Origin of the sequence: Xylophilus sp. GW821-FHT01B05 (assembly GCA_038961845.1) — a bacterium.
Taxonomy (GTDB): Bacteria; Pseudomonadota; Gammaproteobacteria; order Burkholderiales; family Burkholderiaceae_C; genus Xylophilus.
The window spans coordinates 5,339,150-5,394,726 of the sequence record CP152408.1 but is presented as its reverse complement, the minus strand read 5'-3'; the positions used below and the strand labels follow the sequence as shown (position 1 = coordinate 5,394,726).

At 68.5% G+C, this 55,577-nt stretch carries 53 protein-coding genes and 1 pseudogene (1 of these 54 cut by a window edge); 30 read left to right on the top strand and 24 right to left on the bottom strand.

The features are described 5' to 3' along the window. Positions 1–89 precede the first annotated feature (89 nt). Positions 90–2,303: a PhoX family phosphatase gene (locus AAFF27_25190; GenBank protein XAH23235.1), complete on the top strand. Its 2,214-nt coding sequence runs from the start codon at positions 90–92 to the stop codon at positions 2,301–2,303. An 83-nt stretch (positions 2,304–2,386) separates the two neighbouring features. On the opposite strand, the gene AAFF27_25185 is transcribed toward AAFF27_25190, so the two are convergent. Then, positions 2,387–4,030 carry an MFS transporter gene (locus tag AAFF27_25185; protein ID XAH23234.1) on the bottom strand — a complete coding sequence of 548 codons (1,644 nt, stop codon included), beginning with the start codon at positions 4,028–4,030 and terminating at the stop codon, positions 2,387–2,389. Positions 4,031–4,051: 21 nt separating this feature from the next. Further along, on the bottom strand, positions 4,052–4,543 hold the full coding sequence (locus tag AAFF27_25180; protein ID XAH23233.1) for an Lrp/AsnC family transcriptional regulator: 492 nt from the start codon (positions 4,541–4,543) through the stop codon (positions 4,052–4,054). A 131-nt stretch (positions 4,544–4,674) separates the two neighbouring features. Between AAFF27_25180 and AAFF27_25175 the strand changes: the two genes are divergently transcribed. The 4 genes from AAFF27_25175 (at position 4,675) to secF (ending at position 11,761) form a co-directional block, all read left to right on the top strand. Then, a complete protein-coding gene (locus AAFF27_25175) occupies positions 4,675–8,259 on the top strand; it encodes an indolepyruvate ferredoxin oxidoreductase family protein (GenBank protein XAH23232.1) in 3,585 nt (1,194 codons plus the stop codon). A 229-nt stretch (positions 8,260–8,488) separates the two neighbouring features. Next, positions 8,489–8,824, top strand: a complete 336-nt coding sequence (gene yajC / locus AAFF27_25170) for a preprotein translocase subunit YajC (protein XAH23231.1) — start codon at positions 8,489–8,491, stop codon at positions 8,822–8,824. Positions 8,825–8,911: 87 nt separating this feature from the next. Next, on the top strand, positions 8,912–10,795 hold the full coding sequence (gene secD, locus AAFF27_25165) for a protein translocase subunit SecD (protein ID XAH23230.1): 1,884 nt from the start codon (positions 8,912–8,914) through the stop codon (positions 10,793–10,795). A gap of 12 nt (positions 10,796–10,807) precedes the next feature. Then, positions 10,808–11,761 carry a protein translocase subunit SecF gene (gene secF, locus AAFF27_25160; protein ID XAH23229.1) on the top strand — a complete coding sequence of 318 codons (954 nt, stop codon included), beginning with the start codon at positions 10,808–10,810 and terminating at the stop codon, positions 11,759–11,761. A 154-nt stretch (positions 11,762–11,915) separates the two neighbouring features. Here the strand turns inward: secF and AAFF27_25155 are convergent, their stop codons facing one another. After that, positions 11,916–12,809 carry a LysR family transcriptional regulator gene (locus tag AAFF27_25155; protein XAH23228.1) on the bottom strand — a complete coding sequence of 298 codons (894 nt, stop codon included), beginning with the start codon at positions 12,807–12,809 and terminating at the stop codon, positions 11,916–11,918. A gap of 176 nt (positions 12,810–12,985) precedes the next feature. Between AAFF27_25155 and AAFF27_25150 the strand changes: the two genes are divergently transcribed. Then, complete coding sequence (locus AAFF27_25150) at positions 12,986–13,174, top strand: hypothetical protein (GenBank protein XAH23227.1); 189 nt, start codon at positions 12,986–12,988, stop codon at positions 13,172–13,174. Positions 13,175–13,193: 19 nt separating this feature from the next. Then, a complete protein-coding gene (locus AAFF27_25145; GenBank protein ID XAH23226.1) occupies positions 13,194–14,081 on the top strand; it encodes an arginase family protein in 888 nt (295 codons plus the stop codon). 25 nt (positions 14,082–14,106) lie between these two features. On the opposite strand, the gene AAFF27_25140 is transcribed toward AAFF27_25145, so the two are convergent. Next, complete coding sequence (locus AAFF27_25140; protein XAH23225.1) at positions 14,107–15,009, bottom strand: LysR family transcriptional regulator; 903 nt, start codon at positions 15,007–15,009, stop codon at positions 14,107–14,109. A gap of 128 nt (positions 15,010–15,137) precedes the next feature. Between AAFF27_25140 and AAFF27_25135 the strand changes: the two genes are divergently transcribed. After that, positions 15,138–16,004 carry a pirin family protein gene (locus tag AAFF27_25135; protein ID XAH23224.1) on the top strand — a complete coding sequence of 289 codons (867 nt, stop codon included), beginning with the start codon at positions 15,138–15,140 and terminating at the stop codon, positions 16,002–16,004. Between the two features lie 6 nt (positions 16,005–16,010). Here AAFF27_25135 and dprA read toward each other — a convergent pair whose 3' ends face one another. Together dprA and AAFF27_25125 are read right to left on the bottom strand one after the other, a co-directional pair. After that, complete coding sequence (gene dprA / locus AAFF27_25130) at positions 16,011–17,204, bottom strand: DNA-processing protein DprA (protein ID XAH23223.1); 1,194 nt, start codon at positions 17,202–17,204, stop codon at positions 16,011–16,013. A gap of 17 nt (positions 17,205–17,221) precedes the next feature. Next, positions 17,222–18,406, bottom strand: a complete 1,185-nt coding sequence (locus tag AAFF27_25125) for a LysM domain-containing protein (GenBank protein XAH23222.1) — start codon at positions 18,404–18,406, stop codon at positions 17,222–17,224. A gap of 161 nt (positions 18,407–18,567) precedes the next feature. Between AAFF27_25125 and def the strand changes: the two genes are divergently transcribed. The 5 genes from def to AAFF27_25100 are packed head-to-tail and all read left to right on the top strand — an operon-like array spanning position 18,568 to position 21,625. Continuing rightward, a complete protein-coding gene (gene def, locus AAFF27_25120; protein XAH23221.1) occupies positions 18,568–19,077 on the top strand; it encodes a peptide deformylase in 510 nt (169 codons plus the stop codon). Continuing rightward, a complete protein-coding gene (locus AAFF27_25115) occupies positions 19,074–19,562 on the top strand; it encodes a hypothetical protein (GenBank protein ID XAH23220.1) in 489 nt (162 codons plus the stop codon). Before def ends, AAFF27_25115 begins: the two co-directional genes overlap by 4 nt. An 11-nt stretch (positions 19,563–19,573) precedes the next feature. After that, positions 19,574–20,539, top strand: a complete 966-nt coding sequence (gene fmt / locus AAFF27_25110; protein ID XAH26324.1) for a methionyl-tRNA formyltransferase — start codon at positions 19,574–19,576, stop codon at positions 20,537–20,539. After that, positions 20,536–21,282 (top strand): AzlC family ABC transporter permease, encoded by a 747-nt coding sequence (locus AAFF27_25105; GenBank protein XAH23219.1) that lies wholly within the window; start codon positions 20,536–20,538, stop codon positions 21,280–21,282. Before fmt ends, AAFF27_25105 begins: the two co-directional genes overlap by 4 nt. 13 nt (positions 21,283–21,295) lie before the next feature. Continuing rightward, positions 21,296–21,625 (top strand): AzlD domain-containing protein, encoded by a 330-nt coding sequence (locus tag AAFF27_25100; protein XAH23218.1) that lies wholly within the window; start codon positions 21,296–21,298, stop codon positions 21,623–21,625. Between the two features lies 1 nt (position 21,626). Here AAFF27_25100 and AAFF27_25095 read toward each other — a convergent pair whose 3' ends face one another. Beyond that, complete coding sequence (locus tag AAFF27_25095) at positions 21,627–22,019, bottom strand: response regulator (protein XAH23217.1); 393 nt, start codon at positions 22,017–22,019, stop codon at positions 21,627–21,629. A 228-nt stretch (positions 22,020–22,247) separates the two neighbouring features. Here AAFF27_25095 and AAFF27_25090 point away from each other — a divergent pair, with 228 nt between their 5' ends. Next, the gene (locus AAFF27_25090) at positions 22,248–23,441 is read left to right on the top strand and encodes a phosphoglycerate kinase (protein ID XAH23216.1); all 1,194 of its coding nucleotides are present in this window, start codon (positions 22,248–22,250) and stop codon (positions 23,439–23,441) included. A gap of 237 nt (positions 23,442–23,678) precedes the next feature. Here AAFF27_25090 and AAFF27_25085 read toward each other — a convergent pair whose 3' ends face one another. From AAFF27_25085 to ilvB, 4 genes are all read right to left on the bottom strand, one after another. Further along, positions 23,679–24,518, bottom strand: coding sequence for a ChbG/HpnK family deacetylase (locus AAFF27_25085; GenBank protein ID XAH23215.1), 840 nt, complete (start codon positions 24,516–24,518; stop codon positions 23,679–23,681). Then, positions 24,515–26,050, bottom strand: a complete 1,536-nt coding sequence (locus AAFF27_25080; protein ID XAH23214.1) for a glycosyltransferase family 39 protein — start codon at positions 26,048–26,050, stop codon at positions 24,515–24,517. The genes AAFF27_25085 and AAFF27_25080 overlap by 4 nt, the downstream gene beginning before the upstream one ends. Beyond that, complete coding sequence (locus AAFF27_25075; protein ID XAH23213.1) at positions 26,047–27,111, bottom strand: glycosyltransferase family 2 protein; 1,065 nt, start codon at positions 27,109–27,111, stop codon at positions 26,047–26,049. Before AAFF27_25075 ends, AAFF27_25080 begins: the two co-directional genes overlap by 4 nt. Positions 27,112–27,283: 172 nt before the next feature. Next, a complete protein-coding gene (ilvB, locus tag AAFF27_25070) occupies positions 27,284–29,062 on the bottom strand; it encodes a biosynthetic-type acetolactate synthase large subunit (GenBank protein XAH23212.1) in 1,779 nt (592 codons plus the stop codon). A 65-nt stretch (positions 29,063–29,127) separates the two neighbouring features. On the opposite strand from ilvB, the gene AAFF27_25065 reads away from it, so the two are divergent. Next, the gene (locus AAFF27_25065; GenBank protein XAH23211.1) at positions 29,128–29,622 is read left to right on the top strand and encodes an Lrp/AsnC family transcriptional regulator; all 495 of its coding nucleotides are present in this window, start codon (positions 29,128–29,130) and stop codon (positions 29,620–29,622) included. A 25-nt stretch (positions 29,623–29,647) separates the two neighbouring features. Here AAFF27_25065 and bluB read toward each other — a convergent pair whose 3' ends face one another. From bluB to AAFF27_25045, 4 genes and pseudogenes are all read right to left on the bottom strand, one after another. Next, complete coding sequence (bluB, locus tag AAFF27_25060; protein ID XAH23210.1) at positions 29,648–30,304, bottom strand: 5,6-dimethylbenzimidazole synthase; 657 nt, start codon at positions 30,302–30,304, stop codon at positions 29,648–29,650. Between the two features lie 82 nt (positions 30,305–30,386). Then, on the bottom strand, positions 30,387–30,788 hold the full coding sequence (locus AAFF27_25055) for a type II toxin-antitoxin system MqsA family antitoxin (GenBank protein XAH23209.1): 402 nt from the start codon (positions 30,786–30,788) through the stop codon (positions 30,387–30,389). Positions 30,789–31,072: 284 nt separating this feature from the next. Further along, positions 31,073–31,360: pseudogene (locus AAFF27_25050) on the bottom strand (type II toxin-antitoxin system MqsR family toxin). A gap of 117 nt (positions 31,361–31,477) precedes the next feature. Beyond that, positions 31,478–32,677, bottom strand: coding sequence for a fatty acid desaturase (locus tag AAFF27_25045; GenBank protein ID XAH23208.1), 1,200 nt, complete (start codon positions 32,675–32,677; stop codon positions 31,478–31,480). Between the two features lie 414 nt (positions 32,678–33,091). On the opposite strand from AAFF27_25045, the gene pyk reads away from it, so the two are divergent. Beyond that, positions 33,092–34,528 (top strand): pyruvate kinase, encoded by a 1,437-nt coding sequence (pyk, locus tag AAFF27_25040; GenBank protein ID XAH23207.1) that lies wholly within the window; start codon positions 33,092–33,094, stop codon positions 34,526–34,528. A 192-nt stretch (positions 34,529–34,720) separates the two neighbouring features. Here pyk and AAFF27_25035 read toward each other — a convergent pair whose 3' ends face one another. The 4 genes from AAFF27_25035 to AAFF27_25020 form a co-directional block, all read right to left on the bottom strand. Beyond that, positions 34,721–35,713 (bottom strand): helix-turn-helix domain-containing GNAT family N-acetyltransferase, encoded by a 993-nt coding sequence (locus AAFF27_25035; protein XAH23206.1) that lies wholly within the window; start codon positions 35,711–35,713, stop codon positions 34,721–34,723. A 128-nt stretch (positions 35,714–35,841) separates the two neighbouring features. Beyond that, positions 35,842–36,615 (bottom strand): DUF481 domain-containing protein, encoded by a 774-nt coding sequence (locus tag AAFF27_25030; protein XAH23205.1) that lies wholly within the window; start codon positions 36,613–36,615, stop codon positions 35,842–35,844. 109 nt (positions 36,616–36,724) lie between these two features. Further along, positions 36,725–37,321 (bottom strand): phosphatase PAP2 family protein, encoded by a 597-nt coding sequence (locus tag AAFF27_25025; protein ID XAH23204.1) that lies wholly within the window; start codon positions 37,319–37,321, stop codon positions 36,725–36,727. After that, the gene (locus AAFF27_25020; protein ID XAH23203.1) at positions 37,308–38,042 is read right to left on the bottom strand and encodes a phosphatase PAP2 family protein; all 735 of its coding nucleotides are present in this window, start codon (positions 38,040–38,042) and stop codon (positions 37,308–37,310) included. The genes AAFF27_25025 and AAFF27_25020 overlap by 14 nt, the downstream gene beginning before the upstream one ends. A 159-nt stretch (positions 38,043–38,201) precedes the next feature. Here AAFF27_25020 and fba point away from each other — a divergent pair, with 159 nt between their 5' ends. The 5 genes from fba to AAFF27_24995 all read left to right on the top strand — a co-directional run bounded on the left by fba (position 38,202) and on the right by AAFF27_24995 (position 42,116). Beyond that, positions 38,202–39,266 carry a class II fructose-bisphosphate aldolase gene (gene fba, locus AAFF27_25015; GenBank protein XAH23202.1) on the top strand — a complete coding sequence of 355 codons (1,065 nt, stop codon included), beginning with the start codon at positions 38,202–38,204 and terminating at the stop codon, positions 39,264–39,266. Positions 39,267–39,384: 118 nt separating this feature from the next. Further along, entirely contained in the window at positions 39,385–40,035 is a 651-nt protein-coding gene (locus AAFF27_25010) for a hypothetical protein (GenBank protein XAH23201.1), read from the top strand. Between the two features lie 53 nt (positions 40,036–40,088). Next, positions 40,089–41,003 carry a phosphoribosylaminoimidazolesuccinocarboxamide synthase gene (locus AAFF27_25005; protein ID XAH23200.1) on the top strand — a complete coding sequence of 305 codons (915 nt, stop codon included), beginning with the start codon at positions 40,089–40,091 and terminating at the stop codon, positions 41,001–41,003. Between the two features lie 89 nt (positions 41,004–41,092). Then, positions 41,093–41,674, top strand: a complete 582-nt coding sequence (locus AAFF27_25000; GenBank protein XAH23199.1) for a DJ-1/PfpI family protein — start codon at positions 41,093–41,095, stop codon at positions 41,672–41,674. A 67-nt stretch (positions 41,675–41,741) separates the two neighbouring features. Further along, entirely contained in the window at positions 41,742–42,116 is a 375-nt protein-coding gene (locus AAFF27_24995; protein ID XAH23198.1) for a ribbon-helix-helix domain-containing protein, read from the top strand. Positions 42,117–42,120: 4 nt separating this feature from the next. On the opposite strand, the gene AAFF27_24990 is transcribed toward AAFF27_24995, so the two are convergent. Continuing rightward, entirely contained in the window at positions 42,121–43,041 is a 921-nt protein-coding gene (locus AAFF27_24990; GenBank protein ID XAH23197.1) for a tetratricopeptide repeat protein, read from the bottom strand. Positions 43,042–43,144: 103 nt separating this feature from the next. On the opposite strand from AAFF27_24990, the gene purE reads away from it, so the two are divergent. The 4 genes from purE to AAFF27_24970 are packed head-to-tail and all read left to right on the top strand — an operon-like array spanning position 43,145 to position 46,852. Continuing rightward, on the top strand, positions 43,145–43,633 hold the full coding sequence (gene purE, locus AAFF27_24985) for a 5-(carboxyamino)imidazole ribonucleotide mutase (GenBank protein XAH23196.1): 489 nt from the start codon (positions 43,145–43,147) through the stop codon (positions 43,631–43,633). Next, entirely contained in the window at positions 43,630–44,808 is a 1,179-nt protein-coding gene (locus AAFF27_24980) for a 5-(carboxyamino)imidazole ribonucleotide synthase (protein XAH23195.1), read from the top strand. The genes purE and AAFF27_24980 overlap by 4 nt, the downstream gene beginning before the upstream one ends. 14 nt (positions 44,809–44,822) lie before the next feature. Beyond that, positions 44,823–45,827: an L-threonylcarbamoyladenylate synthase gene (locus AAFF27_24975; protein XAH26323.1), complete on the top strand. Its 1,005-nt coding sequence runs from the start codon at positions 44,823–44,825 to the stop codon at positions 45,825–45,827. A gap of 56 nt (positions 45,828–45,883) precedes the next feature. Continuing rightward, positions 45,884–46,852 carry an SGNH/GDSL hydrolase family protein gene (locus tag AAFF27_24970; GenBank protein ID XAH23194.1) on the top strand — a complete coding sequence of 323 codons (969 nt, stop codon included), beginning with the start codon at positions 45,884–45,886 and terminating at the stop codon, positions 46,850–46,852. Between the two features lie 75 nt (positions 46,853–46,927). Here AAFF27_24970 and AAFF27_24965 read toward each other — a convergent pair whose 3' ends face one another. The 3 genes from AAFF27_24965 to dacB all read right to left on the bottom strand — a co-directional run bounded on the left by AAFF27_24965 (position 46,928) and on the right by dacB (position 50,861). Further along, complete coding sequence (locus AAFF27_24965) at positions 46,928–47,677, bottom strand: OmpW family outer membrane protein (GenBank protein XAH23193.1); 750 nt, start codon at positions 47,675–47,677, stop codon at positions 46,928–46,930. A gap of 32 nt (positions 47,678–47,709) precedes the next feature. Beyond that, on the bottom strand, positions 47,710–49,245 hold the full coding sequence (locus AAFF27_24960) for a prolyl oligopeptidase family serine peptidase (GenBank protein ID XAH23192.1): 1,536 nt from the start codon (positions 49,243–49,245) through the stop codon (positions 47,710–47,712). A gap of 218 nt (positions 49,246–49,463) precedes the next feature. Then, positions 49,464–50,861 (bottom strand): D-alanyl-D-alanine carboxypeptidase/D-alanyl-D-alanine-endopeptidase, encoded by a 1,398-nt coding sequence (gene dacB / locus AAFF27_24955; protein XAH26322.1) that lies wholly within the window; start codon positions 50,859–50,861, stop codon positions 49,464–49,466. 115 nt (positions 50,862–50,976) lie between these two features. On the opposite strand from dacB, the gene tsaB reads away from it, so the two are divergent. The 4 genes from tsaB to pyrF all read left to right on the top strand — a co-directional run bounded on the left by tsaB (position 50,977) and on the right by pyrF (position 53,920). Further along, positions 50,977–51,705, top strand: coding sequence for a tRNA (adenosine(37)-N6)-threonylcarbamoyltransferase complex dimerization subunit type 1 TsaB (gene tsaB / locus AAFF27_24950; protein ID XAH23191.1), 729 nt, complete (start codon positions 50,977–50,979; stop codon positions 51,703–51,705). A 6-nt stretch (positions 51,706–51,711) separates the two neighbouring features. Further along, positions 51,712–52,188 (top strand): ribosomal protein S18-alanine N-acetyltransferase, encoded by a 477-nt coding sequence (rimI, locus tag AAFF27_24945; protein ID XAH23190.1) that lies wholly within the window; start codon positions 51,712–51,714, stop codon positions 52,186–52,188. A 194-nt stretch (positions 52,189–52,382) separates the two neighbouring features. Beyond that, positions 52,383–53,078, top strand: coding sequence for a uracil-DNA glycosylase family protein (locus AAFF27_24940; GenBank protein ID XAH23189.1), 696 nt, complete (start codon positions 52,383–52,385; stop codon positions 53,076–53,078). Positions 53,079–53,089: 11 nt separating this feature from the next. Then, positions 53,090–53,920 carry an orotidine-5'-phosphate decarboxylase gene (gene pyrF / locus AAFF27_24935; GenBank protein XAH23188.1) on the top strand — a complete coding sequence of 277 codons (831 nt, stop codon included), beginning with the start codon at positions 53,090–53,092 and terminating at the stop codon, positions 53,918–53,920. 56 nt (positions 53,921–53,976) lie between these two features. Here pyrF and AAFF27_24930 read toward each other — a convergent pair whose 3' ends face one another. Further along, positions 53,977–54,414, bottom strand: coding sequence for an acyl-CoA thioesterase (locus tag AAFF27_24930; protein XAH23187.1), 438 nt, complete (start codon positions 54,412–54,414; stop codon positions 53,977–53,979). A 91-nt stretch (positions 54,415–54,505) separates the two neighbouring features. Between AAFF27_24930 and AAFF27_24925 the strand changes: the two genes are divergently transcribed. Next, positions 54,506–55,577, top strand: partial view of an NADH:flavin oxidoreductase/NADH oxidase gene (locus AAFF27_24925; GenBank protein XAH23186.1) — the 5' portion only. It continues 41 nt past the right edge of the window; only the first 1,072 of its 1,113 coding nucleotides appear in the window; its start codon is at positions 54,506–54,508; its stop codon lies beyond the right edge, outside the window.

The window sequence follows — 55,577 nt, the reverse complement described above, 5'->3', positions numbered from 1 at the left end:
GCGATTTCACGCGGGATCGTTAGTTTTGCGGGGTTCGCCGGGAGCGCTGCTCCCCCTGTTCCCCCACGATCCAACAAGGTACCCGCGCCATGCACGACGCCACGTCTTCCTCTTCGCCCCTGGGCAGCCCGGCCATCGATCCCGACGACATCGGCCACAACCCCAGCGCCAACCCCTCTTTTGATGCACTGATCGCCAGCCGCATGTCGCGCCGCGGCCTGCTGCGCGCGGGTTTCGGCACGGCCGGCACGGCGCTGCTGGGCAGCGTGTCGCTCAGCGCCTGCGGCGGCAGCGACGGTGACAACGTGCCCGACAACCTGACCCTGGGCTTCAACCCGGTCGCCAAGAGCCTGGCCGACGCGGTCGTGGTGCCGGCCGGCTACACCGCCAGCGTGCTCTACCGCCTGGGCGACCCGATCGCCTCGGGCGTGGCCGACTACCGCAATGACGGCACCGACCCCGCCGCCAGCTACGACCGTCGTGCCGGCGACCACCATGACGGCATGAGCTACTTCGGCATTGGCAATGGCGACCGCTGGGAATCCACCAGCGCCGGCCGCGGCCTGCTGGCGATGAACCACGAAGCCATCACGCCGAGCTACCTGCACCCCACCGGCCAGACCACCAGCGGCAGCGGCAACGCGCAGGTGCGCACCGTGGCCGAGGAAGTGCAGCGCGAGTTCTTCCTGCACGGCGTGAGCGTGATCGAGGTCAGCAAGAGCGGCAGCGCCTGGGCCTACAACCGCAGCTCGCGCTTCAACCGCCGCGTGCACACGCTCACGCCCATGACGCTGTCCGGCCCCGCCGCTGGCAGCGCCGCCATGGCAACCAAGTATTCGGCGCAGGGCACGGCCACGCGCGGCACCGTCAACAACTGCGCCAACGGCACCACGCCCTGGGGCACCTACCTCACCTGCGAGGAAAACTGGGCCGGCTACTTCCGCCGCATCGCCGCCACCGACGACGCCAACCGCAGCGCCAAGGAAAAGGCCGCCTTCGCCCGCTATGGCGTGGCCGGCGCCGGCCGCGAACTGTGGGCCACCGTGACGCCCGACACCACCGACGACCAGTACGGCCGCTGGAACGCCGAAGTGCGCGGCGCCAGCGCCGCCGCTGACTACCGCAACGGGCCCAACACCTATGGCTGGGTGGTCGAGATCGATCCCTTCAACCCCAGCGCCGCGCCCAAGAAGCGCACCGCGCTGGGCCGCATGGGCCACGAAGGCGCTTGCCTGGGTCCGGTGGCCGCCGGCAAGCCGCTGGTCTGGTACATGGGCGATGACTCGCGCAACGAGTACATCTACAAGTTCGTGTCGACCCAGAACTGGGACCCGGCCGACGCCAGCCGCGGCCTGGCCGCCGGCGACAAGTACATGGACAGCGGCCGGCTCTATGTGGCGCGCTTCAACGCCGACGGCAGCGGCACCTGGCTGGAACTGAAGCTGGGCGTCAACGGCATCACCGCCAGCAATGCCGCCTACGCCTTTGCTGACGCGGCCGACGTGCTGATCAACGCCCGCCTGGCCGCCGACGCCGCCGGCGCCACCAAGATGGACCGCCCGGAGTGGACCGCGGTCAATCCCAAGACCGGCGACGTCTACGTGACGCTCACCAACACCAACGCCGCCTCGCGCCCGATCAGCGCCACCGACGCCGCCAACCCGCGCTTCTACAACGACCCCAAGGGCGCCGCCAAGACCGCGCAGCTGGGCAACCCCAACGGCCACATCGTGCGCTTTGCCGATGCCAACCGCGACCCGGCCGCCACCAGCTTCACCTGGGACGTCTACCTGTTTGGCGCGCGCTCCACCGCGTCGGCCGACATCAACCTGTCGGGCCTCGGCGCCGACAACGACTTCTCCAGCCCCGACGGCCTGTGGTTCAGCCAGGCCGCACCCGGCCTGCTGTGGCTGCAGACCGACGACGGCGCCTACACCGACGTGACCAACTGCATGATGCTGGCCGCCGTGCCGGGCAAGGTTGGCGATGGCGCCGCGCGCACCATCACCAACGTTGGCACCGACGGCGCAACCCGCCAGCAGGCCACCCGTGTCGGCACCGCGCCGGGCACCACGCTGCGCCGCTTCCTGGTCGGCCCGAAGGAGTGCGAGCTGACCGGCATCGCCGAGTCAGGCGACGGCCGCGCGCTGTTCGTCAACATCCAGCACCCGGGCGAAGACACCAAGCCCGACTACGGCAACCCGGCCTCGTTCGGCAGCCACTGGCCTGACGGCGGCAGCGCCCGCCCGCGCTCGGCCACCCTGGTCATCACGCGCAACGACGGCGGGCGCATCGGTATTTGATAGATAGCTACTTTATTAATAGCTAAAAGCCCAGGCGCTGCCTGGGCTAGAGGCCGATTTCCTTGTGAAGTCGGCCTTTTTCGCTAGCGCTCGACAATGCGCCGCGTCACCCGTGGCGGCTCGCTGCCCACGTGGAAGGCCAGCTTGCGGTCGCGCAGCGCCACGTCCCAGGCGGTGACGCGGGTGAAGCGGCGCAGGTGCTCGGTCCAGGACTCGTCGACGATCTGCTCGATGTAGCTCGACGGGTCATGCACGTCGCGCTGCAGTTGCCAGTCGAGCGCGCCCTGGCGCAGGCGGCTGCGGCGGCTTTCTTGCATCAGCGCGCGGAATTCCTCGGCGCGCGCCGGGTCGATGCGGTATTCGATCGTCACCTGGATGTGGCCCGATGCCAGCGGCGTCTCGGCCACCGGCGCGGTGAAGGCCTGCGAGGGCGACAGGTCTTCCTCCAGGCTGCGGTCGGGCATGAAGTGCTGCACCGCCAGCATCACCACCACGCCGGTCACCGCCGCCGTGCCCAGGCTGATGTGCAGCGTGGTCATCGACGCCACCTGGCCCCACAGCGCCGCGCCCAGCGCGGTCGCGCCCATCAGCGCCATCTGGTAGATCGACATGCCGCGCGCACGCACCCAGTCGGGCAGCGCCAGCTGGGCCGAAGTGGTCATGGAATTGGCCGTGGCCAGCCAGGCCAGGCCGCCCAGCGCCATCGCCGGCACGGCCACGTAGACATTGGGCGCAAAGGCCACCGCGCCGGTGGCCACGGACACCACCGTGGTCCCCAGCCGCACCAGGCTGTCGCGCGCCAGGTGCTGGCGCAGGCGCGGCAGCAGCAGCGCGCCGACGATGGCGCCCGCGCCCATGGCCGCCAGCAGCAAGGTGAAGGTGCCGGCTCCGCCGCCCGGCAGGGCGCGCGCGATCAGCGGCAGCATGGCCAGCAGCGCCGTGGCGTGCACAAAGAACACGGCAATCCGCACCAGCACCGAGCGCATGCGCGGCGACTGGCGCACGTACTGCAGGCCCACGCGCATGGCGCTGCCCAGGCGCTCGCGGCCCAGCGGGCTGGGCTGGTGCACGCGGCGCCAGCGCCAGATCACCAGGGCCGCGCCCAGCGATAGCGCGGTGTTCAGCACAAACACCCAGTGGCTGCCCGCGCTGGCAATGACCGCGCCCGCCACCAGCGGGCCGATGATGCGCGAGGCGTTCATGGCGATGCCGTTCAGGCCCATGGCCGCCGGCAACTGGGCGCGCGGCACCAGCTCGGGCACGATGGCGGCGAACACCGGCCAGCGCATCGCCAGGCCAATGCCGTTGCAAAAGGTCAGCGCCAGCAACAGGTGCGCGTTCATCCAGCCGGCCAGCACGATCACGCAGATCACCATGGCCACCACCGCCACCCAGAGCTGGGTCACCATGAAGTAGCGCCGCCGGTCCAGGATGTCGGCCAGCGCGCCGCTGGGCAGGCCCAGCAAGAACACCGGCAGTGTGGACGCCGACTGCACCAGCGCCACCATCACCGGCGAGGTGGTGAGCGAGGTCATCATCCAGGCGGTGGCCACGTCGTTCATCCACATGCAGGTATTGGCCGCCACCCAGGTCAGCCATAGCATGCGGAAGGTCGGGACTGTCAGCGGCTCCAGCGCGGACCAGCGGCCCGGCGGCGGCGCGGGCGGCGCCGTACCGGGCTGGTCAAGAAGGGTGTTTGTCTCTTTGTCGTGGGTGCTCGCTGCCATTGCGCCATTGTCCTCCGGCCGTCAGCGCGGCGGCCGGGCGGCGCCCAGATGTCCCAGCGGCAGCGCCCCGCTGGCCTTGACCTCGCCCAGCGAGAAGCTGGTGTGCAGGTCTTTCACATGCGGCAGGTTGGCCAGGCGCTGCAGCGCAAAGCGCGAGAAATGGTCCAGGTCCTCGGCCACCACCTGCAGCTCGAAGGTGCCGGTGCCGCTGATGTAGTGGCAGTTGGTGACCTCGGGCAGCTGGCGCACCGCCTCTTCCAACTGGCGCATGGCGTCGCCCGAGTTGCGCTCGGCATCCAGCCGCACAAAGGCCAGCACGCCCAGGCCCAGCTTCTGGCGGTTGAGTTGCGCGTGGTAGCCCAGGATGTAGCCGGCCGTCTCCAGCGCCCGCACGCGCCGCCAGCAGGGCGCGGCCGACAGGCCCACGCGCTGCGCCAGCTCGGCATTGGTAAGCCGGGCGTCGGCCTGCAGTTCGCGCAGGATGGACAGGTCAAACTTATCAAGTGTTTCCATAGTGGCCATGTTTTAGAAAGATCCTTTCTTTGAGTATCTCTTCTAGGGCAACAAAAGCAAACACCTGTCAGGCCGCTCGTCCTACACTGGCTCGATACAGGCGCACCCCCGACGCCGATGGAGACAGCACGATGAATGCGCCCCTACCCGAGCACATCCGCAAGGCCCTAGAGACAGTGACCCTGGACGATAAGTACAGCCTTGACGAAGGCAGAGCCTTCATGTCCGGCGTCCAAGCTCTGGTCAAGCTGCCCATGCTGCAGCGCCAGCGCGACGCGGCGGCGGGCAAGAACACGGCGGGGTTCATCAGCGGCTACCGGGGCTCGCCGCTGGGCGGCTATGACCAGGCGCTGGCGAAGGCGTCCAAGTTCTTGAAGTCGCAGAACATCGTGTTCCAGCCCGGCGTGAATGAAGAGCTGGCGGCCACCGCGCTCTGGGGCACGCAGCAACTGGGCTTCTCGCCAGCGGGTACCAACAAGTTCGACGGCGTGTTTGGCATCTGGTACGGCAAGGGCCCGGGCGTGGACCGCTGCTCTGACGTGTTCAAGCACGCCAACATGGCTGGCACCACGGAGTTTGGCGGCGTGATCGCAGTGGCGGGCGACGACCATATCGCCAAGAGCAGTACCGCCGCCCACCAGAGCGACCACATCTTCAAGGCCTGCGGCCTGCCGGTGTTCTTTCCGGCCACGGTGCAAGAGATCCTGGACCTGGGCCTGCATGCCTTTGCCATGAGCCGTTTCTCTGGCGTCTGGGCCGGCATGAAGACGATCCAGGAGATCGTCGAGTCCAGCGCCACCGTCACCATCGACCCGGAGCGGGTCAAGATCATCATCCCGACCGATTTCGAGATGCCGCCCGGCGGCCTGCACATCCGCTGGCCCGATGCGCCGCTGGAGCAGGAAGCGCGGCTGATGCACTACAAGTGGTATGCCGCGCTGGCCTACATCCGCGCCAACCGCCTCAACTACAACGCCATCGAAGGCCCGAACGACCGCCTGGGCATCATGGCCAGCGGCAAGTCCTGGAACGACACGCGCCAGGCGCTGGCCGACCTGGGCCTGGACGACGCGGCCTGCCGCCAGTTGGGCATACGCCTGCACAAGGTCGGCGTGGTCTGGCCACTAGAGGCGCAGCTCACGCGTGAATTCGCCACCGGCCTGCAAGAGATCCTGGTGGTCGAGGAAAAGCGCCAGGTCATCGAATACCAGCTGAAGGAAGAGCTCTACAACTGGCGCGCCGACGTGCGGCCCAACGTGCTGGGCAAGTTCGACGAGCCGGACGGCGACTTCTCCGGCGGCGAATGGTCCATGCCCAACCCCACGGCCAACACCTTGCTGCGCGCCAATGGCGATCTGTCGCCGGCGCTGATCGCGCGCGCCATCGCCGGCCGGCTGAAGAAGCTGGGCCTGCTGCAGGCTGCGGGCGCCGACATGGTGGCGCGGGTCGAGGCGCAACTGGCACTGCTCGACGCCAAGGAGCGCGCCATGCAGGTGCTGGAGGCCGGTGGCGTGCAGGGCGCAGACCGCCTGCCCTGGTACTGCTCGGGCTGCCCGCACAACACCAGCACCGTGGTGCCCGAGGGCTCGCGCGCCCTGGGCGGCATCGGCTGCCACTACATGGCCACCTGGATGGACCGCAGCACCATTGGCTTTACGCAAATGGGCGGCGAGGGCGTGCCCTGGGTTGGCCAGCAGCCCTTCACCACCGACCAGCACATCTTTGCCAACCTGGGTGACGGCACCTACTTCCACAGCGGCCTGCTGGCGATCCGCCAGAGCATCGCCGCCGGCGTCAACATCACCTACAAGATCCTCTACAACGACGCCGTCGCCATGACCGGCGGCCAGCAGGTGGGCGAGCGGCCTGAAGGCCATTCGGTGCTGCAGATCATGCGCAGCGTGCTGTCCGAGGGCGCGACCAAGCTGGTGATCGTCACCGACGAACCCGAGAAATACGAGGGCGTGAAACTGTCTGACGGCGTGGCAGTGCAGCACCGCGACGAGCTCGACCGCATCCAGCGCGAGTTCCGGGAGATCAAAGGCACCACGGCCATCATTTATGACCAGACCTGCGCCACAGAGAAGCGCCGCCGCCGCAAACGCGGCACGGCGGTGGACCCAGCCAAGCGCGTGGTCATCAACGAGCTGGTCTGCGAAGGCTGCGGCGACTGCAGCGTGCAAAGCAACTGCCTGTCGGTCGAGCCGCTGGAGACCGAGTTCGGCCGCAAGCGCACCATCAACCAAAGCAGCTGCAACAAGGACATGAGCTGCCTGAAGGGCTTTTGCCCGAGCTTTGTCTCGGTCGAAGGCGGCAGCCTGCGCAAGGCCAAGAAGGCCGAAGCGCCCACGCCGGCGCTGCTGGGCGCGCTGCCTGATCCGGTGCTGCCATCGGCTGCGGGCGTCTGGGGCATCGTCGTGGCCGGCGTCGGCGGCACCGGCGTCATCACCATCGGCCAGTTGCTGGGCATGGCCGCGCACCTGGAAGGCAAGGGCATCGTCACGCAAGACGCAGCCGGCCTGGCGCAAAAGGGCGGCGCCACCTGGAGCCACGTGTTGATTGCCGACCGGCAGGACGACATCCGCACCACCCGCGTCGGCATGGCCGCGGCCGACCTGATCCTGGCCTGCGACCCGCTGGTGGCGGTGAACAAGGAAAGCACGCTGCGCATGCGCGAGGGCCGCACCCACGTCGCGCTCAACAGCCACAGCACGCCCACCGCAGCCTTTGTGCGCAACATCGACTGGCAGAACCCGACCGAGGCCTGCGCTGCCGAGATCGCACGCGCCGTCGGCCTGGACGGCCTGGGCGTGTTCGACGCCGACGCCGCCGCCACCCGGCTGATGGGCGACAGCCTCTACATCAACCCGATGATCCTGGGCTACGCCTGGCAGCGCGGCTGGGTGCCGCTGGAGCTGGGTTCGCTGCTGCGCGCCATCGAGCTGAACGGCGTCGCCGTCGAGCAGAACAAGACCGCCTTCGCCTGGGGCCGCCACGCCGCGCACGACTGGGCTGCAGTGCAAAAGCTGCTCGCCCCGGCGCAGGTCATCAGCTTCAAGCCGCGCGAAACGCTCGAAGGCCTGGTTGCGCGCCGGGCGCAGTTCCTGGCCGCCTACCAGAACCAGGCCTATGCCGAGCAGTACCGCAGCTTTGTCGAGCGCGTCAAGCAGGCCGAGGCGCCGCTGGGCAAGACCACGCTGTCTGAATCGGTGGCGCGCTACCTGTTCAAGCTGATGGCGTACAAGGACGAATACGAAGTGGCGCGGCTGCACACCGACCGCAGCTTCCTGGAGCGCGTCAACGGCATGTTCGAGGGCGACTTCAAGCTGCACTACCACCTGGCGCCGCCCGCCATCGCCAAGAAGAACGCCAAGGGCGAGCTGCAGAAGCAGAAGTTCGGCCCCTGGATGCAGAGCGCCTTCCGCGTGCTGGCCCGCTTGAAGGGCTTGCGCGGCACGGCGTTCGACCCCTTCGGCCGCACCGAAGAGCGCCGCACCGAGCGCGCACTGATCGGTGAATACCGCGCCAGCGTCGAGCAACTGCTGGCCGGCCTCAGCACCGAGAACCATGCGCTGGCCGTAGAGATCGCCCGCATCCCCGAGCTGATCAAGGGCTACGGCCACGTCAAGGAGCGCAATCTGGCGGCGGCGCGGCTGCACGGGGCCACGCTGTTGCAGCGCTGGCAGCACCCCGCTGGGGAGCGCGCGGCGGCCTGACACGGATTGGGCATTAAATATGCCTTTAGCCCAGGTGCCGCCTGGGCTATAAGCTATACATTCAATAGCTTACCGGCCGCCAAAGACCCGCAGCGCTGCGGGATACCTCCGCCGTTTTGCGGGGGGGCGCCGCATACAATCCCCTGTTGTCCGCAGCCCGGACACCCTGTGCGGCCCTGGTGGCCGCCTTCTTTCTTCCCATTCGACGCATGCGTCGTGGAGCCCAGCCTTGTTCATTTCTTCCGCATTTGCCCAGACCGCTCCCGCTGCTACCGCCAGCGGTGGCGGCATCATGTCTTCGCTCACCGGCATGCTGCCGCTGGTGCTGATGTTCGTGGTGCTGTACTTCATCATGATCCGCCCCCAGATGAAGCGCCAGAAAGAGCACCGCGCCATGCTCGACGCCGTCGCCAAGGGTGACGAAGTCGCAACCTCCGGCGGCATCATCGGCAAGGTGACGCGCATCGGCGAAGGAACGATCAGCATCGAGATCGCTCCCAATGTCGAAGTGCAACTGCAACGCAGCGCCATCGCCCAGGTCCTGCCAAAGGGCACTGTCAAGTAAACGTTCCCGCGCGGCCCCCTGGCGCCGCGCCTGCTGGAACCGAGTCGAATCCGAGGCGGCCCGCCCGCCTTACAGAGAAGCGCGATCATGAACCGTTACCCGGTCTGGAAGTACACGATCCTGGTGATCGTGCTGCTCATTGGGGCCCTCTACACCCTGCCCAACTTCTTTGGCGAGGCGCCTGCGGTGCAGGTGTCGTCGGCCAAGTCCATCATCAAGGTGGACACGGCCACGCTGGACCGTGTGCAGGACGCGCTGAAGGCGGCCAGCCTTGCGCCCGACCTGATCGCCCTGGACGGCGGCTCGGTGCGTGCCCGTTTCACCAACCTGGACGACCAGCTGCGTGCGCGCGACGCGCTGCAGCGCGCCCTGGTGCCTGACGCCAGCGACCCGTCCTACATCGTGGCGCTGAACCTGCAGTCGCGCACCCCGGCCTGGCTTGCCAAGCTTGGTGCGGCGCCCATGTTCCTGGGGCTGGATCTGCGCGGTGGCGTGCACTTCATGCTGCAGGTGGACATGCAGGCCGCGCTCGACAAGAAGGCCGAGTCCTATGCCGGCGACCTGCGCACCCTGCTGCGCGACAAGAACATTCGCCACGGCGGCATCGACCGCAACGGCCAGACGGTGCTGATTCGCGTGCGCGACGCGGAAACCGCCACCGCCGTCAAGAACCTGATCGCCGACCAGTTCCCCGACCTGACCGTGGCCGAAGCCGGCGAGGGCGCCGACACGCGCATCTCTGCCTCGATCAAGCCCGAGGCCGTGCGCAAGGTGCAAGACCAGGCGCTCAAGCAGAACATCACCACGCTGCACAACCGGATCAATGAGCTTGGCGTGACCGAGCCAGTGATCCAGCAGCAGGGCCTGGACCGCATCGTGGTGCAGTTGCCTGGCGTGCAGGACACGGCCAAGGCCAAGGACATCCTGGGCCGCACCGCCACGCTGGAAGTGCGCATGGTCGACGAAAGCACCGACGCCCGCGTGGCCGAGCGCAACTCTGGCCCGGTGCCTTTTGGCTCCGAGAAGTACCTGGAGCGCAGCGGCTCCCCGCTGGTGGTGAAGAAGCAGGTGATGCTGACCGGCGAGAACCTGACCGACGCCCAGCCCGGCTTCGACAGCCAGACGCAAGAGCCCACCGTCAACCTCACGCTCGACGCCAAGGGCGCACGCATCTTCCGCGACGTCACGCGCGAGAACGTGGGCAAGCGCATGGCCATCGTGCTGTTCGAGAAGGGCAAGGGCGAGGTCGTCACCGCGCCCGTGATCCGCACGGAAATCTCTGGCGGGCGCGTGCAGATCTCTGGCCGCATGACCTCGGTCGAGGCCAATGACACCTCCCTGCTGCTGCGCGCCGGCTCGCTGGCCGCGCCCATGGAAATCATCGAAGAGCGCACCATCGGCCCCAGCCTGGGCGCCGACAACATCGCCCGCGGCTTCCACAGCGTGACCTGGGGCATGGTGGCGATCTGCGTCTTCATGTGCCTGTACTACGCGCTGTTTGGCGTGATCTCCAGCATTGCGCTGCTGGTCAACGTGCTGTTGCTGGTGGCCATTCTGTCGATGCTGCAGGCCACGCTGACCTTGCCCGGCATTGCCGCCATGGCGCTGGCGCTGGGGGTTGCCATCGACTCCAACGTGCTGATCAACGAGCGCATACGCGAAGAACTGCGCGCCGGCGTGTCGCCACAGGCGGCGATCAACGCCGGCTACGAGCGCGCCTGGGCCACCATCCTGGACTCCAACGTCACCACCCTGATCGCCGGCCTGGCACTGCTGGCCTTCGGCTCGGGCCCGGTGCGCGGCTTTGCCGTGGTGCACTGCATCGGCATCCTGACCTCGATGTTCTCCGCCGTGTTCTTCTCGCGCGGGCTGGTCAACCTCTGGTATGGCCGCAAGAAGAAGCTCAAGTCGGTCTCGATCGGCACCGTGTGGCGTCCCGACGCCGATACCTCCGCGGCTGCGCTGAAGTAAGGAGAGACTCAGATGGAATTCTTCCGTATCCGCCGCGACATCCCGTTCATGCGCCACGCACTGTGGCTCAACGCGATCTCGTTCCTGACCTTTGCCGCGGCTGTGTTCTTCCTGTTCCACCGCGGGCTGCACCTGTCGGTGGAGTTCACCGGTGGCACGGTGATGGAGGTTGCCTACACCCAGCCGGCCGACCTGGAGAGCGTGCGCAAGGCCGTCTCCAGCCTGGGCTACGAAGACGTGCAGGTGCAAAACTTTGGCACCGCGCGCGACGTCATCATCCGCCTGCCGGCGCGCAAGGGCGTGTCGTCCTCGCAGCAAAGCGACAGCGTGCTGGCCGCGCTCAAGACCGACGCCAGCAACGAGGCCACGCTGCGCCGCGTGGAGTTCGTCGGCCCGCAGGTCGGGCAAGAACTGGCCACCGACGGCCTGAAGGCGCTGGCCATGGTGGTGGTCGGCATCATGGTCTACCTGGCCTTCCGCTTCGAGTGGAAGTTTGCGGTGTCCACCGTGCTGGCCAACCTGCACGACGTGGTCATCATCCTGGGCTTCTTCGCCTTCTTCCAGTGGGAGTTCTCATTGGCGGTGCTGGCGGCGGTGCTGGCGGTGCTGGGCTACTCGGTGAATGAATCCGTGGTGATCTTCGACCGCGTGCGCGAGACCTTCCGGCGCCAGCGCAAGATGGACACCGAGCACGTCATCAACCACGCCATCACGTCCACCATCAGCCGCACCATCATCACCCACGGCTCGACCCAGCTGATGGTGCTGTCGATGTTCTTCTTCGGCGGCCAGACCCTGCACTACTTCGCGCTGGCGCTGACCATCGGTATCTGCTTCGGCATCTACTCTTCGTGCTTCGTGGCCGCATCCATTGCGATGTGGCTGGGCGTGAAGCGCGAGGACCTGGTCAAGCCGCTGCCCAAGAAGGGTGAGCCCGGTGACGAGAACGCCGGCGCGCAAGTCTGATACGGTTTCGAAATCAAAGCGATAACCGCGTTGCTTCGCCTTGCCGTGCTACAGCACTGTCTGCGGCTTCGCGCCTTGTTCTCACTTTGATTGCGAACCCGTAGGCGGCCCTGCCGCTGCCACGCTGAAGAACCGGGCCTTGCGCCCGGTTTTTTCATGGGCGCGATGTCAGCCTGAGACGTGCCGACAAGAAATCAATCAGCGCCCGCAGCGACGGCGGCATGCGCTGGCGCGACAGGTAGACCGCGAACACGCCCAGCCGCTCTACCTCGAAGCCCGGCAATAGCGGGATCAGGCGCCCCTCCTGTATCGCCTGGGCGGCTGCGAACTGGGGCAGCATGGCGATGCCGGCGCCGCGCAGTGCCGCGCGCAGGACGATCAATGATTCGTTGGTGCTGAAGTTGCCGGCGACCGGCACCTGGATGTCTTCCCCGCCCGCCTGGAAACGCCACACGCTCTGGCTGAAGTAGGCATAGGTCAGGCAGTTATGCGCCGCCAGATCGCGCACATGCGTGGGCGTGCCACGGGCCTGCAGGTAGGCCGGGCTGGCGCAGATCACCGAGGGGCAGTCGCCGAGCTTGCGCGCGATCAGGTGCGGGTCCAGCGCATTGGTCACGCGAATGGCCAGGTCAATGCCGTCTTCGGCCAGATTCACTGCACGGTCGACGATTTGCAGGTCGACGGAGATGGCCGGGTGCTCTTGCAGGAAGGCGACCAGGGCGTCGGCGAGGCAGAACTCGGCAAAGATCGACGATGCGCTGACGCGCAGCAGGCCCTTGGGCACGCTGTCGGCATCCGCGCCGGCGGCGGCGACCTCGCCCGACAGCGCCAGCAGCTCTTTGCAGGCGGGCAGGATTTTTTCGCCCGCCGTGGTCAGGCTGAGCTTGCGCGTGGTGCGGTGCAGCAGGCGGGCGCCGGCCCAGTCCTCCATCAGGCCGATGTAGCGCGAGGCCATGGCGCGTGACATTCCCAGCTGCTCGGCGGCGGCGGAGATGCTGCCGCGCGCCACTGTTTCCAGCAACACCTGGGCGGCGATGACTCGGTCCATTTGCTCAATCCATGCGACAAATCGTCAACTCTAAACGGGTATTTCTGCGCTGGGTAATCAAATAGAGTGGCCGGTTGGCCCCGATGCAGCGGCAGCGTGCTGTCGCATGCATGGCCCCGCACCCAGGAAATCCATGAAGGCTCTCGTTGTCACCCGGTTCGGCCACCCCCCCCCAGATGGCCATTGAAGAACGCCCCATGCCCGCGATGCGCGAGGGATGCACGCTGGTGCGCATCGCAGGCTTCATCGCCCAGGGCCTGCTGCGCCCGTCCATCGACAGCAGCTACCCGCTGGAGGGTTTTGAGCGCGGCTACCAGCGGCTGGTATCGCGCCAGGCCCTGGGGACCATTCTTCTGCGCCTTTGAACACACAGCACTCCCGTATATGAGCACTAGCAACGAAACGACGCTGCGCCTGGTCTTCCCGCAATGGCAGGGCGGCAACAACCCGCCTTACTACTTTGGCGCCCAGCTCTTGTCATGGCTGGCGCCGGACCCGACCGGCCCGGTCGAACAGGTCGAGGTGCCGCCATCGACGGGCGCGCCGCTGGCCATCGAAGACGGCATCGTCGGCCGCAGTGCCTTGCTGCGGCAGTTGCAGCGGGCGCGCCAGCTGATCGACCAGCATCGCCCGGACCGCCTGGTGGTGCTGGGCGGCGACTGCCTGGTGGACCTGGCGCCGTTTGCCTATCTCAACGAGCGCTACGGCGGCGAACTGGCGGTGCTGTGGGTGGATGCCCATCCTGACGTGATGACGCCCAGGGATTTTGCGCATGCCCACGCCATGGTGCTGGGCAACCTGCTGGGCGAGGGCGACAGCGACTTCGCCAGCGCGGTCAAGCTGCCGCTCAAGCCGCAGAACGTGATGTATGCCGGCCTGCAGCAAACGCTGCCGGGAGAGCGCGCCTTCATCGAGCGGCATGGACTCAAGCAGGCTGGCCCCGCCGCATTGGCCGAGAACAGCGAGCCGGTGCTGGAATGGCTGCGCGCCACGGGGGCCAAGCACCTGGCCATCCACCTCGACCTGGACGTGCTGGACCCACGGGCCTTTCGCTCCCTGCTGTTCGCCAACCCGGCCGCGCCGGCCGACGCCTTCGACGGCGTGGCGCAGGGCGGGATGGGCATCGAGCAGGTGCTGCGCTTGCTGGGCGACGTGGCACAGGTGGTCGATGTGGTCGGGCTGGGCATTGCCGAGCATCTGCCCTGGGACGCGCTGGCGCTCAAGAACATGCTGGCCCGGCTGCCGTTGGTGGGCCAGCCGGCAGGCCGGTAGATCCGCCGCATGTGCTGGGCGCGGCTCAATCCTCGTCCAGCAACCGGAAGCGGTCCGCCAGGAAATCCAGCAGCGCCCTGAGCGCGGGCAACTGCCCGCGGCGCGAGGCGAACACGGCGTGGATGATCTCGCGCCGCGGTGCCCAGCCGGGGATCACGTGGATCAGCTCGCCGCGCTCGATCTGCTCGCGCACCATCATGGAAGGCAACTGCACGACGCCCACGCCGGCCACGGCTGCCGCCCGCAGCGCCAGCATGCCGCGCGTGATCAGGCGGGGCTGGTGGCGGATGGTGGCCTGCGCGCCGTCGGGGCCGATCAGCTGCCAGGCGTGCTCGTGCTGCGGCAGGCCCAGGTCCATGCTGGGCAGGCCTGCCAGGTCAGCGGGCACCTGGGGGCGCCTGCCCGCCAGCAGGCGCGGGCAGGCCACCAGGCGCTGCCCGCGCTGGGCGAGTGTGCGCATGGCCAGCTCGCTGTCTTCCAGCGGCGGGGGGCGCACCCGGATGGCCAGGTCCACGCCTTCTCCGACCACGTCCACGCGGCGATTGGTTTCCTCCAGGTGGATCTCCACGAGCGGATGCGCCACCATGAAGGCCGCCACCATCTCGGCGATGTGGGCGTCCAGCAGCGCCACCGGGCAGGTCATGCGCACGACGCCGCGCGGCTCGGCCTGCGTCAGCGCAATGGCTTCATCCGCGGCATCCGCCTCTACCAGCATGGCCTTGCAGTGGCGGTAGTAGGTCTGGCCGATCTCGGTGACCGCGAAGCGCCGGGTGGAGCGCTGGATCAGCCGCGCGCCCAGCCGCTCCTCCAGCAGCGCGATACGCCGGGAGAGCTTGGATTTGGGCGTGCCCAGCGCCCGGCCGGCGGGGGCGAAGCCGCCGTGGTCCACCACCTGCACGTAGTAGTAGAGGTCGTTCAGGTCTTTCATTGCTCACCCTCATCGTTCACCCAGTAGGACTATGAAGGCAGATTACGCCATCTACCGGGATCATCGTCCTGCCCATATTCTTTGTCCATGGTCCGAGGCCCTCGCCTTGGCGACTGAAGGAGATCCGCGTGAAGAAGATTCTTGGTGTCTATAGCGCCCCCCGCCAGCACTGGGTGGGCGATGGTTTTCCGGTGCGCTCGCTGTTTGGCTACGACGGGCTGGGCCGGCATCTGAGCCCGTTTCTGCTGCTCGACCACGCGGCGCCGACCCGCTTCGAGCCGGCTGCGCAGCCGCGCGGCGTGGGCCAGCATCCGCACCGTGGCTTTGAGACCGTGACCATCGTCTACCAGGGCGAGGTGGAGCACCGGGACTCCACCGGCGCGGGTGGCCTGATCGGCCCGGGCGACGTGCAGTGGATGACCGCGGGCGGCGGCATCCTGCATGAGGAGTTCCATTCGCGGGCCTTCACCGAAAGCGGTGGCACGATGGAAATGGTGCAGCTCTGGGTCAACCTGCCCGCAAAGGACAAGATGGCCGAGCCCGGCTACCAGACCCTGCTGGACGCGCAGATCCCGTCGGTGGACTTGCCCGAGGGCGCTGGCCGGGTGCGGGTGATTGCGGGCGAGTTCGATGGGCAGCGCGGCCCGGCGCGCACCTTCACACCGATCGACGTGTGGGACGTGCGCATCGCCCAGAGCGGTGTCGCGCACCTCCCGGCCAAGGCGGGCCGCACGCTGGCCTTGGTAGTGCTGCGCGGCACCGTGCTGCTGAACGGCGAGGAGGTTGCGCGCGAGGGGCAGCTCGTGCACTTCGACCCTGCTGGCGCGGGCGTGGAGATCGAGGCCAACAGCGATGCCACGCTGCTCTGGCTGTCGGGCGAACCGCTCAACGAGCCGGTGGTGGGCCACGGCCCGTTCGTGATGAACAGCGAGGCCGAGATCCACCAGGCCATCGATGACTTCAACGGCGGGCGTTTTGGCCAGATGGCCGGCTGAGTGCCCTCAACCCAGCGCCATGCGCTGGAACAAGCCGCCCGGCAACCGCGCCACGTGGCCGTCGAGTTCCAGGTCCAGCAGCTGCGCCTGCAGCGTGGCGGCAGGGATGCCGGTGCGGGCTACCAGGGCGTCCAGGCCGACGGGGTCGTAGCCCAGGGCGTCGAGGAGGGCGGCGTGCGGGGTGGCGGCCTCGGCGGGTTGCGCCGGCGCTGCTGCTGTGCCCGGCAGGCGCAGCTCTTCCAACACGTCTTGTGCGGATTCGACCAGCTTGGCGCCCTGGCGGATCAGCGCGTGGCAGCCGCGCGACTGCGGCGCGTGGATGGAGCCGGGGATGGCGAACACCTCTTTGCCCTGCTCCACCGCCTGCCGCGCGGTGATGAGCGAGCCCGAGGGCTGGGTGGCTTCGACCACCAGCGTGCCCAGCGTCAGGCCGGCGATCAGCCGGTTGCGGCGCGGGAAGTTGCTGGCCAGCGGCGGCGTGCCGAGCGGGTATTCGCTCAGCAGCAGGCCGTGCTCGGCGATGCGGTGCGCCAACGCGCGGTGGCGCGCCGGGTAGACCCGGTCCAGCCCGGTGCCGACGACGGCAATGGTGGCGCAGCCGTCGCCGTGGGCACCATCGAGCGCGCCCTGGTGCGCGGCGGCGTCTATGCCCAGCGCCAGGCCCGAGACCACGGTCATGCCGGCTTCGGCAAAGTAGCGGCCAAAGGCGTGGGCGTTCTGCGCGCCCTGCGGCGTGGGGTTGCGCGTGCCGACGATGGCGATGCCGCGCGCCTGCGCATTGGCTAGCGCGGGCGCTTCTGAATTGATAGCTAATAGCCCAGGCGCCACCTGGGTTTCAGGCACTTTTTGCTTGAAACTTGCCTGGCCCAGCAGGTACAGCGTCAGCGGCGGGTCTTCGATGGCCAGCAGGCCTGGTGGGTAGCCGGCGTCGCCCAGGGTGACAAAACGGCGCTCGGCGCCGGTGGCGTCGCGCTCGTTCAGCCAGGCCCAGGTGCTGTCCAGCAGCGCGGCGAGGCCTTCGGGCTCGCTGCGCAAGGCGGCGGCCTGTGCGGGCGTGACCACCTGCTGCAGCGCAGTGGTGGAAGCGTCGAACAGCGCCTGCGGCAGGCCAAAGGCGGCGAGCAGCCGGCGCGCCGTGTCCAGGCCAACGCCGGGGCTGAGCGTCAGGCGCAGCCAGGCGGAGAGTTCTTCGCGCTCCATGCGCCCCGGTGTGCCGCTTACTGCGGCGACACTAGGTGGTCGCCCACCTTCACGCCGGTGCGGATCTGCAGGATCAGGCCGTAAGAGACCCGGTCGAAGGTGCGGAACACCATCAGCAGGCCGTTGCGCTCGTCGGGCAGCTTGATGCGGGTGCGCTTGTCGTCGGTCGGGTCGACGATGCGGTCGCCCTCGGTGAGGATGGCCAGCACGTGGCCAACCTCCATGCCGTCGCGCGTGCCCTTGTTGATGGCGACGATCTGGTTCTGCGCGGCATTGGCCACGGCGCTGCCGTAGATCGACACCACGCGGCCGTTCTCGAACGCTTGTTGCGGCGCGTGCGGCGTGTAGTTCACCAACTGGCGCGGCGGCTCGGGCTGCAGGCGGTCGCCGGCGCGCATTTCTTCCTTGGAGCCGGTGATGTCCATCGAGGCCGGCACGATCTCGGTCAGCTCCTTGCCGTCCTCCAGCACGGTCTGCACCGACTCGCCCTTGAGCAGGCGCGCGCGGCCGACGTATTGCGCCTCGTAGCCCAGGATCTCGCCGCTGGCCGGGTCTTTGAGCGGCACCGCTTCGCGGAACACGCGGAAGTCGCGCGGCTGGCCTTCGCCCAATTGCAGCGGCTGGCTGGCCGAGCCGCGCGCATAGGCGCGGTCGCCGCGCGCCAGCATGACGTGGTCGCCAAAGGTGCCGACCAGGCGCGGCGCGGCTTCCAGCACGCCTTCTTCCAGCACCAGCGGCTCGGCCAGGAAGGGCTCGATGAACTGCGGCTGCAGCGTGGGAATGACGTTGCTGGCCAGGCTTTCGCTGCGGGTGCGCGGGCTGATGCGCAGGGTTTCGGGCTCGGTCGAGCCGGGGCGCGTGGTGCGCAGCCGCGCCATGCCGTCAATGCGCTCGAGGTAGAGCGTCTGGCCGGGATAGATCAGGTGCGGGTTGCGGACCTGCTCCAGGTTCATGCCCCACAGTTCGGGCCAGCGCCAGGGCTGGCGCAGGTACAGGCCGGAGATGGCCCAGAGCGTGTCGCCGCGCTTGACGACATAGGTGTCGGGCGCATCGGGCGCCAGCTCGGACACCGGCACGCCGGCTTGCGCCACCTGCTGCGCGGTGGCGCGCTGCGCCGGCGTGATGGGATAGGTCTGGGCCAGGGCCGGCAGGCTGCCGCACAGGGCCGCCGCGGCCAGCGCCACTGCGGCGCTTCGGGTCATTTTTCGCATCAGGAAAGGCTCCCCCCATCCGGCAAGAAATCGTTACAAACAGCGACTGATTCTCGCTGCATGGCCTTGAGAGGGCAACGCATATTGGCGGCAGTCCCCGGGCGCAACGCCAAAGTGGCGGAAAATAGCGACATCTTCGCCCGTTTGACGCTATGGCTTTGCTTCCTATTCTTTGTTATCCCGATCCACGCCTGCAGAAGGTCGCCAAGCCTGTGCCGGCGGTGGATGCCCGCATCCAGCAATTGATCACCGACATGCTGGAGACCATGTATGACGCCAGCGGCATCGGCCTGGCGGCCACGCAGGTGGACGCGCACGAGCGCCTGGTGGTGATCGATGTCTCTGAAGACCGCGACACGCCGCTGGTCTTCATCAACCCCGAGATCGTCTGGGCCAGTGAAGAGCGCGTCAGCGGCGAGGAAGGCTGCCTGTCGGTGCCCGGCTTCTATGACGGCGTGGAGCGCGCCGCCGAGGTGCGGGTGCAGGCGCTGGACCGCGACGGCAAGCCCTTCACGCTGGAGGCCGACGGCCTGCTGGCGGTGTGCATCCAGCACGAGCTGGACCACCTGCTGGGCAAGGTGTTTGTTGATTACCTGTCGCCGCTCAAGCGCAACCGCATCCGCACCAAGCTGGTCAAGCAGCAGCGCGAGGACCGGGAATGAGCTTTACGCGCGCACTGCTGGCTGCCGCCGCGCTGGCCGTGCTGGCCGGCTGCGCCAGCCCGGCCTTCGAGCCTGCCGGCACGCCGCTGAATGCGGTGCTGGCCAAGCTGGGCGCGCCCACCGGCCGCTACCCGCTGCCTGAAGGCGGCGAGCGGCTGCAGTACTCTGAGCTGCCGGCCGGCTCGGCCGTGTGGAACCTGGACTTCGACGCCGAAGGCCGCCTGCGCAGCACCGACCAGGCGCTGCGCTATGCCGACTTCAACAGCATCGTGGTGGATGCGTGGACGGCAGCCGACGTCACGCGCCTGATGGGCAAGCCGGTCAAGGTCGAGCGCGTGGCCAGCTTTGACGGCCCGGTCTGGTCGTATCGCTTCAATGACCTGAACAGCATGCGCCTGATCCATATCCACCTGGACCCGGGCGGCGTGGTGCGCAGGATTCTCTACACCGACGAGGTCACTGGCCGCGACCGGTACCCGCGGTGAGCGGCCCCCGCTTGCGCGCCGTCTTTGCCGGCACCCCCGAATTTGCCCGCGTGGCGCTGGAGCGGCTGCATGCCGCCGGCGTCGAGGTGCCGCTGGTGCTGAGCCAGCCCGACCGTCCCGCCGGGCGCGGCATGAAGCTGCAGGCCTCGCCGGTCAAGCAGTTTGCGCTGGAGCAGGGCATGGCCGTGTCCCAGCCGCGCAGCCTGCGCCTGGACGGCAAGTACCCCGACGATGCCGCCGCCGCGCGCCAAGCGCTGCTGGACGCGCGCGCCGACGTGATGGTGGTGGCGGCCTACGGGCTGATCCTGCCGCAGTGGGTGCTTGATCTGCCGCGCTTGGGTTGCCTGAACATCCACGCCAGCCTGCTGCCGCGCTGGCGCGGTGCGGCGCCCATCCACCGCGCGATCGAGGCCGGCGATGCCGAGACCGGCGTCACCATCATGCAGATGGACGCCGGCCTGGATACCGGCGACATGCTGTTGATCGAGCGCCTGCCGATCGGCGCGCGCGACACCACGGCCACGCTGCACGACCAACTGGCCGCGCTCGGCGGCCGCATGGTGGTGGAGGCGCTGGAGTTGGCCCGGCAAGGCGGCCTGCAGCCGCTGCCGCAGCCGGCCGAGGGCATCACCTATGCCCACAAGATCGAGAAGGCCGAGGCCGCCATCGATTGGGCGCAGGACGCCGCCGCGATTGGCCGGCGCATCCGCGCCTTTGACCCGTTTCCCGGCGCCAGCACCACCATCGCGGGCGAGGTGGTAAAGCTCTGGAGCTGCGAAATTGATAGCGAAGAGCCGGCGCCTGATAAGGGGTTTGGCCGTATTTTGTCTGTAAACGACAGCGGCATTGCGATCCAGTGCGGCGCTGGCGTGCTGCGCGCCACCGTGCTGCAGCGCGCCGGCGGCAAGCGCCTGGCGGTGGCGGATTTCCTGCGCGGCTTCCCGCTGGTGGCGGGGACGGTGCTGGGGGCCGCATGACGCTGGCGTTGGCGGTGCGGCGTGCCGCAGCGCTGGCGCGCACGCCTGAATTTCGCCAGGGCGCGTTTGACATCTCTGGCATGAGCGTGGGCGTGGGCGCCTGGGGCCTGGTGACCGGCGTGGCCATGGTGAAAAGCGGCATGCCGCTGGGCGTGGCGATCTTCATGTCGCTGGTGGTCTATGCCGGCAGCGCGCAACTGGTGGTGATACCGCTGATGGCCGCGGGCTCGCCGCTGTGGGTGGTGTGGCTCACGGCCCTGTGCGTGAACCTGCGCTTTGTCATCTTCAGCACCATGTGGCGCAACTACTTTGGCAATCTTGACCGGCTGCGGCGCTGCCTGATCGGCTACTTCAGCGGCGACGTGGTGTTTGTGCTGTTCCAGCGGCGCTTCCCCGAGCAGCGCCCGGCGCCCGAGCAACTGCCCTACTTCGTGGGCGCGACCACCACCACCTGGCTGTCCTGGCAGGTCACGTCGCTCCTGGGCATGGTGCTGGCCAACGAGGTGCCGATGCACTGGGGCCTGGGCTTTGCCGGTGTGCTGGCGCTGCTGGGCGTGCTGCTGTCCATGCTGTCGGACCGCATCGCCTGGATCTCGGCTGGCGTGGCGGGCACGGCGGCGGTGGCGGCCTTTGCGCTGCCGCTCAGGCTCAACATCCTGGTCGGTATTGCCGCTGCGGTGGCTGTTGGACTGGTGCTTGAAGCAGCCTTCCCGCGCCATTCCCGCGTCCGTTCCTCTTCCTGAAAGACCGAGTGGTATGGGTGTCTGGGAAAGCATCATTGCCATCGTCGGCCTGGGCGCAATCACGCTGCTGACGCGCAGCTTCTTCATGTTGCCCGAGCGCGAATGGCCGCTGCCGGACTGGCTCAAGCGCGGCCTGCGCTATGCGCCGCTGGCGGCGCTGACGACGGTGCTGGTGCCCGAGCTGGTGATGACGGATGGCGAGCTGATCGGCACGCTGGCCGATGCGCGCCTGCCCGCGCTGCTGGCGGCCGGCGCCTACTACTTCTGGCGCCGCGGCATCTTGGGCACCATCATGCTGGGGATGGCGGTGTACCTGCCGCTGCACGTGGGGCTGGGCTGGTAGCTCAGCTATGGCGCGGATGGGTTCCCGTGGCCAGTTGCTCGCAAAAAGACAGCAACTGGTCGATCTCGTGGGACTTGTCGAACACCGCGTCGGCGCCTAGCGACTGGCAGCGTTCGCGGATGTCGGCGGTGGCGTAGTTGGTGAGCACGACGGCGTACTGGTGCGCGCCGCGCTGGCTCAGTGACTCCAGCACGCCCAGGCCGTTGCCGCGCTCCAGGAACATGTCGATGATGGCCAGGTCCCATTCGGCATGCGAGGCCAGCCAGGCGCGCGCGCCGGGCTCGTCCGCGGCCCAGCCCAGGGTTTCCACGCCGACCAGCTCGGCCAGCGTGGCGCACACATTGGCCCGGATCAGGGGGTTGTCTTCGACGAGAAAGGCGTGGACCGTCGCCATAGGCGGGTCGGGCAAAGTGGGGGCAGCATGGGACAAGGGCGTAAGCGGCGTTGGATGCGTGGGCGAACGTCTGATCGGTGACATGCACCAGTAAGCGCCTTCTGCCGCCGCACGCCTGTAGGACGGGCGCGTAAACCGCATGCGGGCTGCGTCCTCCATGCAAGGGAATGTGAAGCGCTTGTGACGCAGTTCCTACAATTGCGGGTTCTTTCAACCCTGAGCTTGTTCATGAACGTCCTGCGCTTCTCCGATCTCTGCGCCCAAGGCAAGGCCGCTGGCCAACGGGTCTTTATCCGTGCCGATCTCAACGTGCCGCAGGACGATGCCGGCCGCATTACCGAAGACACGCGCATCCGCGCCTCCGTGCCCTGCATCGAGCTGGCGCTGAAGGCTGGCGCGGCCGTGATGGTGACCTCGCACCTGGGCCGCCCGACCGAGGGCGAATACAAGCCCGCCGATTCGCTGGCGCCAGTGGCCGCGCGCCTGTCCGAGCTGCTGGGCCGCCCGGTGCCGCTGCTGCAGCACTGGGTTGATGGCGTGGAGGTGGCGCCGGGCAGCGTGGTGCTGCTGGAGAACTGCCGCCTGAACAAGGGCGAGAAGAAGAACGACCCGGCGCTGGCGCAGAAGCTGGCCGCGCTGTGCGACATCTTTGTGCACGACGCCTTTGGCACCGCGCACCGCGCCGAGGCCTCGACCTATGGCATCGCCCAGTACGCCAAGATTGCTTGCGCCGGCCCGCTGCTGGCAGCCGAGATCGACGCCATCAGCAAGGCCCTGGCCAACCCACGCCGTCCGCTGGCGGCCATCGTGGCGGGCTCCAAGGTGTCGACCAAGCTCACCATCCTGAAGGCGCTGGCCGACAAGGTCGATCAGTTGATCGTCGGTGGCGGCATTGCCAACACCTTCATGCTGGCGGCCGGCTTGCCCATCGGCAAATCGCTGGCCGAGCCCGATCTGCTGGACCAGGCCCGCGCCGTGATCGACGCCATGCGCGCGCGCGGCGCGGCCGTGCCTATCCCCACCGACGTGGTGGTGGCCAAGAGCTTCGCCGCCGACGCACCGGCCACCGTCAAGAAGGCCGCCGACGTGGCCGCAGACGACCTGATCCTGGACATCGGCCCCGAGACCGCCGCCCTGCTGGCCGCGCAGCTGAAGGCCGCCGGCACCATCGTCTGGAACGGCCCGGTGGGCGTGTTCGAGTTCGAGGCTTTCTCGCACGGTACCGAGACCATTGCGCGCGCCATTGCGGCATCGGATGCGTTCAGCATCGCCGGCGGCGGCGACACGCTGGCGGCCATCGCCAAGTACGGCATTGAGAAGGATGTGGGCTATATCTCGACTGGCGGCGGCGCCTTTTTGGAGATTCTGGAAGGCAAGACGCTCCCAGCGTTTGAAATTCTGGAAAAACGAGCGAACGGGTGACCCCCCCCAGGCTACGCGCTTCGCGTCTTCGCCTTCCCCCTCAAGGGGACACATCCAGCGGCCCGGCGGAGCCGGTTCCGCGGATGTCTGCGCTTGGCCTGCTCCGCGGCCTTTGGTTTGTGGGCAGTGCTGTGGGCAATCGAGATGGCGCTATATAAAATATAGCTTCATGCCGGCGTGTTACCTGCATTTCAGATACTTTTGTACCTGAAGTACAGAATATACACCGGCATGCAGCTATCTATTTGATAGTTGCCACTCAGGCACAGGCTGCCCAGCCGGCACGGTGCGCAGCGGCACGATGCTGCAGCCGGCTTCGGCCAGCAGGGCGTCGAAGTCTGCGCCGGCCAGCACCGCGTACTCGTGCTGGCGCGCCGTGCGGATGGCGTCGCTGGCCTCGCCCGGGCCGGCGCTGGGGTGGCACATCAGCAGGTCGCCGTCTTGCGCCACGGCCAGCCACTGGCGCAGGCGGGCGCGGTAGCGCAGGGCGTCACCACCAAAGTCATAAACACCCAGCAGGCGCCGGTTCTGCGCATAGCCGGCGGCGCTGGCCAGTTGCGCCAGCGGGGCTTGGCCCAGCGCCTGCAGCAACCGGGGCTTGAAGGCGGCGCCGGGCGCGTGCCGGGTGCTGCGCAGCCAGGGGCGCGGGCCGGGGCGGCGGGCCAGTTCTTCCAGCAGCGCCTCGCGGATGCCGGGCAACTGGTGCACGTGCTGGTGGCCGTCGACATGGTCGACCGGGCGGCCCAGCGTGTCTTCAAAGGCGTCGAACTGGGCGCGCAGCTGGGCGCGCACGCGCTGCAGGTCGAGCTGTTTCAGATAGGCGCGCAGCACCACGCTGCGCAGCGGCGCGGCCTGTTCGGGCGGCAGCGGGAAGCCGGTGAAATCAAGATGCAGGCCCAGGTCGATGCCACGCGCGCCGCCAGCGCGCAATGCCGTGGCGGCATCGCGCCAGGCCGGCCCGCCGACCATGCAGCTGGCCGCGCTGATGCGCCCGGCATCGGCCAGGGCCAGCACGGCGTCGAGCACGCCGGTGTCGGCGCCCAGGTCGTCGACGCAAACGGCCAACCGGCTTGTCATGGGCTGCAGGCGCCGAGCGCGGCCGGCGTGGTGTGCCACAGCGTGGTGTCACCGGCCTGGGCCACGGCGCGGGCGCGGGCCAGCCAGGGGTAGCGCGCGGCGTCGTCGCGCGTGGCGACGATCCAGGCGCTGGGCGCGGCACAGACCAGCGCGGGCAAGGCGCTGGCTTCTTGCAGCACGGGGGCGCGGCTGGGCTCGGCGAACTGCGCGGCGTCGAGCAGTTCCTTGCGCCAGTTGTCGCGCAGCGGCACGCTCGGGTCGGCCCAGCTGTCGATCACCGTGACGGGCTCGGTCAGGCGCGCATAGAAGGGCAGGTCGTAGAAGTAGTGGTGCAGGAACAGCACCGGCTCGCCCGGCGCATGGGCTTTCTCCAGCGCCTGGCCGATGTCGCGCAGGGAGCCGCGCGGCTGCAGCGCCAGCGCCATCACCGGCGCCACGCAGGCGACCACGGCCAGCGCGGCTGCGCCGCGCCACAGTTTTGGGTTTGGCCGCAGCCCGGCGCCATCGGCCAGCAAAAAGGCCAGCGGCGCCAGCGCCGGCAGCACATAGCCGACCAGCTTGGAATGCGGCAGCGAGAAGAAGCCGACGATCGCCACCAGCCACACCAGCATCAGCAGCCGCACCGGCCGCGCCGCGCTGTCTTGCCAGAACGCGCGGCGCGCCAGCGTGGCCAGCCAGGGCGTCCACGGCAGGCCCAGCGCCAGCAGCACGGCGGGGTAGAACCAGAAGGGCGCGACGTTGTTGAAATCACTGCCGGCAAAGCGCTGGAAGTGCTGCACCACAAAGAAGTAGTGGAAAAAATCGGGGAAGGCGCGCTGCATCGCGATAAACCAGGGCGCCGCCACGGCCGCAAACAGCGCCAGCCCTGGCAGCCACAACAGGCCCAGCAGCGTGCGCGGCCGGCGCAGCGCCAGCAGCCATACGGTCAGCACCAGGCCCGGCAGCACGGCGCCGATCAGGCCCTTGGCCAGCACGCCCAGCGCGGCGGCCAGGTAGCCCACGGCCAGCACCGGCCGCGCCTGCGCCGGGCCGGCCAGCGCGGCGTGTGCGCAGGCCAGCACGCACACGGTGATGCAGCCAGCCACCAGCATGTCGAGGTTGGCGAACTGCGCGGCGACGAAGAAGAAGGGCATGGTCACCAGCACGCGCAGCGTGCGCGTGGCGGTGGCTGGCGCCCAGCGCCGCGCAAACAGGTACAGCGCCAGTGCGGCGGCCAGCGCGCCCAGCAGCGGCGCCGCACGCGCGGCCCAGGCCGAGGGCCCGAACAAGCCCATGGCGCCGCCGGTGATCCAGTAGAACAGCGGCGGCTTGTGGAAGAAGGGCAGGCCATCGAGCCGTGGCACCAGCCAGTCGCCGCTCTGCAACATGTGCCAGGCCACGCCCACGTAGCGGCCCTCGTCGGGCAGCATCAGCGGGCGCATCCAGGCGGTGCAGGCCAGCCATATGGCTACCACCAGGGCGGTGCCGGCCCAGCCGCTGCGCAGCAGGCTGCGGCTGGGCGCTTGCACCGTGCTTGCCGGTACCGCGCTCATCGCGCGTCTGGCGTCAGGCCCCGCCCCTGTTCACGCTTGAGCAGATACAGCGGGCGGCCCTTCACCTCGTCGAACACGTGGGCGATGTACTCGCCGACGATGCCCAGCGACACCATCTGCACGCCAAAGAAGAACATCAGCGTGACCACGATGGTGGTCCAGCCCGACACCGGGTGGCCGTAGAGCAGGTATTGCAGCGTCAGGTAGGCGCCGTAGAGCAGCGCGGGCAAGGCCATCAGCGCGCCGGCGATGCTGACCGCGCGCAGCGGCCAGGTGGTGAAGGCGGTCAGGCCGTCGATCGACAGGCCCAAGAGGCGCAGCGGCGTGAAGCGGCTTTTGCCCTCTTGGCGCTCGGTGGGCATGTAGGGCAGGGCGACAGAGTCAAAACCGACCCAGGCGTACAGCCCCTTCATGAAGCGGGTGCGCTCGGGCAGGGCGCGCAGCGCCTCGACCACGCGGCGGTCCAGCAGGCGGAAATCGCCCGCGCCGGGCGGCACCTGCACCTTGGGCGAGCTGTTGAGCAGCGCATAGAACACGCGCGAACCCCAGCGCTTGAAGGCGCCTTCGTCTTCGCGCGAGCGGCGCACGGCGTAGACCACATCGGCACCGGCGCGCCAGTGCGCCAGCATGTCGGCCAGCAGGGCGGGCGGGTGCTGCATGTCGGCGTCGAGCATGGCCACCACCTCGCCACGCGCGGCGTCCAGCCCGGCCGTGAGTGCGGCCTCTTTGCCAAAGTTGCGCGACAACTGCAGCAGGCGCACATTGCCGCGCGCCAGCCAGGGCGCGGCCTGCAGCGCGGTGTCGTCGGTGCTGCCGTCGTCTACCAGCACGATCTCCCAGTGCTCGGCCAACTGCGACAGCACGCGCGACAGCTCGGGCAGCAGCAGGCGCAGGCTGCGCGCCTCGTTCCAGCACGGCACCACGCAAGAGATGCTGACCGCGCCAGCGCGCTCGCGGGTCGGCGCGGGGGGGGCGGCGGGGTTGGCGATGGTCGCGGCATCCGCGTCACGGTAGGCGAGCGGGGCGACCGGCGGGTGATCGGAAAAAAGTTGAAGGTTCATATACGGGACGCCAAAGCGCCAGCAAGTGGCGCGAGTGTGTGCAGCCGCGATGAACCCGGCCTGAATGTCCCTGGCCTTTGCCAAGCGTTTACGCCTGGGTTTTTGTAAGTATCAAATTGATAGCTAAATGCCCAGGTGTAGCCTGGGCTAAAGGCCTGTTTGGCTCAAATTCCTATGCGCCGCCGCCATACCAGCGCCCCGCCCCCAGCAGCACCTGGTGGTGCCCGGCGCCCGCCGGGATCATGGGAAAGCAGTTTTCCTGCGCCGCCACCTGCACGTCGAGGAAGAAAGGGCCGTCCCAGGCCAGGCATTCGGTCAGCGCCGCCGGCAGCTCTGCCGGGCTGGCCACGCGCCGCGCGCCCCAGCCAAAGGCCCGCGCCAGCGCCACAAAGTCTGGCAGCGCGGCGTTCCAGCTATGGCTCAGGCGGTTGCCGTGGTTCAGCTCCTGCCACTGCCGCACCATGCCCATGTAGCCGTTGTTGCACAGCACCAGCTTGATCGGCGCGCGGTGCTGCACGGCGGTGGACAGCTCCTGGATGTTCATCAGCACCGAGGCATCGCCGCTCACGCACACCACCAGCGCCCCCGGGTGCGCCACCTGCGCGCCAATCGCGGCCGGCAGGCCATAGCCCATGGTGCCGGCGCCGCCCGAGGTCAGCCAGCGCCCCGGGCGCTCGAAGCGCAGGTACTGCGCGGCCCACATCTGGTGCTGGCCGACGTCGGTGGAGACGATGGCATCGCGCCCCTCCAGCGCCTGCTGCAGCGTGCTCATGAGCTGCTGCGGCAGGATGCTGCCGGTGCGCGGCGCAAAGTCCAGGCAGCGCTCGGCGCGCCAGCCGGCAATGCGTGCCCACCAGGGCGCCAGCCGCTGCGGCGCCAGGCCATCCAGCGCGGGCTGCGCCAGCAGCGCATCCAGTACCGCGCCGCAGTCGCCCTGCAGCGCCACGTCGGCCCGCACCACCTTGTGGATGCTGGCCGGATCGATGTCGATATGCACCACCCGCGCGCCGGGGCAGAACTGGTCGAGCCGGCCGGTCACGCGGTCATCAAAGCGTGCGCCCACGCACAGCACCAGGTCGGCCTCGTGCATCGCCAGGTTGGCCTCCAGCGTGCCGTGCATGCCCAGCATCCCCACAAACTGCGGCTGCGATGCCGGGAACGCGCCCAGGCCCATCAGCGTGAGCGTGCAGGGCGCATCCAGCCGCTGCACCAGCCGCGTAAATGCCGCGCAGGCGGCAGGGCCGGAATTGACCAGCCCGCCGCCGCCATACAACACGGGCCGCCGCGCGGTAGACAGCAGATCGGCCGCGCGCTGCAGCGCATCCGGCGCCGGCAGCGCGGGCACGGCGTGTGGCGTGGCGGGCGCCGCACTCACCGTGCCCACCGGCGCCAGCTGCACGTCCTTCGGGCAATCCAGCAGCACCGGCCCGGGCCGGCCGCTGGCGGCGATCTGCAGTGCGCGTCGCACCGTGGCCGGGATGTCGGCGGCGCGGCGCAACTGGCGGTTCCACTTGGTCACCGGCCGCGTCATGCCCAGTGCATCGCTCTCCTGGAAGGCGTCGGTGCCAATCGCGGCGGTGGCCACCTGGCCGCTCAGGCACAGCAGCGGGATCGAGTCGCTGCTGGCATCCAGCAGCCCGCTGATGGTGTTGGCCACGCCCGGCCCGGAGGTCACCAGCACCACGCCCACGCGCCCGGTGCTGCGCGCATAGCCCTCGGCCGCATGCACGGCGGCCTGCTCGTGGCGCACCAGGATGTGGCGCAGCCGCGGCTCGCCATGCAGCGCGTCGTACAGCGGCAGCGCCGCGCCGCCGGGGTAGCCAAAGATGGTGTCGACGCCGCAGGCGACCAGGGTGTCGAGCAGCGCCTCGGCGCCGTTGCGGCAGGTGGGTGGCGCCTGCACGGGGGCTAGGGCGGGCGAAAGATCGGGTGGGGCGGCAAGCAGGCTCATGCCCTGATTCTTCCGGTCATGTCGCAGAATGGGCTTCTGTTCTTCAGGCGTAAGCGCTGTCATCCATGAAAAACCATCGGCCAACTGGCGATTTAGACGAAGTTTCTTTGGACAAGATCGACCACGCCATCCTGCGCGCCCTGCTGGCCGATTCGCGCCGCACCTTGCAAGACATCGGCGACGAGGTCGGCCTGTCGCCCACCAGTTGCTGGAGCCGCATCAAGAAGATGGAGGCCAGCGGCGTCATCCGCCGCTGGGGCATCGTCATCGACGAGGCCAAGCTCGGCTACCAGGACTCGGTCATCGTCCAGCTCACGCTAGAGAGCCACACCGACCAAACCCTCTACGACTTCGGCCGCCTGCTGGCCGACATCCCCGAGGTGCGCGAGGCCTACCTGGTGTCAGGCGACTACGACTACTACATCCGCATCGCCGTGCGCGACACCCGCGACTACGAGCGCCTGCTGCGCGAGAAGCTCTACAAGATCCCCGGCATACGCCACAGCAAGTCGCACTTTGTGCTGCGCGTGCTGAAGGAGGCGGGGGCGCCGCCGGTGTGAGGGGGAAGGTGCCGCGTGTCCCGCACTATCCCGGCGTTTTTCCATCCTCCGGCCAACGGTTTTCAAACACGCAATCGGCGAGCGGCAGGCGGCTCGCCCAGCGCTCGGTTTCCAGCATCGGCTCGCTGTAGAACTGATCGACGTGGCCCAGACACAGGATCGCCACCGGCCGCGCGCCCTCGGGCATCTGCAGCAGCGTACGGACCGTGTCGACGTCGAATAGCGACACCCAGCCCATTCCCAAGCCTTCCGCTCGCGCCGCCAGCCACAGGTTCTGGATCGCGCAGGCCACGGACGCGAGATCCATCTCCGGCAAGGTGCGGCGCCCAAAGACGTGCCGCTCGCGGCCGTCCATCAGCGCCACCACCAGCAGCTCGCCGCAGTCCAGCAGGCCTTCCACTTTCAGCTTCATGAACGCTTCGCGCCGCTGGCCAAGGGCGTCGGCGGTGGCGAGGCGTTCGCATTCGACGGCTGCGTGCAAGGCCGTGCGCAAAGCCGGATCGGTGATGCGCGCAATGCGCCAGGGCTGCATGAAGCCAACGCTCGGCGCGTGATGCGCCGCGTCGAGCAGGCGTTGCAACAATGCCGGGTCGACCGGCTCGCGCACGAAATGGCGCATGTCGCGCCGTTCGTAAATCGCGCGGTAGACGGCTGCGCGCTCGGGATCGTCAAAAGGCTTCATAAGGAGCGTGCGGCAATGGCGGTCTTCAGCAATCCAGCGAACCCATGCCAGAACGCGTAAAGGAGTTCCAGCGCATGGCGCCCTAAACCGCCCGCACCTCGTTCAACAACTCGGGGTGGCGATCCAGCACCTTGAGCAGCTTCACCAGCGCCAGTGGCGGCCGGGTCTTGCCGTTCTCGTAGCGCGAGAAGGCATTGACGCCGCCGCCAAAAATTTCAGCGGCCTCGCGCTGGTCGAGGTCGAGCTTCTTGCGCACGCTGGTGATGAAGCCGGGATCGACAATGGCCGCGTTCACCTGCTTGGAGAAGGCGCGCATTTCACGCATGACACGATCCGACTCTGATGCGTCCAGGATGGATTCGGCGCAGGCCGGGCAAAAGTCGCCTGTCACCGCCGCAATAACGGTGGTTTCACCTTTGTAGGTGTAGGGCAGGTCGCGGGTGTCGTGGATCAGTTCCGCCGCACCGCACACAGGGCATTTCATGGTCATAGCTCCTGAGAACGTATTTGCGATCTCTATGGGGTCGCGCAAGAGTCTTTGCGGGATGGGATGCAAGGCGCGGTGCGCCGTCCATAGCTTGGGCTATGGACAAGCGCCGCAACGCCGCAGACCGCCCGCAAAGACACTTGCCCTTCGGGTTGGAGTGAAATCGGGCGATTGAGCGCCCCATCTGCTTGCATGGGCACGAGCCCATGCGGCGCAGACTGGGCCACCCACTCATCCCGATTGCACTTCAACGCGATCCCCATACAGATCGCAAATACGTTCTTACCGGACACGATCAGCACGTCACCAATGACCGTCAGCTTCAGGTACACGTCGCCCGCCTGCGTGCGGGGACGGTACACGTCCTGCCATACCGTGTGATCGGCATGGGTGGTCATGCTCTTGTAGAAATCCGCTGGCGTCAGCGCCATCACCACGTCCAGCATGTCGGAGAACGCAAGCCCCAACTCGTTTGCACCGGCTCGTGCCGCGTGCGTGGTGCGCACCTTGCCAGCCTCAACCAAGGTTTTGACCTCGGCCAGCTTGTAATGGGGGATTCGCTTCTCCATGGGAAGATTTTAACCTAGTTGGTTAAAATCAAGGGCTTTTCGCAGCTCGAGGCCATCTGCAACAAAAAGGCCGCGCCCCTCACAGGGCGCGGCCTTTTGGCCGATGGCGCAGCAGCTTCAGGCGCTGGCGGCCACCGGCTTGCGGATCTCGCTGGTGGCGCGGCCGCGGAAGTCGGTCCAGCACTGGCGCGTGAAGTCATAGAGCTTGCAGGCGCGGGCGGTCTGGAAGTACCACTTCCAGGAGAAGCGCTGGATCACGATGCGCCCGGGCAGCAGTTGCTCCAGCAGCTTCTGGGCTTCCTTTAGCTTGTAGAGCGGGATGCTCATGTCCACGTGGTGGGCGGTGTGCTCCATGATGTGGTGCATCAGCGCGCCGATCTGCAGCGGGAAGGTCAGGTGCACGGTGGTCGAGACAAAGGGCTGGGCCTTGGTCCAGGTGGCGCGGTCGTCGTGCCAGGACACCTTGACGTGCGTGTGGTGCACGTAGACGACGAAGCCGATCATGGCAAACCAGAACATCACCGGCACCACGAAGCCGGCCAGCAGCAGGCGCAGCACGGATTGGTCGGTGGCGAAGGCGGTCGCCACCAGGCTGCCGATCCACAGCAGCGCAAAGCCCGACACCAGCAGGCAGTCCTTGGTGAAGATCGGGCGGTGCGTGGTGGCCTTGCGGTCGGGGAAGAACATCTTGTTCCACCAGATCTCGATCATGTAGTACAGGCCCGGCGCCCAGCCGCTGCGGTAGAGGCGCTCCATGAAGCGGCGCGCGGGCGACAGCTTCTGGTATTCGTCCTGGGTCAGCGGCGCCCAGACAAAGTCCACGCCCTTCAGGTTGGTGAAGCCGTGGTGCACCACGTTGTGGCCCATGTCCCACAGGCTGTAGGGCGTGAGCGAGGGCAGGAAGGCGATGCGGCCGATCCAGCGGTTCAGGCCGCGGTGCGAGGTCAGGCTCTGGTGGCAGCCGTCGTGGCCGATGATGAACAGGCGGCCGATGATGAAGCCCGCCACCAGCCCGCACAGCAGCATGGCCCACAGCGGCTCGAAAGTGACGGCGCCGGCAATGGCCGCCACCAGCAGGGCGTAGTCCAGCACCAGCAGGGCCAGCGCGCGCAGGGTAGAGCGCTGGCACAGCGGGATCAGCCAGGAGCGGATGGTCTTGCGGTGCGGCAGCGGGGCGTCGGGCGCCAGCGGGTCGGGCAGCACGGTATCTGCGGCCGGCCGCGCGGGGGCGGCAGGCGCCGGGGCGTCTGCGATGAAGCCCGCGTGCAGCGAGGCGGGAAGTGGCGCCGGCATGGCGCGTTCGGAGTTGGAACTCATGGCGGGAAGCACATAGCGGCAGGGTTGCTCGGAGGCCTGGGCGGGCAGGGGCACCGCGTGGGAGCAGAGGGGTGGCCGGCCGTTAGCGACCACTCCTGCGACCCGGGATGGTACGCGAGAGCCTGTGGCATGCCCGTGAATGCCCATGACAGGGGCTTAAAAGGAGTGGCGGCACCGCCACAGCTGCACCCCCAGGCTTCGCGCTTCGCGTCTTCGCCAACCCCCTGAAGGGGGCACCGCCAGCGGCCTGGCAAAGCCAGTTCCGCGGCGGTTTGCGCTTGGCCCGCTCCGCGGCCTTTTGTCATGGGGGAGAGTTTCACCGTGGTTACGGCGGGCGTTTTGGCGGCGTGTGAGAATGATCTTTCGCCATTCGCACTTTCCGTGCACATACCGAAAAAGCCCAGGAGACTCCCCATGCGCCAGCGCCGTGCGACCAAGATCGTTGCCACCCTCGGACCCGCTTCCAGCGCTCCCGACATGCTGGAGCGCATGATCCGCGCTGGCGTCAACGTGGTGCGGCTCAACTTCAGCCACGGCACGGCGCAGGACCACATCGACCGCGCGCGCCTGGTGCGCGAGGCGGCCACCCGCGCCGGCCGCGAGGTGGCGATCATGGCCGACCTGCAGGGCCCCAAGATCCGCGTTGGCAAGTTCGCCGAAGGCAAAGTGCTGCTGGAGCAGGGCGCGCCCTTCGTGCTGGACGCCTCCCGCACCGAGCTCGGCGACATCGCCGGCGTGGGCCTGGACTACAAGGAGCTGCCGCGCGACGTGAAGGCGGGCGACATGCTGCTGCTGAACGACGGCCTGATCGTGCTCAAGGTCGATCGCGTGCTGGGTGAGCAGGTGCTCACTACCGTGAAAATCGGCGGTGAACTGTCCAATAACAAGGGCATCAATAAGCAGGGCGGCGGCCTGACCGCGCCGGCGTTGACGGCCAAGGACATGGAGGACATCAAGACCGCGATGAGCTTCCAGGCTGACTACGTGGCCGTGAGTTTCCCCAAGAACGCCACCGACATGGAAATGGCGCGCCAGCTGTGCAACGTGGCCGCGGCCCAGTACCGCCACAAGCCGGGCCTGATCGCCAAGATCGAGCGTGCCGAGGCCATCCCGCACCTGGAGGAGATCCTCAAGGTCAGCGACGGCATCATGGTGGCGCGCGGCGACCTGGCGGTGGAAGTCGGCAATGCCGTGGTGCCGGCGCTGCAGAAACGCATGATCAAGCTGGCGCGCGAGTACGACAAGGTGGTGATCACCGCCACCCAGATGATGGAAAGCATGATCACCAACCCGGTGCCCACGCGCGCCGAGGTCAGCGACGTGGCCAATGCCGTGCTGGATGGCACCGACGCCGTGATGCTGTCGGCCGAGACGGCCGCCGGCCGCTACCCGTTGGAGACCATCATCGAGATGGCCGCGATCTGCGCGGCGGCGGAAGACGCCGAAGACGTCAAGCTCGACGCCGACTTCACCGGCCAGACCTTTGGCCGCATCGACCAATCCATCGCCATGGGCGCGCTGTTCACCGCCCACCACCTGGGCGCCAAGGCCATCGTGGCGCTGACCGACAGCGGCTCGACCGCGCTGTGGATGAGCCGGCACCGCATCCACATACCGATCTACGCGCTCACGCCCAAGATCGCCACGCAGCGCAAGATGGCGCTCTACCGCAATGTGCGGCCCCTGCTGATGGACAGCAGCGTGGACCGCGACACCGCGCTGGCCGACGCCGAGCAGCACCTGAAGAGCCGTGGCATCGTCGAAGGCGGCGATGTCTACGCCATCACCTGCGGCGAGCCCATGGGCGCGCCCGGCGGCACCAATATGCTCAAAATTTGCCGAGCGACCTGACCAGGCGGTCTTTCCGCGAATTCTTGTAACTACTCAGCCCCACATCGTTCGGGCAGAGCTTGTCGAAGCCCTGCCACCCATTGCCAAGCCCAACGATCGGCTCTGGGCGAACGGAGGTGGGTGGTTGCGAATTTTGGTGAAAAATGCCTCTAGCCCAGGTGTCGCCTGGGCTAATAGCTATATATTTTGTAGCTAATCTGTTTTGCTGGGCACGGGCCGCATCCGCCGAAAGCGCTGTTCGGTGGTCTCCTTGCCCCACTGCGCGGCGCGCACTTCTTCCACCAGCGCAAAGCCGGCGTCGTCGTACAGGCGGCGCGCGGCGTCCAGGCCGCTCAGGGTCCAGAGGTCGGTGGCCGGGTAGTCCTGGCGGTCGCAGAAGGCCGTGGCACGGGCCAGCAGGCGCCGGCCGGTGCCGCTGCCGCGCAGGCCGTCGTCCAGGATGAACCAGCGCAGGTGCGCGGTCTGGGGGCCGAAGTCGTCGGCATCAATGGCAATCGAGCCCACCACCGTCCCGCCGCGCAATGCCACCCACAGCGCATTGCGCGGGTCGTCCAGCCGGCCCGCGAAGTCGGCCAGCTCGCGCGCCAGCTTGGCCTCGAAGAAGCGGCCAAAGCCTCTTTCGCGCGCGTAGTAGCGCGCATGCATTTCCACGATGCGGCCCAGCGCGCCGGGCGGCAGGCCGCGCTGTATCTCCACCGAGGGCTGCGCCGGCGGCGGTGCGTCGGCGGCCTGGCTGGCGCGCAAGGCCTCGGCGTAGGTGGCCAGCGCCTTCACCACGCTGCCGTGCTGCTGCGGCGGCAAATGCGCCAGTGCGCACTGCACCTGGCTGCGTGCGAAGCAGTGGATTTCTTCCACCTGCGCGCGGCCCTGCGCGGTCAGGGCCAGCGACTTCTCGCGGCCGTCAGGCCGCGTCGCCTGCTGCGCCACGCTGCCGGCCGCCACCAGGCGGGCCAGCAGGCGGCTCACGCTGGATTTCTCCAGCCGCAGCAGCCGGCCCAGGTCGCCGGCCGTGCATTCACCGCTGCGCTCCAGTTCGATCAGCGCATGCACCGCAGAGGGCGACAGCGCCGTGCCGGCCAGCGTGGTGTCCATGAAGCCCAGTTCGCGCACCAGCGCGCGCGAGGCGACACGGATGGCTTCCACGGTATCGGAGAGGGAATCGACGACAGGTGTGCGTGCATTCATAAGGTTGCATTGTGCAACCAAATCGACATTGCAGGGTGAGCCATGTTGTTGCGCACAGCCCGTCCACCGGCCAGCCACGGCTTATCCACAGCTTTGTCCCCATGCGGATGGGGCTGGGCCTGCAGGTACTAGTCGAAGCGCAGCGACACGCCGGTGACGAAGGCGGTGTCGATGCGCTTGAGCCCCACGCCAGGGTCGGTGTTGTAGCGGTAGGTGAAGCCGGCCGTGAGGTTGAGCCTTGGCGTCATCGCCACCGACAGGCCGGTGTCCAGCGAGGCGCGGTAGGAACCCCGGTCGGTCAGGTTGGGGAACAGGATCACCTTCTGCCGCAGCTTGGTGGTGTCGCTCAGCTTGTGGCTCGACTCCTCTGCCATCACCAGCTCGGTACGGCCGTATTCGGACCGCGTTTCGCCCAGCACTTCGGTGGCGAGCACGTAGGCGTCCTGCGTGTAGCCCAGGCCGAGCGAGATGTCGAGGCTGTTGTCAGCGTCCTTGAGCAGGTGGCGGCCAAAACCGCCCGCGATGGAGTAACGGTGCCCGATGTTGGAAGGCCGGTCCCACAGCATGTCCGCCGAGCCGAACTTGAAGGAATTCACCGAGATGTCGCGGTTGTACTGCGAGCCCAGCTCATAGCGCTGCGCCGATTTGGCGCCGTCCACCCGGCCATAGTTGAGCGAGCCATGCACCGTCAGCTTGTCGTCTTCGGTGACGCGGGCCGCTTCGCCGCTGGCGTTGACTGCCGTGGTGTCGCTGTTGCCCGAGGTGGCATTGCCGCCGGCGGAGAAGAGGTAGCGCCATTGGCCGTCCGGCTTGAGCGTGACCTGTGCCCATACGCCAGGGGAGAAACCAAGCACGACGGCTGAGCCGACGGCCAAGGTGTACGCGCGCAACTTCAAGTCCATTCCTTCCTGCTTTTTTGGGCGGCCACGAGTCGGGCGGGCCGCAAGCAGGATGGTGCACCGCATCGGCCCACCGGTTCCCATCCGGACTGGAACGAGTTGTATCGAATTGCTAGCGCGCCGGGGCGGCCGGCTGCAGCGGCTCGATGGGCACGGCCACCGCCGCCGGCGCCGGGCCGGCCGCGCGCCGTGCCGCGACCCAGCTCCAGAGCGCGTGCACGGTGTAGGCCGCAGCCGTGCCGACCAGGGCGCCGCCCAGCACGTCAGACGGGAAATGCACGCCCAGGCACAGCCGGCTCCAGGTGATCAGCAAGGCGCTGGCAAACGCGGCCACCACCACCGTGCGCGCCAACTGGGCACGCAGCAGCGCCACCGCGAAGGCAAACGCGCCGGTGGCGTGCAGGCTGGGGAAGCCGTTGCCGTCGCTATGCGGAATCCACTGCCGGCCCAGGCCAAAGGCGGCCGGCCGCGGTATCTGCAACTGATCGCGCAGCCAGTGCGTCACCAGCCAGCCCAGCACCAGCGCCAGCCCGGTCTGCACGGCAGCCACGCGCAGCCGGCGGCTGCCGCGCACGGTGGCCAGCGCCAGCAGCACGATGGACAAGGCCGGCAGCACCTGGGATGCCAGGCGCGCCAGCGTGATGACCACGGCCGGCGTTTGCGGGCCGGCGTTGGCCCATAGGAACAAGGCGATTTCAGGCGACTGCATGGGGCGGGTGTTCTGCGCCGAAGCGCGTGCGGAGGACGGTGCTGACCACATCGACCAGCCAGGCGATGGCCCAGCAGATCCAGGCGGTCCAGAGAGTGTGGCTCATGAAGTGCGCGCCGCGCATCTGCTGCGACAGGCCCAGCAGCAGCCCGGCGCCCAGGGCGGCGGCCAGCCACCAGCGCGCGGCACGCGGCGCGGCCGTGCGCAGCACGAACCAGCCGCCAATAAAAGCAAAGCCGGCAGAGGCATGGCCCGCCGGAAAGCAGCGGCCGCCGCCGCCGTCGGCCACGCCGAATGTCCAGTGCGACACGTAGGGCGCCGTGCCGCCGAACATGCTCAGGTCCCAGGGGCAACTGGTGTGGCTGGTGGATTTCAGCAGGCTCACGGCCAGCAAGGCCAGCAGCGTCGTCACCACCAACTGCAGCCGGGCCGGCCGGTCTACCTGGCGCAGCGCGCCAAAGGGGCGCCAGACGGCCAGTGCCAGCAGCGCCAGCAACAACCATGAGAGCGTGCGCATGCCGCCATGCAGGGCCTGGTCGAACAGCCAGTTGTCGCGCAGCGCAAAGCCGTGGGCCGAGCCAAACCAGCGTGCCAGCGGCAGGTCCAGCCCGGAGGCATCCCACAACAGCAGCAGGGCCAATCCTGCGGCCGTATAGCCTGCAAGGCGTCGGCCCGCTGGCGTGGGCGAAGATGGGTGGGCAGGCGAGGCTGGGCGCAGCATGGCGCGCACTGTAGGGCCCCAGCCTGAACCTTTTGTGAACGCCGCCATTGGCGCCTGTCATCTGTGGCGCGTGGCCACCTCGCTAAAATCCTCGGGTTACAGCGCCGTTACCAAGCGGCGCGCACCGCTTCCCTCAACCCCCCTTTCCGGACCACGACCATGGCACTAGTCTCGATGCGAGAGTTGCTCGACCACGCCGCCGCCAACGGCTACGGCATTCCCGCCTTCAACGTCAACAACCTGGAGCAGGTCCAGGCGGTGATGGAAGCGGCCAAGGAAACCGGTGCGCCGGTGATCCTGCAGGCCAGCGCGGGCGCGCGCAAATATGCCGGCGAGGGCTTCATCAAGCACCTGATCCAGGCTGCGGTCGAGAGCTACCCCCACATTCCGCTGGTGATGCACCAGGACCACGGCCAGAACCCGGACGTGTGCCAGGGCGCGATCGACCTGGGCTTCAGCTCGGTGATGATGGACGGCTCGCTCGAAGGCGACGGCAAGACCATCGCCAGCTACGAATACAACGTCGACGTGACCCGCAAGGTGTCGCAACTGGCGCACCGCGTGGGCGTCACGGTCGAGGGCGAACTGGGCTGCCTGGGCTCGCTTGAGACCATGAAGGGCGACAAGGAAGATGGCCACGGCACCGACGACACCATGACGCGCGAGCAGCTGCTGACCGACCCCGAGCAGGCCGCCGACTTCGTCAAGCAGACCCAGATCGACGCGCTGGCGATTGCCATCGGCACCAGCCACGGCGCCTACAAGTTCACGCGCGAGCCCACCGGCGACATCCTGGCGATCGACCGCATCAAGGAAATCCACCGCCGCATTCCCAGCACCCACCTGGTGATGCACGGCTCGTCTTCCGTGCCGCAAGAGCTGCTGGCCATCATTCGCCAGTACGGCGGCGACATGAAGGAAACCTACGGCGTGCCCGTCAAGGAAATCCAGGAAGCCATCAAGCACGGCGTGCGCAAGATCAACATCGACACCGACATCCGCCTGGCCATGACCGGCGCGGTGCGCAAGTTCCTGTTCGAGAACCCCGAGAAGTTCGACGCCCGCGAATGGCTCAAGCCCGCGCGCGAGGCCGCCAAGCAGATCTGCAAGCAGCGCTACATCGAGTTCGGCTGCGAAGGCCAGGGCGCCAAGATCAAGGGCGAGACGCTGCAGGTCGTGGCCGCCCGCTACGCCAAGGGCGAGCTGGCCCAAGTGGTGAACTGAGCCGCCGTGCCAAGCCCCGGGGCCGTCGCAAGGCGGCCCTTGTTATTTAGTGTTGCGGCCCGGAGGCCGACCGTAGACTGTGCTGCCCCGGCAATGCCTGCTTCCACGCCGCGCACCCATGCACCGTCGTCGCCCCTTGTCGTCTCTTGCAGCGGCCCTGTGGCTGGCCGGCCTGGCCGCTCTGCAGCCGGCGGCAGCGCAAGGGCAGGCGGACAAGGGCGAATGGACACTCTACGGCGGCCAGATGATCGCCAACGACCTGCCGCCGCTGGCCTTCGACCTGGTCACGGGCAAGGTCCGCACCAAGCATGCCTACCTGCTTGGTGTCGGCTACAGCCTGCCGCTGCCGCCTCCGCCCCACTGGCTGGACAGCACCCTGGCGGCCATCGGCATGCACGGCGCCACGGCCGCGCTGGACCTGATCGCGGTGCAGCACGGCGGCGCGGAGCACAATCCGGAAGTCAACCTTGCCTATACCGTGCGTTCCCGCTATGCCGACTTTGGACCGATGCGCCTGCGCGTAGGCGCGGGCATGGGCCCTTCATTGGCGCTGGGCCGGCCCGCAGCCGAGGATGGCCCGACCGAGACCTCGCCCCGGCGCCCGCGTTTCCAGAACTATGTCGGCCTGGAGGTGGAAGCCCGCCTGGCGGACATGCCCGATACCGGCCTGCTGCTGCGGGTGCACCATCGCTCGGGTGCCTATGGCCTGATCGCGCCGAACAATGTCGGTGGCAATTTCATCGTGCTGGGGCTGCGCCACAGCTTCTGATCTGCATCCCTTCCTGGCGCCTTTGCGCGCCGCGCTGACGGACAATCCTTCTCATGACCGCTCCCCTCGCCCTTCATACCTCTGCCCTGACCTCCCTGCCGCTGCTTGCCCGCGGCAAGGTGCGTGACAACTACGCCGTCGGCGACGACCGCATCCTGATGGTCGCCAGCGACCGGCTCTCCGCCTTCGACGTGATCATGGGCGAGCCCATCCCCGGCAAGGGCGTGCTGCTGACGCAGATGGCGCTGTTCTGGTTCGACAAGCTCGGCCACCTGTGCCCGAACCACCTGACCGGCGACGCGCCCGAGAGCGTGGTGAGCGCCGCCGAAATCCCGCAGATCAAGGACCGCTCCATGCTGGTCAAGCGCCTGAAGCCGATCCCGGTCGAGGCCGTGGTGCGCGGCTACCTGGCCGGCAGCGGCTGGCAGGAATACCAGCAGACGCAATCGGTGTGCGGCGTGCCGCTGCCCGCCGGCCTGAAGAACGCCAGCCCGCTGCCCGAGCCGATCTTTACGCCCGCGGCCAAGGCCGCCATGGGCGAGCATGACGAAAACATCAACTACGAGCAGGTCGTGGCCATCGTCGGTGCCGAGCTGGCCGCGCAGATCCGCGACACCAGCATCGCCATCTACAAGGCCGCCGCGGCGATTGCGCGCGAGCACGGCATGATCATTGCCGACACCAAGTTCGAGTTTGGCCTGGATGCAGACGGCAAGCTGGTGCTGATGGACGAGGTGCTCACCCCCGACAGCTCGCGCTACTGGCCGGTGGAAGGCTACGACGCCGCCTTTGCCGCCGGCAGCAACCCGCCCAGCTACGACAAGCAGTTCGTGCGCGACTGGCTGGAGGCCGTGCGCCTGCACGGCAAGCCCTGGGACAAGACCCCGCCCGCGCCGCGCCTGCCGCAGGACGTGATCGAGAAGACGGCAGCCAAGTACCGCGAAGCGCTGGAGCGGCTCACCGGCTGAGCGCGCATGTAGTAGCGGGCTAACACCCGCGCCGGCCGGTACGTGGGAAGAATGGCGCTGCCCTTCTATCCACTACCCAGGAGACAACCATGGCCGGCAAAAAGATTCTGATGATCTGCGGTGACTACTGCGAGGACTACGAAACCATGGTGCCGTTCCAGGCACTGCTGGCCGTAGGCCACACCGTGCATGCGGTCTGCCCCGACAAAAAAGCCGGCGACCAGATCAAGACCGCCATCCACGATTTCGAAGGCGCGCAGACCTACAGCGAGAAGCCAGGCCACAACTTCACGCTCAACGCCACGTTTGCCGACGTGCAGCCTGCGCAGTACGACGCCCTGGTGCTGCCCGGCGGCCGTGGCCCGGAATACCTGCGCACCTACCCGGCGGTCATCGCGGCGGTACGGCATTTCTTCGACACCGCCAAACCGGTGGCCGCCGTCTGCCACGCCGCCCAACTGCTGGCGGGTGCCGGCGTGCTGGCCGGGCGCACCTGCTCGGCCTACCCGGCCTGTCGCGCGGAAGTCGAGCTGGCTGGCGGCACCTATGCCGACATTGCCGTGGACAAGGCCTGGACCGACGGCAACCTGGTGTCGGCACCGGCCTGGCCGGCGCACCCGGATTGGATTGCGCAGTTTTTAGTGGTGCTGGGCACGCGCATCACGCACTGAGGGCTCGCGCGCTTGACGGGCTGCGGGGCGGGTCGGAAGATGCCCTGGATTCCGACGGAGACAAACCATGTGCCAAGTCTTTATCAGCGCCGCCCCTGCGCTCTATGAATGCCGTGCGCGTTCGGTGCGCCTGCATGGCGTGGCCACCAGCATCCGGCTGGAGAACCTGTTCTGGCAGGTGCTGGAAGAGATCGCGGGGCGCGACGGCATGAGCGTGCCGCAGCTGTGCGCCAAGTTGCACGACGAGTTGCTGGCCGAGCGCGGGGCTGTGGATAACTTTGCCTCGTTCCTGCGCGTGTGCTGTGGCCGCTATATGGCGCTGCAGCTGTCCGGCGGCATACCGCAGGACACCTCGATCCCGATCCGCAGCCTGAACGCGGGCCGTGTGCTGGCCACCGAGCGCAGGCCCGCCGGCAGCCACGCGGCCCGACAGGCTGCCTGAAAGCTCAGCTCAGCACGACCGAACTCAGGCGGCGGCGGTAGGTCGCCACCACCGGGTCATCTGGCGGGATCTGGCCGTCGGCCACCTTGGGCTTGATCGGCTCGATGAGGTCCAGGATGGCGATGTAGGTCTTGCGCGCCAGGTCTTCGCTCCAGGCGCGGTCGCGCATGAGGATTTCCAGCAGCTCGTCCATCGCAGCCGTCCATTGCTGCTCTGCCAGCAGCAGGCGGGCGCGGCCAAAGCGCGCATCAAAGTCGCGCTTGTTGGCAGCGATCTTTGCATCAAAATCGGCAATAGCCGGCGCCGCACCTTGGCCTGGCGCTGCGAAATCAATAGCGTTGATCCAGTGCTGCAGCGAGCCAAGGCGGCGCACCGTGGCGGCCTTGGAGATCACCGGTGCAAACGCCACCTTGGCATCGTCGGTGTGGCCCAGCGTCAGCAGCAGCTTGACGTAGTCAAAGCGCGTGTCGTCATTGGCCGGATCGGTGGCGACGGCGTGCTGCAGCTTCTCCAGCGCGGTGCTGGTGTCGCCCTCGGCCAGCGCCTCCTGGGCCTGCTCTTCTTCCTCGGCTGCGGCGGCCTCGTCGGCGCTGGGCACGTGCTTGTCGAGGAAGGTACGGATCTGCGCCTCGGGCACGGCGCCGACAAAGCCGTCCACCGGCTGCCCGCCCAAAAACATCACGCAGAAGGGGATGCTGCGCACGCCGAACATCTGCGACAACTGCTGCGAGATCTGCGGCACCTTGTCGGCGTCCAGCTTGGCCAGCGTGAAGCGGCCGGCGTACTCGGTTTCGAGCTTTTCCAGCACCGGGCCCAGCTGCTTGCATGGCCCGCACCACTCGGCCCAGATGTCCAGCAGCACCGGCTGCGTCATGGAGCCGTCAATCAGTTCGGACTGGAAATTTTCTAGGGTGATATCGATCATGGCGGGTAGCTTGGGAGCTCAACTCGTTCCAAAAGTAAAATTAGAGGTTGCTTCACATCACACCACGGACGGTGCCGGCGACGGCGCAGGCCCTTCCTTAGCTATGACATCCCTCTCCATTGGCGTGGTCATGGGCTCCAGCTCCGACTGGGACACCATGCAGCACGCGGTCCAGATTCTCCAGCAATTCGGCGTGGCCCATGAGGCGCGCGTGGTCTCGGCCCACCGCATGCCGGACGATATGTTCGCCTACGCCGAGTCGGCCACGGCGCGCGGCCTGGCGGCCATCATCGCCGGCGCTGGCGGTGCGGCGCACCTGCCGGGCATGCTGGCGGCCAAGACCACGGTGCCGGTGCTGGGCGTGCCGGTGGCCAGCCGGCACCTGCAAGGCGTTGATTCGCTGCACAGCATCGTGCAGATGCCCAAGGGCATCCCGGTGGCTACCTTTGCCATCGGCACGGCCGGCGCGGCCAATGCGGCGCTGTTTGCCGTGGCCATGCTGGCGGTGAACAACCCGGCGCTGCGCGCGCAGCTCGATGCTTTCCGCGCCGAGCAGACTGCCGCCGCGCGCGCCATGGCGCTGCCGGTATGACGGCGGCTGTCACCTTGTTGCCGGCGTCGACCGAAGTGACGCTGGGCGTGGTCGGCGGCGGCCAGTTGGGCCGCATGTTCGTGCATGCGGCGCAGTCCATGGGCTATTTCACGGCGGTGCTGGACCCAGACCCGCTGAGCCCGGCCGGCCGCGTCAGCCACCACCACGTGCAAACCGGCTACCTCGACCCGCAAGGTTTGGCGCAGCTGGCCGATTTGTGCGTGGCCGTCACCACCGAATTCGAGAACGTCCCCGCCGCCGCGCTGGCCACCTTGGCCGAGCGTCTGCCGGTGGCGCCGGCCGCCGCCGCCGTGGCCATCGCCCAGGACCGCGCCGCCGAGAAGGCGCACTTTGTGCGCTGCGGCGTGCCCTGCGCGCCCTACGCGGTGATAGAGACGGCCGAGCAACTGGCGGCAGTCGACGCCGCCCTGCTGCCCGGCATCCTGAAGACCGCACGCCTGGGCTACGACGGCAAAGGTCAGGTGCGCGTGGCCGACCGCGCCGCGCTGGCCGCCGGCTGGGCCCAGTTGGGGCAGGCGCCCTGCGTGCTGGAACAGATGCTGCCGCTGGCGGCCGAATGCTCGGTGATCGTGGCGCGTGGCGCCGACGGCACGGTGGTGCACCTGCCGGTGCAGCGCAACCTGCACCGCGACGGCATCCTGGCGGTGACCGAGGTTTTTGAAGGAAATATCCCTCTAGCCCAGGCGCAGTCTGCGCTAGTAGCTGCGAAATCAATAGCAGATGGCCTGAACTACGTCGGCGTGCTGTGCGTGGAATTCTTCCTGCTGGAGGACGGCCGGCTGGTGGTCAACGAGATCGCGCCGCGCCCGCACAACAGCGGCCACTACAGCATCGACGCCTGCGACCTGTCGCAGTTCGAGCTGCAGGTGCGCACCATGGCCGGCCTGCCGCTGGCCGCGCCGCGCCAGCACAGCCCGGCGGTGATGCTCAATTTGCTGGGCGACCTGTGGTTTGCCCGCGGCGCCACCGAAGCGCGCACGCCGCCCTGGGACCAGGTGCTGGCCTTGCCCGGCGCGCATCTGCATCTGTACGGCAAGCAGTCCGCCTCGCGCGGCCGCAAGATGGGGCACCTGACCTTCACCGCTGCCACGGCCGACGCCGCGCGCGCGGCGGCGCTCCAGGCCTGCGCCGTGCTGGGCCTGGAACCGTTTTGAGCCTGGGTGTATCGATGATCCTCGACGGCCAATCCCCCGACGCCATCGCCCAGGCCGCCGATGTGCTGGCCGCTGGCGGCCTGGTCGGCCTGCCGACCGAAACCGTCTACGGCCTGGCCGCCGATGCCTCCAGCGACGCCGCCGTGGCGCGCATCTTTGCCGCCAAGGGCCGGCCCAGCGACCATCCGCTGATCGTGCACGTGGCGCCGGGCGCTGCCGGCGCCGTGCCGGAAGGCGTGGCGCACTTTGCCGGCGCGCTGCCAGACTTTGCCGAGCGCCTGATCAAAGCCTTCTGGCCCGGGCCGCTGACGCTGATCCTGCCGCGCCGCGCCGGCGTGGCCACGGCCGCGGCCGGTGGCCAGGACTCGGTCGGGCTGCGCTGCCCCTCGCACCCGGTGGCGCAGGCGCTGTTCACGGCCTGCGTGGCGCGCGGTGTCATGGGCCTGGCCGCGCCCAGCGCCAACCAGTTCGGCCGGGTCAGCCCGACCACCGCAGCCCATGTGCAGGCCGAGTTCGGCAACAGCCTGCCGGTGCTGGATGGCGGGCCTTGTGCGGTCGGCATCGAATCCACCATCGTCGACTGCACCCGTGGCGCCCCGGTGCTGCTGCGCCCCGGCGCCATCACGCGCGAGCAGGTGGCAGCGGTCTGCGGCCTGCCGCAGGACGGCGCCGCGCTGCAAGGCCCGGCGCCGCGCGCCTCCGGCACGCTGGAGGCGCACTACGCGCCCAGCGCCAAGGTGCGGCTGATGGACGCGCGCGCGCTGCAGACCGGGCTGGACCTGCTCGGCCCAGAGGCCAGACACCTGGCCGTCTACGCGCGCACGCCGCTGCAGGCGCGCTCGGCCGAGGTGGTGTTGCGCCGCATGCCCGACGACGCCGAGGCCGCCGCGCAGCAGCTGTTTGCCGTACTGCGCGGCTTTGACGAACAGGGCGTGCGCCTGATCTGGATCGAGACGCCGCCCCCCGATGCCGCCTGGGAAGGCGTGCACGACCGTTTACAAAGAGCCGCGGCGGCTTGACGTCGCCTGATCCGCGCGCTCGTTACACTCATCGCCACATTTCTGGAGATTTCCCAATGACTGCAATCTGGTTGCGCCGCACTGTCCTGCTGGCGGCGTGCGCATCGGCGGCGCTGCTGGCCGCCTGCGGATCGAGTACCGTCGAATCCGCTGTCCGGCCCACCCGTATCGTGGCGTTTGGCGATGGCCTGAGCGATCTGGGGGAAAACGGTGGCCACTACACCGTCAACGACGGCAGCGTCAATATCTGGACGCAGCAGTTCGCGGCAAGCTACGGCCTGACGCTGACCACGGCCTCGGCCGGCGGCACCAGCTATGCACAGGGCAACGCGCGCATCGCGCTCACCCCTGATGCGGCCGGCAGCACCAGCACCAAGACGGTGACGCAGCAGGTCGATACCTTCCTGGCGTCTGGCAGCACCATTAGCGGCACCGACGTCTTCGTCATCAGTGGCGGCACCTCGGACGTCATCACGAACCTGGCCGCCTACTCGGCCGGCACGCTGAGCAGCGCGCAGTTCCTGGCCAACATGGCAACCGCCGGCCAGGCCCTGTCCGCGCAGGTGCGGCGCCTGCTCACGGCCGGCGCCAAGTACGTGCTGGTGTCGGGCGCCTATGACATGAGCCGCTCGCCGCTGGCGATCGCGCGTGGCCAGACCGACATCCTGAGCCAGGCCAGCCTGCAGTTCAACAACACGCTGCTGGTGAACATCGCCGATCTGGGCAACAACGTGCTCTACGTCGACGGCGCCTACTACTACAACCTGCTGACCGGCCTGCCCGGCACCTACAGCTTCCAGGATGCGACGACCGTGGTCTGCACCTCGGTGGATTCCGGCGCCGGCATCGGCACCGGCACCGGCCAGATCAACTCGGCCCTGTGCAATACCAACACCCTCATCGGCACCATCCCGAGCAACCTTACCTACAACAGCTACATCTTTGCCGACAACGTGTACTTCACGCCGGCAGCCCAGCGGCTGTTTGGCACCTACGCCTACACGCGTTTCACGGCAAGGTTCTAGGCTCACCCGGCTCAATGAAAAAGGCCCGCGGGACGTATGTCCCGCGGGCCTTTTTGCTGCGTGCGGCGTGTGGTGTCAGAAGCGGTAGCCGGCCGACAGGATGAACACCGTGGGCCGGAACTTGACGTCGATCTCGCGCGCTGTGCCGGCGGTGGTGGCGGTCAGGCGGGTCTTCACGCGGGCGGTGGCCAGCGAGGTGTGGATCGACCAGCGCTCGTTGAACTTGTACACCACGCCGATCTGCGCCGCCAGGCCCCAGGAGTCGCTGAGCCGGATGTCCGTCGGGCCGCCATTCAGGGCGTTGCCGGCCGCCGTCGAGGTGCGCTTGTCGAAGTTGGTGTAGTTGACGCCCAGCCCGACAAACGGCCGCCAGCGGCTTTGTGCGTCGCCGAAAGCGTAGTTCAGGAACAGCGTGGGCGCCATCTGGCGCACCTTGGCGATGGTCTGGCCGTTGAAGCCCTGCACGTGCGCCGGCAGGTTGGGCGACAGCTGAGCCTGGACGTCATGGGTCGGCGGGTAGCCCATGGCCAGCTCCACCTCCAGGTTGTCGTTGAGCGCGCGGGAGACGGAGAAGAACAGCGTGCTCTTGTCCTCCACCCGCAGGCTCACGCCCGAGGGCGGGCCGGGCAGTAGCGGGCCGACGGCGTCGGTGGCGCTTGAGTGCGGGGAAAAGTGCGAGAAGCCCACACGCACGGTGTAGGGGGTGGACGGCGTGGGCGAGGACAGCGAGTCCAGGAAGGACGAGGCGCCGGATTGCTGCGCCATGGCGGCGCCGCCCGAGGCCAGCAGCAGGCCGGCCGCAGCGAGGGATGTAGTGAGTTTCATGGTGTTGTTCCTCTGAGGGGCGGACGCTGTGCTCAGCCGCCGGCGGCCAGTACCTGTTGGAAGAAGCCGCGCGCGGCCGCATTGCAGAACGGTGGCACCAATGAGCCGTGGTAGGCCGTCACCACCGCGGTGGCGCCGCCGGCGCTTGCGGTAGCGGCCTTGGCCTGCGCAAAGCCGGCCTTGAGCGCGGCGAACGGGTCGGTGGTGGTGGCTGCGGCTTCCAGGTCCAGCACCGTCAACGCTGCAGCGGGCAGGCCGCGCGCCTGGAAGAAGCCGGCCGTGGCCTGGGTGCTGGTGAAGTTCACCGTCGGGTCCTGGGCGCCGCCGCAGAAGAACACCGGCTTGTTGGGCACGAAGTTGCGCAGGTCGTTGGCCACTGCGGCCTTGCGCATGCCCGTCGTCGGGCTGCAGGCCAGCGGCGTGGTGGACGAGAGCGAGGCTGCCGTGGGCGGGAACGCATTGCCGGGGCAGGCGTTGCTGAGCACGTCGGTCGCGCTGGCGGTCAGGAAGCTTTGGCGCAGCAGGTTGTTGGCGCCATAGAACACCGCGAAGGCCGACGTCGCCGGGCCGGGCACGGCATTGGCCGGGAACAGCGCGGTCTGCGGCAGCTTGCCGGTGGAGAACAGCGTGGCCATGGGCGTGGTGCTGGGCAGCAGCGTGTCGATGCCGGTGGCGTACTGCGCCTCGTACAGGTCGCTGGTGCTGCTGTAGACGTAGCCGAACTGCTTTTGCCAGCTGGTGGACAGCAGCGGCACGAACACGGTGGAGCCGAGTGCCGGCGCGCCCAGCGTGGTGTAGTCCATCAGCAGGCTGATGGCCGAGGGCGCTGACAGGGGCGCGCCCGCGGTCACCGTCTGGCCGGCGGCCTGCATGGCGCGCTGCGTGGCCAGCGCCACGTAGCCGCCTTGCGAATAGCCGGTGATCAGCAGCTTGCCCGAGTCGCTCGCGCCGCCGAGCACCGGCAGCGCCTTGCGCGCGGCGGTGAGCGAATCGATCATGTCCTTGGACTGCTGGTCGCCGTTGAGGTAGGGGTGGTAGGACAGCTTGGAGACGTCGTAGCCGGCGTAGTTGGGCGCCACCACGATGAAGCCCTGCGCCGCATACAGCGCGGCGATCAGCGAGGCCTCGTTGGCCGCAGAGCTGTTCGCGCCGACGATGTCGGCGATGTTGTAGGCCTTGTCGGTGGTGGTGCCGTGGGCATAGAGCACGATCGGGCGCGCGCCGGTGCAGGCGGCATCGGTGCCGGTTGGCACCATCAGCGCGCCGCTGGCGTTGGTGGCTTCGCCCTGGCCGCCGACCGTGCCGTACTGGATGTAGTGGAAGTTGACCCCGCACTTGGGCGTGCCCGCGATCTGCAGCAGTTGTGTGCCCGAGGCGCTGCCCTTCAGGCGATCGGTGAACTGCTGGGCGCTGAGGTTCGTCACCCGCAGCGGCGGGTTGTAGACCAGCGAGCCGCGTGCGCCGCTGTTGTCCACCGTTTCGCTGCCGCCGGTGTCCGAGCCGCCGCCGCCACAGGCGGCCAGCAGGATGACGGCGCTGCCGATTGCCAGCGTGTGTAGGGTGTTCATCCGCATCTCCTAGGTACTGTTGGAATGGTTTTTTCTGAAAATAGAACGAGCGTTCTTTTTTCCGATACCCATCGTAAGCAGCGATATCCCTACGTATCTACGGGGTAAGTACTAGCGTGGGCGGCCACCAACAGACGCGCCGCGCGCCTGGCGGGCGACGCGCAGAAATTTGGATAAAAAGTGCCTCTAGCCCAGGTCCTGCCTGGGCTATTAGCTATTTATTTGGAAGCAACGGGTTCGGGCTGCTGCGCCGTCCAGTCGACCAGCGCATCGAAGGCCGGCCGGGCGGCGCCGGCGTTGGGGTGGTTGACGATGGCCACCAGCACCCAGCGCCGGCCGTCTTCGCCGTGCACAAAGCCGGCCATGGCGGCGACGTCGCGCAGGCTGCCGGTCTTCAGGTGGGCGCTGCCGCTGCGCGCGCGGCTGCGGCGCAGCGTGCCGTCGATGCCGGCAATGGGCAGCGAGGCCAGCAGCTCGGGCATCTGCGGCGAGCGCCAGGCGGCCTGCAGCATGTGCGCCAGGCCCAGCGCGGTGATGCGCGCCTCGCGGCTCAGGCCGGCGCCGTTGTCCACCAGCGGCACCGGGTCGGTGGCGCTGATGCGCTCGCGCCACCACTGCTCGACCACCGCGCGCGAGCCCTCGAAGCTGCCGGTGCCGCGCGCCTGCAGCGACAGCGTGAGAAAGAGCTGCTGCGCCATCACGTTGTTGCTGTATTTGTTGATGTCGCGGATCACCTCGCCCAGCGGCGGCGAGGCCACCTGCAGCGTCGGCGCCTTGCCCGCCGGCGCGCGGCCGTCGCGCACGCGCCCGCTGATGCGCCCGCCCAGCTCGCGCCACATGCCTTCCACCGCGCGCTCGGCATAGCTTTGCGGGTCGGCATAGGCCATGGGCCAGGCCTTTTCACCGCAGGACGCTGGAAAGCTGCCGGCCAACGCAATGCGCGTGGCGTCGAGCACATTGGCCTGCAGCCCCGTGCGCCAATCGCCGCAAGCGCTGCCAGCAGGTGCCAGCGGCACGCGCTGCGGCAGGCGCACGCCGGCCAGCGGCGGCTCCATGCTCACCAGCGCGCTGCCGGCGGCCGGGTCGGGCACGAAGTTCAGCACCACCGACTTGAAGTTGAGCAGCAGCGCATCGGGCGCGGCGTTGTAGGGCCGGAACGGCTCGCCGTCGAAATCGGCCGGGTCGTGCGCCGGCAGCGCAAAGGCGCTGTGGTCGAGCACGATGTCGCCGGCAATGCTGCGCACGCCCTGCGCCTGCACCCGGCGCAGCAGCAGCCACAGGCGCTCCAGCACCAGCGCCGGGTCGCCCTGGCCGCGGATCGTCAGGTCGCCCTGCAGCGTGCCGTTGGCATCCACCGGGCCGCCCAGGAAGACCTGGGTGTTCCAGAGATAGGCGGGCCCCAACAAATCAAGCCCGGCATAGGTGGTGACCAGCTTCATCACCGAAGCCGGGTTGACCGCCGCCTGGGCGCGCAGCGCCACGCGCGGCGTGCCGCCAGAGGCCTCGGCCACCACCACGGCCACGGCATCGCGCGGGATGCGGGCACGCGCCAGCGCGGCGTCGACCTCGGGCGGCAGGCTTTGCGCCGCTGCGGTGGCGCACAGGCCAAGGGTGATACAGGCCGCAGCGATGCAGCGATGAAGGGCGGATGACAGGTGGTAGGGCACGGCGGGCCAAGGTGCAGGAACAGTGGCCGGCCAGTCTATCGGGCCAGCGTCGATAATCCCGCCAATGCAGATCGATTCGTCCGCGCCCTTGCTGGCCTTCGACACCAGTACCGAACTTCTTTCGGTGGCGCTGCTGCACCAGGGGCAGCTACGTACCCATACCGGCGCCGGCGGCGCCCAGGCCTCGGCCACGCTGATCCCGGCCGCGCAGGCGCTGCTGGCTGCGGCCGGCATCGGCTTTGCGCAGTTGGGCGCCATCGTCTTTGGCCGCGGCCCTGGTTCTTTCACCGGGCTGCGCACCGCCTGCGCCGTGGCGCAGGGCCTGGCCTACGGCGCCCGCCCGGGCGGCCTGCCGGTGCTGCCGGTAGACACCTTGCTGAGCGTGGCCGAGAACGCGCGCCACCAGCACGGCTGCACCCAGGTGGTCGCCGCCATGGACGCGCGCATGGACGAGGTCTACACCTGCGCCTACCAATACGACGCGCCCAGCGCCCAGTGGCGCATGCAGGGCGAGCTGGCCGTGCTGGCGCCCGAGGCCGTGCGCGTGCCCGCCGGCTGGACCCTGGCCGGCAATGCCCGCGCCGCCTATGGCGAGCGCCTGGCCCCCCGCGCGCCCGCGCTGGCCGCCCAGCCCGGCGCCGAAGCCCTGCTGCGGCTGGCGCCGGCCTTGATCGCCGCCGGCCAACTGGTGCCTGCGGCCGAGGCGCTGCCGCTGTACATCCGCGACAAGGTCGCCAAGACCACGCTTGAGCGCGAGGCGGAACGCGCCGCGCGTGTGGTTAACTCAGAGTGAGCCTGCATGAGCGCCTTGCCCGAGCCGATCGAAGCCCGCTTCGAGCCCATGACAGCGGAGCTGTTCGACCAGGTGCTGCCGGTCGAACAGGTCGCCTACACCCATCCCTGGACGCACGCCAACTTTGCCGACTCGCTGGTGGCCGGCTACCAGGCGCAGTGCCTGTTTGGCGGCCAGAGCCTGCTCGGCTACTTTGTCGCCATGAAGGGCGTGGACGAGGTGCATCTGCTCAACCTCACCGTGGCGCCAGCGTTCCAGCAGCAGGGCTGGGCGCGGGTCATGCTCGACGGCCTGGGCACCTGGGCGCGCGGCCAGGGCGCGCTCTGGTTGTGGCTGGAGGTGCGGGTGAGCAACCTGCGCGCCCAGCATGTGTACGAGCAGCACGGCTTTCAGCGCGTGGGCATGCGCAAGCGCTATTACCCCGCAGTGGACAACGAGCGCGAAGACGCCGTTGTAATGAGCCTGCGCCTATGGAGCCAATGAAACATCCCCCCAGGCTATGCGCTACGCGCTTCGCCAACCCCCCTTCTGCTGCGCGAAGGGGGGCACCGCCAGCGGCCTGGCAAAGCCAGTTCCGCGGCGGTTTGCGCATGGCCTGCTCCGCGGCCTTTTGGGCCTTTATGCCTCGTGCGTCGCGGACGTCGCGTTGCGTGGTGAATAACTGAGGATGCTGTCCCATGGGACTTGATTTGGACCCGCGCCAGCGCGCCATGCTGGAAGAAATGGGCGTGACCGTGTGGCAGCCGCTGCCTCAACCGGTTGTGGCTGTAGAGGCAGCGCCGCCAGTGGTGGCGCCACCCCCGCCGCCGCCAGCCCCCGCGCCTCGCCCGGCCCCGCCACCACCGCCTGCCCGCGCACCGGCAGCCGCGCCGGCCCCAGCCCAGCCCAGTGCCGGCACCACGGTGCAGGTCGGCCCCTGGCAGGCGCTCTATCCGCTGCCGGACGACCCGGCCCTGCCGACCTGGCTGGTGCTGGCTGAAAGCCCGGGCGGCGAGCTGCTGGCGGGCGATGCGGGCAAGCTGCTGGACAACATGCTGCGCGCCGCGCAACTGCACCGCAGTGCGCGCGTGTTTGGCGCCGTGGTGGCGCGTGATGCCGCCGCGCTGCCGGATGGCAGCGCCCTGGCCGCAGGCCTGCAACAGGCCGTGGCCGAGCACCGGCCGGCGCTGGTGCTGGCCATGGGCCGCCTGCCTGCGCAGTCGCTGCTGCAGTCCACCGAGCCGCTGGGCCGCCTGCGCGGCCAGGCGCATGACTGGCAGGGCGTGCCGGTGCTGGCCACCTACGACGCGGCCTACCTGCTGCGCGCGCAGGCCGACAAGGCGCGCGCCTGGGCCGACCTGTGCCAGGCGCTGGCCGTGGTCGCTGCTTCGTAAAATCGCCCTCCATGACTTTCATCGACAAGCTGCGCGCCGCCGAGCGCCGCCACGGCTCGCTGCTGTGCATCGGGCTGGACCCTGAACCCGCCCGCTTCCCCGGCGCCTGGCAGGGCGACCCGTCCAAGATCTACGACTTCTGCGTTGCCATCGCCGAGGCCACGGCCGATCTGGCGATTGCCTTCAAGCCGCAGATCGCCTACTTCGCCGCGCACCGCGCAGAGGATCAGCTCGAGCACCTGATCGCCACGCTCAAGCGCATCGCGCCCGAGGTGCCGGTGATCCTCGATGCCAAGCGTGGCGACATCGGCTCCACCGCCGAGCAATACGCCAAGGAAGCCTTCGAGCGCTACCAGGCCGACGCCGTCACACTCTCGCCCTTCATGGGCTTTGATTCGGTCGAGCCTTATCTGCGATACCCGGACAAGGGCGCCTTCCTGCTGTGTCGCACCTCCAACCCGGGCGGCGACGACCTGCAGAACCAGCGCCTGGCGGGCCTGCCCGGCGAGCCGCTGCTGTACGAACACGTGGCGCGCCTGGTGCAGGGGCCGTGGAACCGCAACGGCCAGCTCGGCCTGGTGGTGGGCGCCACCTATCCGGCCGAGATCGAGCGCGTGCGCGCCCTGGCGCCGACCGTGCCGTTTCTGATCCCGGGCATTGGCGCGCAGGGCGGTGACGCCACCGCCACCGTGCGCGCCGGCTGGCGCAGCGACGCGCCGATTGCGGTGAGCTCGTCGCGCGCCATCCTCTATGCCTCGTCTGGCGCGGACTTTGCCGATGCGGCGCGGCGCGAGGCGCTGCGCACGCGCGACTTGTTGCAGGCCGCGCAGCAGGAAATTTAAAGAAAAAGTGGCTGTAACCCAGGCGGGGCTTGGGCTATTAGCTATAAAAAAGATAGTTAAAGATCGCGTAGCGCATCCAGCTGCGCGCGCGAGCGCTGGGCCAGCGCGATGTCGCCCGGGGTTTCGGGGTTCCAGGTGTCAACGGGAATAGGCCGGCCATGCGAGTCGACCGAGACGAAGACGATCAGGCATTCGGTCGTCTTCTCCATCGAGCCGCTCTTCATGTCGCCGCTGCGCACCTCCACCGCGATGTTCATGCTGGTGCGGCCGGTGTAGGCCAGCCGGGCTTCGACCTCGACCAGGTCGCCAATCATGATCGGCCGGTGGAAGCGGATGTTGCCCACGGATACGGTGATGCAGTAGCGCTTGGCCCAACTGGTGGCACAGGCGTAGCCGGCCTCGTCGATCCATTTCATGACGGTGCCGCCATGGACCTTGCCGCCGAAATTGACGGTATTGGGCTCTGCAAGAAAGCGCAGGGTGATGCTGGACATGGTGATGGCCGCCGTGCGGCCGGTGTGTGTGGGGCGGCGCCATTATTCCCGAGGCCAGCACGTCCGGGCGGGCTCTGCTACAAGACAGCCCATGAGCCTGCTCTTTACACCCTACGCCTGGGGCGCGTTGCCCTTGCCCAACCGCATCGCCATCGCGCCGATGTGCCAGTACTCCGCCGAGGACGGCGCTGCCACCGACTGGCATTTGCTGCACCTGGGGCATCTCGCGCTGTCCGGCGCGGCCGTGCTGTTCACCGAGGCGGCGGCGGTCGAGCCCGAGGGCCGCATCTCGCCGGCCGATCTGGGCCTGTACTCCGATGCCACCGAGGCGGCGCTGGCGCGCGTGGTGCAGGCGGTGCGCCAGCATGCGCCGATCCGGCTCGCCATCCAGCTCGCGCACGCCGGGCGCAAGGCCTCCACCCGCGCGCCCTGGGAGGGCGGCACGCAGATCGCGCCCGACGCGCCCGGCGGCTGGCAGACCGTGGCGCCCTCGGCGCTGCCCTTCACCCCGGATGCGGTAGCGCCCACGGCGCTCGATGCCGCCGGGCTGCAGCGCGTGCAGCAGGCCTTCGTGCAGGCCGCGCAGCGCGCCCACCGGCTGGGCTTCGACGCGATCGAGCTGCATGCCGCGCACGGCTACCTGCTGCACCAGTTCTTGTCGCCGCTGTCCAACCAGCGCACCGACAGCTACGGCGGCACGCTGGAGAACCGGCTGCGCTTTCCGCTGCAGGTGTTTGATGCAGTGCGCGCCGCCGTGCCGCAGGCGCTGCCGGTGGGCGTGCGCATCTCGGCCACCGACTGGGTGGCGGGCGGCTGGGACCTGGAGCAGAGCGTGGTGCTGGCCCGGGCGCTGGCGGCACGTGGCTGCGCCTTCATCGACGTGTCCAGCGGTGGGCTGTCGCCGCAGCAGCAGATTGCGCTGGCGCCGGGCTACCAGGTGCCGTTTGCGGCGCGCATCCGCGCCGAGACCGGCCTGCCGACGCTGGCGGTGGGCCTGATCACCGAGCCGCAGCAGGCCGAGGCGATCCTGCAGGCCGGCGAGGCCGACATGGTGTCGCTGGCGCGCGCCATGCTCTACGACCCGCGCTGGCCCTGGCATGCAGCGGCGCAGCTCGGCGCCCAGGTGGCAGCGCCGCCGCAGTACTGGCGCTCGCAGCCGCGCG

Bases quoted from the DNA above. Each gene is read 5' to 3' on its own strand.
- AAFF27_25020 (XAH23203.1), bottom strand. From the start codon at position 38,042: ATGCTGCGCCCAGCCTCGCCTGCCCACCCATCTTCGCCCACGCCAGCG.
- AAFF27_24930 (XAH23187.1), bottom strand. From the start codon at position 54,414: ATGTCCAGCATCACCCTGCGCTTTCTTGCAGAGCCCAATACCGTCAAT.
- fba (XAH23202.1), top strand. From the start codon at position 38,202: ATGGCACTAGTCTCGATGCGAGAGTTGCTCGACCACGCCGCCGCCAAC.
- secD (XAH23230.1), top strand. From the start codon at position 8,912: ATGAACCGTTACCCGGTCTGGAAGTACACGATCCTGGTGATCGTGCTG.
- AAFF27_25075 (XAH23213.1), bottom strand. From the start codon at position 27,111: ATGAACCTTCAACTTTTTTCCGATCACCCGCCGGTCGCCCCGCTCGCC.
- AAFF27_25125 (XAH23222.1), bottom strand. From the start codon at position 18,406: ATGACCCGAAGCGCCGCAGTGGCGCTGGCCGCGGCGGCCCTGTGCGGC.
- AAFF27_25065 (XAH23211.1), top strand. From the start codon at position 29,128: ATGAAAAACCATCGGCCAACTGGCGATTTAGACGAAGTTTCTTTGGAC.
- bluB (XAH23210.1), bottom strand. From the start codon at position 30,304: ATGAAGCCTTTTGACGATCCCGAGCGCGCAGCCGTCTACCGCGCGATT.
- AAFF27_24970 (XAH23194.1), top strand. From the start codon at position 45,884: ATGACTGCAATCTGGTTGCGCCGCACTGTCCTGCTGGCGGCGTGCGCA.
- AAFF27_25115 (XAH23220.1), top strand. From the start codon at position 19,074: ATGAGCTTTACGCGCGCACTGCTGGCTGCCGCCGCGCTGGCCGTGCTG.
- def (XAH23221.1), top strand. From the start codon at position 18,568: ATGGCTTTGCTTCCTATTCTTTGTTATCCCGATCCACGCCTGCAGAAG.
- AAFF27_25140 (XAH23225.1), bottom strand. From the start codon at position 15,009: ATGAAAGACCTGAACGACCTCTACTACTACGTGCAGGTGGTGGACCAC.
- AAFF27_24960 (XAH23192.1), bottom strand. From the start codon at position 49,245: ATGAACACCCTACACACGCTGGCAATCGGCAGCGCCGTCATCCTGCTG.
- AAFF27_25105 (XAH23219.1), top strand. From the start codon at position 20,536: ATGACGCTGGCGTTGGCGGTGCGGCGTGCCGCAGCGCTGGCGCGCACG.
- AAFF27_25045 (XAH23208.1), bottom strand. From the start codon at position 32,677: ATGAGTTCCAACTCCGAACGCGCCATGCCGGCGCCACTTCCCGCCTCG.
- AAFF27_25055 (XAH23209.1), bottom strand. From the start codon at position 30,788: ATGAAATGCCCTGTGTGCGGTGCGGCGGAACTGATCCACGACACCCGC.
- AAFF27_24990 (XAH23197.1), bottom strand. From the start codon at position 43,041: ATGATCGATATCACCCTAGAAAATTTCCAGTCCGAACTGATTGACGGC.
- pyrF (XAH23188.1), top strand. From the start codon at position 53,090: ATGACTTTCATCGACAAGCTGCGCGCCGCCGAGCGCCGCCACGGCTCG.
- AAFF27_25035 (XAH23206.1), bottom strand. From the start codon at position 35,713: ATGAATGCACGCACACCTGTCGTCGATTCCCTCTCCGATACCGTGGAA.
- AAFF27_25175 (XAH23232.1), top strand. From the start codon at position 4,675: ATGAATGCGCCCCTACCCGAGCACATCCGCAAGGCCCTAGAGACAGTG.
- secF (XAH23229.1), top strand. From the start codon at position 10,808: ATGGAATTCTTCCGTATCCGCCGCGACATCCCGTTCATGCGCCACGCA.
- AAFF27_24965 (XAH23193.1), bottom strand. From the start codon at position 47,677: ATGAAACTCACTACATCCCTCGCTGCGGCCGGCCTGCTGCTGGCCTCG.
- rimI (XAH23190.1), top strand. From the start codon at position 51,712: ATGAGCGCCTTGCCCGAGCCGATCGAAGCCCGCTTCGAGCCCATGACA.
- ilvB (XAH23212.1), bottom strand. From the start codon at position 29,062: ATGAGCCTGCTTGCCGCCCCACCCGATCTTTCGCCCGCCCTAGCCCCC.
- tsaB (XAH23191.1), top strand. From the start codon at position 50,977: ATGCAGATCGATTCGTCCGCGCCCTTGCTGGCCTTCGACACCAGTACC.
- AAFF27_25145 (XAH23226.1), top strand. From the start codon at position 13,194: ATGAGCACTAGCAACGAAACGACGCTGCGCCTGGTCTTCCCGCAATGG.
- AAFF27_24980 (XAH23195.1), top strand. From the start codon at position 43,630: ATGACGGCGGCTGTCACCTTGTTGCCGGCGTCGACCGAAGTGACGCTG.
- AAFF27_25150 (XAH23227.1), top strand. From the start codon at position 12,986: ATGGCCATTGAAGAACGCCCCATGCCCGCGATGCGCGAGGGATGCACG.
- AAFF27_25010 (XAH23201.1), top strand. From the start codon at position 39,385: ATGCACCGTCGTCGCCCCTTGTCGTCTCTTGCAGCGGCCCTGTGGCTG.
- AAFF27_25100 (XAH23218.1), top strand. From the start codon at position 21,296: ATGGGTGTCTGGGAAAGCATCATTGCCATCGTCGGCCTGGGCGCAATC.
- AAFF27_25095 (XAH23217.1), bottom strand. From the start codon at position 22,019: ATGGCGACGGTCCACGCCTTTCTCGTCGAAGACAACCCCCTGATCCGG.
- AAFF27_25080 (XAH23214.1), bottom strand. From the start codon at position 26,050: ATGAGCGCGGTACCGGCAAGCACGGTGCAAGCGCCCAGCCGCAGCCTG.
- AAFF27_24975 (XAH26323.1), top strand. From the start codon at position 44,823: ATGATCCTCGACGGCCAATCCCCCGACGCCATCGCCCAGGCCGCCGAT.
- AAFF27_25025 (XAH23204.1), bottom strand. From the start codon at position 37,321: ATGCAGTCGCCTGAAATCGCCTTGTTCCTATGGGCCAACGCCGGCCCG.
- AAFF27_25000 (XAH23199.1), top strand. From the start codon at position 41,093: ATGGCCGGCAAAAAGATTCTGATGATCTGCGGTGACTACTGCGAGGAC.
- dprA (XAH23223.1), bottom strand. From the start codon at position 17,204: ATGGAGCGCGAAGAACTCTCCGCCTGGCTGCGCCTGACGCTCAGCCCC.
- AAFF27_25190 (XAH23235.1), top strand. From the start codon at position 90: ATGCACGACGCCACGTCTTCCTCTTCGCCCCTGGGCAGCCCGGCCATC.
- AAFF27_25185 (XAH23234.1), bottom strand. From the start codon at position 4,030: ATGGCAGCGAGCACCCACGACAAAGAGACAAACACCCTTCTTGACCAG.
- AAFF27_25090 (XAH23216.1), top strand. From the start codon at position 22,248: ATGAACGTCCTGCGCTTCTCCGATCTCTGCGCCCAAGGCAAGGCCGCT.
- AAFF27_25155 (XAH23228.1), bottom strand. From the start codon at position 12,809: ATGGACCGAGTCATCGCCGCCCAGGTGTTGCTGGAAACAGTGGCGCGC.
- AAFF27_25030 (XAH23205.1), bottom strand. From the start codon at position 36,615: ATGGACTTGAAGTTGCGCGCGTACACCTTGGCCGTCGGCTCAGCCGTC.
- AAFF27_25180 (XAH23233.1), bottom strand. From the start codon at position 4,543: ATGGAAACACTTGATAAGTTTGACCTGTCCATCCTGCGCGAACTGCAG.
- AAFF27_24995 (XAH23198.1), top strand. From the start codon at position 41,742: ATGTGCCAAGTCTTTATCAGCGCCGCCCCTGCGCTCTATGAATGCCGT.
- purE (XAH23196.1), top strand. From the start codon at position 43,145: ATGACATCCCTCTCCATTGGCGTGGTCATGGGCTCCAGCTCCGACTGG.
- pyk (XAH23207.1), top strand. From the start codon at position 33,092: ATGCGCCAGCGCCGTGCGACCAAGATCGTTGCCACCCTCGGACCCGCT.
- AAFF27_25085 (XAH23215.1), bottom strand. From the start codon at position 24,518: ATGACAAGCCGGTTGGCCGTTTGCGTCGACGACCTGGGCGCCGACACC.
- AAFF27_24940 (XAH23189.1), top strand. From the start codon at position 52,383: ATGGGACTTGATTTGGACCCGCGCCAGCGCGCCATGCTGGAAGAAATG.
- AAFF27_25005 (XAH23200.1), top strand. From the start codon at position 40,089: ATGACCGCTCCCCTCGCCCTTCATACCTCTGCCCTGACCTCCCTGCCG.